The organism is Aeromonas sp. (assembly GCF_050252055.1).
Lineage (GTDB): Bacteria > Pseudomonadota > Gammaproteobacteria > Enterobacterales > Aeromonadaceae > Aeromonas > Aeromonas caviae.
Window position 1 is genome coordinate 1 of the sequence record NZ_JBFWLQ010000002.1, and the last position, 57,671, is coordinate 57,671.

Genomic DNA, 57,671 nt, shown 5'->3' on the forward strand with positions numbered 1-57,671 from the left:
AAGGACAGACTCCCTACAGCATGTTCAAAAAGGGTCTGAAATTGATACCGAAGGAAGTGCGCACTAAAGTAGCGTAAACAAGACACCGGTTTGAGGCCGGTGTCAGGTGATAACTAGATCTGTACAGATATATCGAAAATCTGCTCAGTTATTTTGATGATACGATGAGATGGCAATAATGAAGCCATATAATGAAATTGAGTTCATATCAGAGTTCAAAACAAAACCATGGAATTTCTTTAGAGGAAATGAGGGATTCTTGATTATGGACCGAGATTGGGGAGAGCATGGCCATTATCGTTCAACTGGGCGTCTTCTAACCTATATTGAACGGGGGATTCTATCACTAGAAGATCTTACGAAAGGAATGAATGCGTTTATCGGCACGCTAGATAAAGATAGTAAAGAAGATTTCTTTCAATTTACCGCTAGTGCTTGCTACATCTATTGCTCCATATATGATGTGGATTGTTATCCATACAAAATAGAAGATGACTTTTTTACCAGGTCATGCTTGCCACAGTATTTCAAAAGAATATATTGATGGTATAACTTTTGACTACCATGATCAACATTATGCATCTTTGATAAAAAAGGAATGCCCTAAATCAGGCTTGGCAAATCTTTTGCTGTGATACGTTTAATTTTATCTAGATTATAGTTGAGTGTTTTTTATTATGTGCTTTTGGTATTTTGGGTGTCTCTACTAAATTTCTTATTATCCTCTTGTTTAAAACTGCGGGTGTTATAGATGGTATATCGAGCTTTACTATCGATGTTATTAGCTAGTTTGCTTATTGCATGTTCTACAACTACACGACTCACCGAGTCTGAACTCTCCCAAGCCGCCCAGCAGGGCCAGGGCAAGGCGCAATATGAGCTGGCCAACCGTTTGGCAGCGAAGCCGGATTATCCTGAGGCGATGCGCTGGATGAAGCAGGCTGCCGATCAAGTGGGTCCGCTGGCGGCAGATGCCGATATTAGGGGCAAGGCTGCACTACAGGTGGGAAGCTGGTATCAGGCGGGGTTGGGAGAGCCCAAAAATCCTGTACTGGCCAGGCAGTGGTGGCAGCGCTCCGCCAAGTTGGGCAATTCGGAGGCCAGCTATCAACTGGGTCAGGAGTGCCGGCAACGGCACAAGGGCAAGCTTACCAGTGAGTGCCTCGACTGGTTCGAGCAGGCCGCCAAGCGGGATCATGGAAATGCCCAACTGGTTCTGGGGCAGTGGTATGCAAGACAAGCGGGGGCCGATGAAGAGGCCGTCAAGTGGTTGGAGAAAGCCGCCGAACAAGGGAATCGGGATGCCCAATTCCAGCTTGGCGCTCGCTATGAGCAAGGGAAAGGGGTGATAAAGCGCGCCGATCTTGCCTTGCGCTGGTATGAGAAAGCCGCAGCCCAGCAACAGCCGGACGCTTTACTGGTACTGGCGAGCAAGGCGCCCTCTGAAGAGGCATTCAGCCTCTATCAGCGCGCCGCCAATGCTGGGGCTGCTCCTGCCCAGCTGTGGTTGGGGCAGGCCTATCTGAGGGGAGATCTGGTTGCCCAGGATCTGGCGCTTGGCCGTTATTGGCTGGAGCTGGCGGCAGGCAATGGTTCCCATGACGCCGAATATCAATTGAGCCTGCAGCAGAGCGATATCACCGCACGGGAGCACTGGCTGAATCTGGCTGCTGCGGGGGGGGTGAGCCAGGCTCAGCTTGAACTGGCGACCCTGCAACAGGAACGGGGGGAGTTGAAAGCTGCGCGCAAGAGCCTCTCTCTGGCCGCCTCGCAGGGCAATGTCGAGGCTCGATATGCCTACGGCGAGATGCTGCGACTGGGGCTGGGTGGTGAGGCTGATTACACCGAAGCCATGAAACAGTATCGGGCTGCGGCAAACGCCAATCATCGGCAAGCACAATATCGCATGGGCATCATGCGTGAGCAGGGATGGGGAGCCCCCCGCAATAGATTGCATGCTTATGCATGGTATTTATTGGCCGCAACGGATGGCAATATTGATGCAACCGCCGCCAGCCGTGAACTTGAAAAAGGCATGACGGCACAAGAAAAAAGTGCCGGTCAAAAACTGGCGCAGCACTGGTTCATCAGGCTGGATAAACACGGTGAAATGGGGCAGGCGTCAGAGGGCATATGATGCCATTCCCATAACATGAATGAGATATAGTGATAAAAATAACAGTGAGTGGATAAAGTCATTTCCCACTTATTATCGCCATCCAATACCGCCTTGATAATGCATCCTGGCGGTTTTTTTTGACAAAAATAATATCGGATGTTGTCAGAAAAATCTCTTTTTGTGTTCGGAAAATGAGCGCGGCTTATGGCTTATCATGAGAGGTCATGAAGATTTAAAATCAGATTTTTCCTATTTAACTCTTCACTAAATACAACTTTCATACACTTTTTGTCCAAGTTTAAATTTTGATGATTTGGCTCTATCTTGTTGTTTTTATTGGTGTTTGTGCATTTATTTTGATTTTGATACATGTGCAAATATATTTGTCGTTGACGTTGTCATCATCAAAAATATACCATTCGCTACAAATGGCTCTTAAGCTAGGTATGATCTCTAACGAAGAGTCGAGACCTAATCGGATTGTATTGAATAACAAGCTGAATGCTGCTTTTTGGATATCCAGGCTATCTCCTGGAATATATCGAAAAGGCGTGGTTGGCTGGTGCTTTTTTGTTCATTTTCGTCCTGAGCACGTCAACTGTCATTTTTTACAGTTGCCGACAAAAGCATTGGCTATAAGCTTTTGGGTCTTCATGGATCCTCAACTTGGTATCTAGAGCATGGGAAAAGGGATTGATGGCGCCACTGTTGCGCCCAAAGAACGTATCAATATCAAATATGTGCCGGCAACCGGTGGCCAACAGGCGGAAATAGAGCTTCCGTTGACCATGATGGTGGTTGGAAATATGAAAGGGCGCTCTGAAGAGACCCCCATCGAGGAGCGTCAGACCGTCTCCATCGACAAGAATAATTTTTCTTCCGTCATGAAAGAATCTGCACTGGAGCTGAATTTTTCGGTTCCCAACCGCCTGGAGGAGAACAGCCAGGACGAGTTGCCCGTGTCGATCAAAATCCAGTCCCTGGAAGACTTCACCCCTGACAGCGTTGCCCAGCAAGTGCCCGAGTTGCGCAAGCTGCTGGAGCTGCGTGAGGCGCTGGTTGCCCTGAAGGGGCCGCTTGGCAATATCCCCGCCTTCCGCAACCGTCTGCAGGATCTGCTGTCCAGTGACGACGCTCGCGAGCAATTGCTCAAGGAACTGGATTTGATTAAGCCTGCCGAGTGATCAGCAGATTAATTGACTGACTTATAAGGAAAAATTATGTCTCTGGTCGAAGAACAGGTTCAAGCGGGGGCGAGTGCAGCCTCCTCGTCCCTGCTGGACGAAATCATGGCGCAGGCTCGCATCACCCCGGTGGATGAGGGCTACAGCGTCGCCAAGCAGGGCGTTGCAGCCCTGATTGCCAACATTCTGGACAGCGGCACCACCACAGAGCCGGTGAACAAGGCGCTGGTGGACAGCATGATCGTCGAGCTCGACAAGAAGCTCGGCAAGCAGATGGACGTCATCCTGCACGCCAAGGAGCTGCAAGAGCTGGAGTCCTCCTGGCGCTCCCTGAAGCTCCTGGTGGATCGCACCGATTTTCGCGAGAACATCAAGATCCAGGTGCTGCACGCCACCAAGGAAGAGCTGCTGGAAGATTTTGAATTTTCTCCTGAAATCACCCAGTCCGGCCTCTACAAGCACGTCTATTCCAGCGGTTATGGCCAGTTTGGCGGACAGCCGGTCGGCGCCGTGATTGGTGACTACGCCTTCACCCACAGCTCCCCTGACATCAAGCTGATGCAGTATGTCAGTGCAGTGGGCGCCATGGCCCATGCCCCCTTCATCTCTTCCGTCGCCCCCGCCTTCTTCGGGGTCGACAGCTTCACCGATCTGCCCTCCATCAAGGACCTGAAATCGGTATTCGAAGGCCCGGCCTACACCAAGTGGCGCTCCCTGCGCGAGTCGGAGGATGCCCGCTATCTGGGTCTGACTGCACCGCGCTTCCTGGCGCGTCTGCCCTATGATCCGACGGAGAATCCCATCAAGGGCTTCAACTATCAGGAAGAGATCTGCTCGAACCATGATCACTACCTGTGGGGCAACACCGCCTATCTGATGGGCACCTCCCTGACCGACAGTTTCGCCAAGTACCGCTGGTGCCCGAACATCATCGGTCCGCAGAGTGGTGGCGCCATCCACGACCTGCCGGTGCACGTCTATGAAGCCATGGGTCAGTTGCAGGCGAAGATCCCGACCGAAGTGCTCATCACGGATCGCCGTGAATACGAGCTGTCGGAAGAGGGCTTCATCACCCTGACCATGCGCAAGGACAGCGACAACGCCGCCTTCTTCTCCGCCAACTCGGTGCAAAAGCCCAAGGTGTTCCCGAACACCAAGGAAGGCAAGGAAGCGGAAACCAACTACAAGCTGGGTACCCAGCTGCCCTACATGTTCATCATCAACCGCCTGGCCCACTACATCAAAGTGCTGCAGCGCGAGCAGATCGGTTCCTGGAAGGAACGCCAGGATCTGGAACGGGAACTCAACAACTGGATCCGTCAGTTCGTTGCCGACCAGGAGAACCCCCCTGCGGACGTGCGTAGCCGTCGTCCCCTGCGCGCCGCCCAGATCAAGGTGCTGGACGTGGAAGGGGAGCCGGGCTGGTATCAGGTCGCCATGGCCGTGCGCCCGCACTTCAAGTACATGGGAGCGAGCTTCGAGCTCTCTCTGGTAGGTCGTCTGGACAAGGAATAAAGCCCGATGCCGCATCTCTCATCCTGGGATAGAGGCAATGCGGCCAGTCTGTTTGATCGCATCCGGGGGGAGGGGCTTGGCTCCTCCCCCCGTTCGGAAGTGGATGAACTGGTGGACTCTGTCAAACGGCAGCTCGATCAGATCCTCAACACCCGTCCCGGCAACTGTCGCAGTGCCCCCGAACTTGGCGTCATCGATCTCAATGACGCCACCCAGGGGAGTGCCGACATCAAGGGGCGGATCCGGGAGGCGATCCGGCAATGCATCCGCCGCTATGAGCCGCGGATCGTGCATGTGGAAGTCCGTTCACCCGACTATCAGGCGAGCCCGCTTGAGATGACGTTTCAGGTGACGGCCCACGTGCGGCTGGAGCAGCTCGAGCAAGTTACCTCGTTCAACGTCCACATGGACAGTCACCGTCACTACCGCATGGTCTGATCAATGTCGCTGGAACATTACTTCAGGGATGAGCTGGCTTTTTTGCGCCTGCAAGGGCGCGAATTTGCCGACGCCTATCCCGAACTCACCCGCTTTCTGTCGGAGCAGAACACCGATCCGGACGTGGAGCGCCTGCTGGAGGGATTCGCCTTCCTCACGGGCAACCTGCGCGCCAAGATTGAGGATGAGTTTCCCGAGCTGACCCACGGTCTGCTCAACATGCTCTGGCCCAACTACCTGCGTCCCGTGCCCAGCATGACCATCATGCAGTTTTCGGTCATTCCGGGGGCCATCGCCCAGCCGGCGCTGGTCAGGCAAGGTTGTCAGCTCGACAGCCTGCCCCTGGACGAGGTGACCTGTCATTTCCAGACCTGTCACGATACCTGGGTCTATCCGGCCGATATCCGCCACATCGCCGCCCAGAGCGGCAACGATCTCTCCACCATCTCGCTGGACATCGCCCTGCATGCCCCCTTGCCGCTCAGCGAGTTGCAGCTGGACAAGCTGCGCTTTTTCCTTGGTGGCGACAGCTACACCGCCTATGAGCTCTACTTCTGGCTCTCCAACCAGCTCTCCCATATCGAGCTGGAGATCGACGGCAAGCGCTTTCGCCAGGAGGCCAAGGCCCTCAAATCGGTTGGCTTCGAGCGCGATGACGCACTCTTGCCCTATCCGAACAACGTCTATTCCGGCTACCGGATCCTGCAGGAGTACTTCTGCTTCCCGGAAAGCTTCCTCTTCTTCGAACTCTCCGGTGGCGAGTGGCCCAAACAGCCGTTGCCGGTGAGCGAATTCAAGGTGCACTTCTGCTTCGATCGGCCACTGCCGGCGGAGCTCAAGATCCGTCCCGACTCTTTCATGCTCAACTGCGTGCCGGCCATCAACCTGTTCCAGCACGACAGCGAGCCGGTCAACCTCAATGGCCGTCAGGCGGAGTATCCCCTCAAGGCAAGTTATCGCCACGCCGACAGCTTCGAGATCTTCTCGGTGGATCAGGTGGAGGGCTGGGTCGAGGGGAACCTCGGCCGCTCCCGCGGTACGCCGCGCATCTATCAGCCATTCGAGAGCTTTCAGCACCAGATCGAGCGGGCCAAGCAGCGGCTGGCGCTCTACTACCGGGTGCGGGTCAAGGAGGCGGTGAGCGGGGATGGTTTCGAACACAGCCTCTCGTTCGTGCGTGGGGATGAAACCACCACGGTCGAACTGGATGAATCCATCTCGGTGACACTCACCTGCACCAACCGCTCCCGCGCCGCCCGTCTCAAGGTGGGCAGCGTCTGCGTGCCGACCGGCAGCTCGCCCTCGTTTGCCACCTTCCGCAACCTGATCCGGCCGACCCGGCCGCTGCGCCCGGCGCTGGACGGCAGTCTGCACTGGACGCTGATATCCAACCTGTCGCTCAACTATGTCTCCCTGCTGCGCCGCGATGCCCTGGTACAGGTGCTGCGCACCTACGATTTTCCGGCGCTGCACGACAAGCAGGCCGAGCAGGCCTCGCGCAAGCGGCTGGCGGGGATCGAGGAAATCGAGACCAAGCCGGTGGACCGGCTGGTGCGCGGCATGCCGGTGCGGGGGCTCAAGTCGGTGCTCTCCATCCGCCAGTCCGCCTTCGGCAGCGAAGGGGAGCTCTATCTGTTCAGTACCGTGCTGGCCCACTTCTTCTCGCTCTATGCCAGCGTCAACGCCTTCCACCTGCTTGAGGTGGTCAATCTCGACAACAAGGAGCGCTACCAATGGCCAGTCCAGATCGGTCAGCACTCCCTGATGTGAACGCCACCCGGGAGGCGCCCCGCTTCAACTTCTTCCAGCTGGTTGAGCTGCTCAACCGGCTCGATGGCGCCGATCAGGAGCGAGGGCTCGACTACCTGCCGGGTGACGAGAACATCCGCTTCAAGGCGACCGCCTCTCTGGGATTTCCCACCAGCGACGTGCTGCAGATTGGCCGGGACGGGCAGGGCCGCCACGAGCTGGAGGTGGCCTTCCTCGGCCTGCACGGCAGCCAGTCGCCGATGCCCGGTTATTACCTCGATTCGCTGGCGTGGGAGTACGCCCAGGGGGAGCAGAAGCTCGGCCTGTTCCTGGACTTCTTCCACCACCGTCTGCTGACCCTGCTGCACCGGATCTGGCGCAAGTATCGCTACCACGTGCGGTTCCAGGACAACGGCGAGGATGGCTTCTCCCGTCTGATGTTTGCCCTGGTAGGGCTTGGCAACGAGGCGGTCTGCCAGAGCCTGCCGGTCAACCGGGCCAAGATGCTCTCCTACGCGGGCATGCTGGCCAGCCCCAGCCGCTCCCCCGAGGTGGTGGCCGGTCTGGTGGCCCACTGCTTCGATCTGGCCGATGTGCAGGTGAGCGCCTGGCAATGGCGCAAGGTGCCTATTCATCAGGATCAGCAAAATCGCCTCGGCGGCGCCTGCGCCACGTTGGGGAGCGATTTTGTCATCGGTGACAAGGTGAACGACTGTGCCGGCAAGTTCTTGTTGAAGATCAACAACCTGAGCTTTGGCCAGTTTCTCGGCTTTCTGCCGAACGGGGAGCACTTTCACGCCCTGGTGACCTTCGTCTCTTTCATCCTGCGCGATCAGCTGGCCTGGGATCTGCGTCTGGGGTTCGGCCAGGAGCAGGCGAGGGGACTGAGGCTGGGGGAAGAGCAGAGTGCCCGCCTGGGGTGGAGTACCTTTCTCGGCCAGCCGCCGAGTGATCCGTTCGTGACCATCTGCGTGCAGGAATAAGTGCAGAGATCAGCAGCGCAGAAAATTTAACTACAGGAATCAGTGCAGGAGTAACTGTGGACGATTTTAACCAGCAACTTTCCCTGGTGGTGCTCAACAGCGAACAGCTCGACGGCAGCCAGCAGGTGCAGTACCGCTTCGACGAGATGGGGGGGACCTTGGGGGCCTCCGAACAGGATGACTGGCAACTGCGCGACAGGTTGGGGGCCGTCATGCCCGCCCACGCCCGCATCGAGCTCAACGATGGTCGCTTCTGCCTGTGCGATCTGAGCGGCCAGACCTATATCAACGGTGCCACTTCGCCCATCGGGCGGGCCCGCAAGGTGCATCTGGAGCAGGGGGACGAGCTCGTGGTCGGCCCGTTCCGGCTGCGCGCCTATCTGGGGGCCATCACCCCCGAGCAGAGCCTGCAACAGGTGCTGGGCAACCGCCCCACCGAGCAGCTCGACGAGTGGCTGACCAGCGATGAGCCCGTCGTACCTGCTGACGATCCGCGCACCCTGGCGGCCGATCCCTTGCTGGCATTGCAGCAGGAGCGCAGGGCGCCCAATCCGTTGATGGATGGTCCGCTGGCGGACGGTCGCCTGCAGGCTTCACTGCGTTCACAACCGGATGTGGACGTTCCCCCTCTTGCCCCTTTTTCTGCTGTCGAGAACACCATGAACCAAGAATTTCTGGATATGCCCGCCATCGAGAACCATCCCGATTATCAGCTGTCGCTGGACGGCGTCGATCATGTGGCCCTGACCCCGCTGATGCGTGGCCTGGGCCAACCCTTGCAACTGCAGGACACCCAGCAGGCCCACGACATGCTCGAAGAGATGGGCAAGACGGTGCGGGCCATGGTGGAGGGGTTGCTGCAGCTGCAAAACGAACAGGCCGCGCTGGCGGACAAGCACCTGCGTCCCATCGAGGACAACCCGCTGCGCCTGGGCCTTGATTATGACGAGACCCTGGCGGTGCTGTTTGCCGAGCAGAAGAGCCCGGTCCACCTGAGCGCACCGGCGGCGGTGGCCGAGAGCCTGCACAACGTGCGCATCCACCACGTGGCGAACCAGCAGGCCATCGGCGCGGCGCTCGACAGCATCCTGCAGGCGTTTTCACCGCAGGCCCTGCTGGGGCGCTTCGAGCAATACCGCCGCAGCGGTGCACCGGGCACGGCCGACGAAGGCTGGGCCTGGGACATGTATCAGCACTACTACCGCGAGCTCACCTCCGCCCGCCAACAGGGGTTCGACAAGCTGTTCCACCAGGTGTATGCCCAGGCCTATGACCAGGCCGTGCGTCAGCAACAGGGACTGATTTGATGATACGTGCGCTGATGCTGGGCGCCGCGCTGCTGGCCCTGGCAGGTTGTACCACCATGGGCAAGATGGCCGACGTGGCCATGAACCCGGATATCCAGGTGGGCAGCAATGACAGTCAACCGACGACCCTGGGGCTGAGCCTGCTGGCGGAGCCTGACGTCAACCCCAACGAGAGCGGGGAGGCGGCGCCCATCGAGTTTCAGGTGGTGCTGCTGGCGGAGGATTCCAAGCTGCTCGCCACCGACTACGACCAGGTGACCGCGGACGTGGAGAAGGCCCTTGGCAAGAACTACCTGGACCATCAGGACTACACCCTGCTGCCGGGCCAGTTCAAATACCTGCCCCCCATCAAGCTCGACGAGAAGACCCGCTACATCGGGGTGATCGCACGCTACGCCGACCCCGACAGCGCCGAGTGGCGCAAGGTCATCAAGATCAAGAGCAAGGGAACGGCTTATCAAATCCTGGTGCACCTGCGCCTGGATGAAGTGGAACTGCAAAAAGAAGAAGAATAACCATGTCGAGTCGAAATCGGGTTATCTGGCGTGAGGGGCTGTTCATCAAGCCCCAGCACTTCCAGCAACAACAAAGACATTCGGATTACGCGCTGCACGCTCGCCTGAGCGCGCTGTCCGACTATTTCTATGGCTTGCAGTCGCTCGCCATCAACGAGGACTACCTGGGCTTTGGCCGCATCGCCCTGGTGGGGGCCACCGGCATCCTGCCGGACGGTACCGTGTTCAACATCCCCAATGACGATGTGCTGCCGACCCCGCTGGAAGTCACCGACGCCTCGGTGGCCAACCAGAAGGTCTATCTGGCGTTGCCGCTCTCGGTGAGCGGCGTCAACGAGGTCAATCAGGGCGGTCAGGTCGCCACCCGGTTGCAAGCCCATCGCCATGACGTGCGCGACTTGCACAGCGAAGGGGGGGACGTGGTCTCCCTCGAAGTGGGGCGGGTCAGCCTGCGGCTGATGCTGGAGCGGGAGGATCGCAGCGCCTACGCCTCGCTCGCCATCGCCCGGATCCTGGACAAGCGTCCGGACGGCGGCCTGGTGCTGGATCCCAACTTCATGCCCTGCAGCATCAGCGTCTCCGCCATCCCGACCCTCAAGCGCTTCCTTGGCGAGTCGGCCGGCCTCGTGGCCGAGCGGGCCCGCAGCCTCTCCCAGCGCATCGCGGCGCCGGGCCAGCAGGGGGTGGCCGACGTGGCCGAGTTCATGATGCTGCAGCTCCTGAACCGGGCCCAGCCCCAGCTCTCCCATCTGGCGCGCCTTGGCACCTTGCACCCGGAGCGGTTGCACGAGGCGCTGGTGCAGCTGTGCGGCGAGCTGATGACCTTTACCGACGAGTCTCGCCTGCCACCCGAGTTCCCCGCCTATCGCCACGACGATCAGCAGGTGAGCTTCGAGCCGGTGATGCTGGCCCTGCGCCAGGCGCTCAGCACAGTGCTGTCGCCGCGCGCCGTCTCCATCCAGCTGCGCAAGCACCAGTACGGCATCATGGTGGCCATGGTGAACGAGAGCGAGCTGATGCAAAGCGCCGACTTCGTGCTGGCGGTGCGTGCCCGCATGCCGCAGGAGCAGCTGCGCAAGCAGTTGCTGCAGCAGACCAAGGTGGCCTCCAGCGACAAGATCCGCGAGCTCATCAGCCTGCAACTGCCCGGCATTCCGCTGCTGCCGCTGCCGGTGGCGCCGCGGCAGCTGCCCTACCACGCCGGTTACAGCTACTTCCAGCTCGACCGGCAGAGCCCGGCCTGGCAGATGCTGGCGGTGGGCAACACCCTTGCCTTCCATATCGCCGGCGATTTCCCCGAGCTCGACATGCAGCTCTGGGCCATTCGCAGCCAGTGATCGCACCAAGGAATAAGCAGAGATGACCACGGACATTATCAAGAACGAGCAACTCAGCGACCTGCTGTTCGATCATGCAGAGCAGCTGGACATGGATTCGGACTACTGGTTCCGCCTGCGCGGCCAGAGCATCAACCCGATGATCGATGCGGTGACCCCTTTGTTGGGGCTGGTGCAGCGGGTACGCCTGCTGTCGCGCTACGACCGGGTGCCCGAGCTTTATCAGCGGGTGGTGACCGAGATCCAGGCCATCGAGCAGGAGCTGATGGCCCAGGGCTACGAGAACGGGGTGGTGCTGTCGTTTCGCTACATCCTCTGCACCTTCATCGACGAGGCCGTGATGGGCCGCGACTGGGGCAGTCAGAGTGAATGGTCCGAGCACTCCCTGCTGACCCGCTTTCACAACGAGACCTGGGGCGGCGAGAAGGTGTTCGTGCTGCTGGCCCGCCTGCAGGAAGACCCGGTGCGTTATCGCGACATTCTGGAGTTCATCTACCTCTGTCTGTGCCTCGGTTTCGAGGGGCGTTACAAGGTGATGAGCAAGGGACAAGGGGAGTTCGAGCGCATCGTGCGCCAGCTGCACAAGCAGTTGGCCCCCGAGGCCGGTGGCGAGGCGCCCAGCGTGTTTCACCTCGATCTGGGCCAGCAGGCCTCCCGCTACCAGCTGCGCAAGCAGGTCTCCCTGCGCAGCCTGTTCATGGGCGGCGCGCTGATCCTGGCGCTGATCTTTGGCCTCTATCACCACCAACTCAATAACCAGACCCAGGACGTGCTGCGTCAACTGGGCGAATTATTAAAATAAATACCTAAGGAGAGCACGCCTTGATTCGTATAGAGCTACCGGTACTGGTGGAAAGACTCAACCCCATCTGCCGTCACATGCTGGAGGAGGCCGCGGCCCTCTGTGTCAATCACCAGGGAGCCGAGATCCGCATTGAGCACCTGCTGCTCAAGATGCTTGAGACCCCGCTGAGCGACGTGCGCCAGATCCTGAAGGTGGCCGAGGTGGAGGTGGAAGAGCTCAAGACCCTGCTGCAACCGTCCGCTGCCGACGGCAGCTATGGCCAGGGTTACCCCTCCTTCTCGCCCATGCTGGTGGAGTGGCTGCAAGACAGCTGGCTGCTCGCCTCCGCCGAGCTGCAACATGCCCAGCTGCGCAGCGGCGTCATGCTGCTGGTGCTGCTGATGACCCCCCAGCGCTACCTGCCGGGTTCGGTGACTCGTCTGCTCGCCAAGGTCAATCGCGAGCTGCTGCGCCAGCAGTTTGACGAGTGGGTCAAGGAGTCTGCCGAGACGCAAGTGACCGTCACCAGCGGCGGCAAGACGGCACAGGCAGCCCTGCCGGCCGATGCCAGCCTGCTGGCCCGCTTTACCGTCAACGTGACCGAACAGGCCCGCCAGGGCAGCCTGGATCCGGTGCTCTGCCGGGATCACGAAATCGACCTGATGATCGACATCCTCTCCCGTCGTCGCAAGAACAACCCCATCGTGGTGGGGGAGGCCGGTGTCGGCAAGAGCGCCCTCATCGAGGGGCTGGCCCTGCGCATGGTGGCGGGTCAGGTGCCCGAGAAATTGCGCGGGGTGGAGCTGATGACGCTGGATCTCGGCGCCATGCAGGCCGGCGCCTCGGTCAAGGGGGAGTTCGAGAAGCGCTTCAAGGGGGTGATGCAGGAGGTCAAGGACGCCGTGCAACCGGTCATCCTGTTCATCGACGAGGCGCACACCCTGATCGGGGCCGGCAACCAGGCCGGCGGGCTGGATGTTTCAAACCTCATCAAGCCGGCGCTGGCCCGGGGCGAGCTGCGCACCATCGCCGCCACCACCTGGGGCGAGTACAAGAAATACGTAGAAAAAGACGCGGCCCTGTCGCGCCGCTTCCAGCTGGTGAAGGTCGGTGAACCCGATGCCGACGAGGCCACCGTGATCCTGCGCGGCCTGCGCAGCATCTACGAGAAGGCCCACGGGGTGCTGATCGACGAGGAGGCGCTGCAGGCCGCCGCCCAGCTCTCCGCCCGTTACATCTCCGGCCGCCAGCTGCCGGACAAGGCTATCGACGTGCTCGATACCGCCTGTGCCCGGGTAGCCATCAACCTCACCACCCCGCCGCGCGCGGTTAGCCACCTGCAAAACGCGCTGCGCCAGCGCGAGCTGGAGATCCGCCAGCTGGAGCGCCAGAGCCTGATAGGTCTTGGTGACAACGCAGAGCGCCTGGCCGAGTTGCAGGCGGCCCAGCAAGCTTGCCGTGAAGAGCTGGCCGAGCAGGAGGCCCGGTGGCAACAACAGCAGGGGCTGGTACACCAGATTGTCGAGCTGCGCGCAGCCCTGCTGGCCGATCAGCAGGATGAGATGCTGGCCAGAGAGGCGCTGGATCTCGCCGATGCACCGCTCGATCCGCAGGCCGCTGCCGAGCAGCTGGCCACCCTCGAGCGCGAGCTGGCTGAGCTGCAGCAGGGGGAAGTGCTGGTCTCCGCCCACGTCGACAAGACTCAGATTGCCGCCGTCATTGCCGAGTGGACCGGGGTGCCGCTCAATCGCATCTCGCAAGGGGAGCTGGACGTGGTGACCCGTCTGCCGGAGTACCTTGGCGAGCTCATCAAGGGGCAGGATGTGGCGGTGGCCCACCTGCACAAGCACCTGCTCACCGCCCGCGCTGACCTGCGTCGTCCCGGCCGTCCGCTGGGGGCCTTCCTGCTGGTGGGACCGAGCGGGGTCGGCAAGACCGAAACCGTGCTGCAGATTGCCGAGCTGATGTTCGGTGGTCGCCAGTACCTGACCACCATCAACATGTCCGAGTATCAGGAGAAGCACACCGTCTCCCGCCTGATCGGCTCGCCGCCCGGCTACGTCGGTTTCGGCGAGGGGGGCGTGCTGACAGAAGCCATTCGCCAGAAGCCCTACTCGGTGGTGCTGCTGGATGAAGTGGAAAAAGCGCACCCGGATGTGCTCAACCTCTTCTATCAGGCGTTCGACAAGGGCGAGCTGGCGGATGGGGAAGGGCGCATCATCGACTGCAAGAACGTGGTCTTCTTCCTCACTTCCAACCTCGGTTTCCAGACCATCGTCGACCATGCCGAGCAGCCCGACGTGCTGCTGGATGCCCTCTATCCGGAGCTCGCCGCCTTCTTCAAGCCGGCCCTGCTGGCGCGCATGGAGGTGATCCCTTATCTGCCGCTCGGCCACGACACGCTAGTGCAGATCGTGGGCGGCAAGCTCGACCGGCTGGTCAAGCTGCTCAAGGAGCGCTTCGGCGCCGAAGTGGTGCTGGACGACGAGGTGGCAGAAGAGATCCTGCTGCGGGCCAATCGCAGCGAGAACGGTGCCCGCATGCTCGAATCCGTCATCGACGGCGCCCTGCTGCCGCCGGTCTCCCTGCAACTGCTGCAGCGCCTCTCGGCCGGTGAACCCATCAAGCGCGTCCACTTTTCCGTGGCCGATCACCAGTTCGTGGCCGAGGTGGGGGCTTGAGTATGGAGCAAGCCCTCGCATTTGCCCTGGCCCTCACCGCCCAGCGCGATGAGCCGCACCTGTGCCACTGGTGGAGCTCGACCGTCCATGCCAGCTTCCAGCCCAGGGGGCTGCTGCTCGGCATGCTGGATGTGAGCGGCCGTCAGCTGGAGTGCCAAGGCTGGGTCAGGGGGAAAGAAGTGGCGCTGGGGCTGGCGGTGGACGATTTTTCCCACCCGCTTGCCTATGTGCTGCACAAGGCCCAGTCCCGCACCTGGGACTCCCTCTACGGCGGTGCCCGCATCGAGCACGCCGGTTTTCGCGCACTGCTGGCCAACCTTGGCCAGCAGTGCGGGCTGCACGCGTATCCGCTGCTGGATGGCAACGGCAAGCCGTTTGCCGTGCTGGCCCTCATGGATGAAGGGGAGGTGCTGCGGGCCTGGGCCGATGGCCCCGAGCTGGCCCAGCTCTCCCAGGTCTTTTGCAACCAGCTCACCCTCATTCGCGATCTCGGTCGCAGTCGGCGGGATCAGGGGGTACTGCGCGACTCCCTGCGCCAGATGAAGGGAGAGGGGGAGCGGCTGCGTCAGCACGAGAAGCTGCTCGGCGATCAGCTGGTCGGTCAGTCTGCGGTGATCCGCGGGCTGCGCGAGCAGATAAGTCAAGCCGGCCAGCACAAGCTGACCGTACTGATCCAGGGGGAGACCGGCAGTGGCAAGGAAGTGGTGGCAAGGTTGGTGCACCAGTGCTCCGATCGCGCCAACAAGCCCTTTGTCGCCATCAACTGCGCCGCCATCCCGGAGAACCTCATCGAGAGCGAGCTGTTTGGTTATCAGAAGGGGGCCTTCTCCGGCGCCCTTGCCAACAAGACCGGGCTGGTGGCTCAGGCCAACGGTGGCACCCTATTTCTGGACGAGGTGGGGGACATGCCCGCCGCCATGCAGGCCAAGCTGCTGCGGGTGCTGGAAACCCGCAGTTACCGGCCACTCGGGGCTGAGCAGGAGTATCACTCCGATTTTCGCCTCATCGCCGCTACCCATCAGCCGCTCACCCGCCATGTGGAGGAGGGGCAGTTTCGGGCCGACCTCTACCACCGTCTCTGTCAGTGTCTGCTGCTGATCGCCCCCTTGCGCGAGCACATGGATGATGTGCCGCTGCTCTGCCAGCACTTCATGGCCCAGTTTGCCGCCCAGGATGGCAAGACCCTGGTGGGGCTGCAGCGCAAGTTCTTGAAACAGCTGCAGACCTATGACTTCCCCGGCAATGTGCGCGAGCTGCGCAACCTGCTGGAGGTGGCCTGTGCCCATACCCGTCACGGGGAGGAGGTGGGGCTGGAGGCGCTGCCGCCGGAGCTGCGCGAGCGGGTCTGCGTCGAGTTGCCCGGCACCATGGACGACTACAACCACATCCGCGATCTGCGCCGGGCCATGCAGCAGTACGAGGCTTCCGTCATCGAGGCGCGGCTGCGCCACTTCCAGGGCAATCGGATGCTGGTGGCCGAGAGCCTCAACATTCCCAAACGCACCCTGGATCACAAGTGCCAGAAACTGGAGGTGAACTGATGAGTATCCTCGGCTTGTTACCGCTGCTGCTGGCCACCAGTGCGGCCGAGGTCCCGCTGGACATGGCGCGCTGGCAGGCCTGCCGGCAGGAGCCCTCGCCGCTGGTGCGGCTCGCCTGCTACGACGCCATCGGCAATGGCGCGGCCAGTGCCGCCGAAGGGGCCGCCCCCAAGTCGGCTGCCTGGCAGGCCATCTGGGCCCAGGAGCAGGCCCGCACGCCAGCGAGCGCGCCCTTCCTCTTGCAAAGCGATGAAACGCGCGGCAGTGAAACCCTGACCCGCCCGGCACTGCGCGGGGCGACCCTGGCCATCGGCTGCGTCGACAGCATCACCCATATCCGGTTGCGGCTGGATCAGCCCTGGAGCGGCGAGAAAGTGCAGGTCGAACTGGATGGTCAGCCGAGTGCCGGCTCCCAGAGCTGGTTTATCCGGGATCAGGGTCTGTTGCTGGAATATGGCCGCGGTCTGCCCGCCATCGAGGAGCTCAAGCGCTGGCAGGGCCATCGCGAGCTGCAGGTGCGGGCCGACAACGGTGCCCTCTTGCGGGTCGACCTGAGCGGCCTGAAAGAGGCGCTGGCACCGCTGCGTCAGCAGTGCCGCTGGTAGGAGGGACGATGAGCTATCAACACCCCTGGTGTGCACGCCTGCTCACCAGCCTGCCGGATGAACAGATAAGAGGTGCGGTGCTGGCCGACGAGCCGCGCTGGGACTACGTGGAAACCGAGCTGGTCAAGCTGGGATCCCTCGCTCACAGCCAGGTGGATCTCAATGCGGTGGCCGAGGCCTGCCTCGGCTTGCTGGAGAGCCGCACCAAGGACATGCGGGTGCTGGCCCAGCTACTGCGCTGCCTGCAGCACCCTGCCAAGGCGACCCCGCTGGGGGCTGCGATCAGCCTGCTGGAGGCCTGGATCCAGGCTTACTGGCTGCTGGCCTGGCCCGGCAATGCCAGCCAGAAGCAGCGACTGATGGTGCAAATCGTCAAGCGCTTCGAAGGGGCCTTGCCGCGCATTTGTGAGAGCGCTTCGGCGGCCGAGCTGGCCCAGTTGCTGGCTCAGGCAGAGCAACTGGAGCGGGTCTGGCTGGCGCAGTGTCCCGACAAAGGAGAGCTGCTCGACCCGTTGGTGATGGGGCTGAAGCGGGCCCAGCGCCAGCAGGTGGCACAGGCCGAGGCCAATGCGGCAGGGCAGCCCCAGAGCAGCGGCGCTACGGCAGCGGGCTCCCCGGCCTCGGCGGCGTCGACCGCCAGCGGTGCCGGCGCCATGGTGCTCAGCGGCGGTGGCAGCAGTGCCGGCGTCGACGTCGACAGTTCCAACGATCGCGCCTGGCGCCAGACCCAGCTCAAGGTGGCGGAACTCCTGATCGAGCGTCAGCCTGATGCCGCGGTTGGCTATCGGCTGCGCCGTCACGCCGTCTGGGCCGGGATCACGGCGGTCCCCATGAGCGGGGCGGGCAATAAAACCCCGCTGGCGCCCATGTCGGCGGACATGGTGGACGAGTACCGCGCCGCCATGAACGCCCCTGATCTGGGGCTCTGGCAGCGCATCGAGCAGAGCCTGACCCTGGCGCCTTACTGGTTCGAGGGGCACAGGCTCTCGGCTGAGGTGGCCCAGAAGCTCGGCTTTGGGACTGTGGCCCAGGCGATCGCCGAGGAGCTCGGCGCTTTCCTGCAGCGCCTGCCGGCCCTGCGGGAGCTCGCCTTCAGCGACGGCTCGCCGTTTCTCTCCCCCGAGTGCGGCCGCTGGCTGCAACCGGCCAAGGGCGGCAGTGCCGGCAGTGGCGAGGCGGGGCTGGCCGAGGAGGTCGCCCAGCGCCACGGCGAGCAGGGGGTTGCAGCGGCGCTCGCCCTGCTCGATGAGCGGATTGCGCAGTTGAAAGAGCCAAGAGATCGCTTCCACGCCTTGCTGGTGCAGGCGGAGCTGTTGGCACAGGAAGGCATGGAGGCGCTTGCGCGCCAGCACTATCAACACTTATGGCAAGAGGCCAGTCGCCTCGGGTTGTCGCACTGGGAGCCCGGGCTGGTCAACCGCCTGAAGAGCTTGGCGGCGCCGTTGTCGAAATGAGTGCCGAAATGAGTCATTGAGTCGGAGTTGGATCACATTTTATGTTCAAAACCATTTTTACTTTTCTGCGGCAACAGCTGCCGAAATTGAAACCCTCCTGGCCCCTGCTCGGTGCTGTGCTCTGGGGGCTCGCTCTCATCCTGGTGTGGTGGCTGGGCCCTCGTCTCGAGGTACGCGGCGCCAAGCCGTTCGAGCCGCTGTGGGGGCGGGTGGTGTTCACCCTGCTCTGGCTCTGGTTGCTGCTGGGAGTGGTCTCCTGGCGGGTGTGGCGCAAGATGCAGCAGCTCAAGGCCGAGCGTCAGCACGAGGTGGTGCTGGAGCAGGATCCGGTCAAGGGGCTCATCGACAGGCAGGCGCTGTTCCTCGATCGCTGGCTGCAGGCGTTGAATACTCATCTGGGTAAGGGGGCGCTCTACGCCATGCCCTGGTATCTGGTGCTGGGGCTGCCCGGCAGCGGCAAGAGCAGCCTCATTCACCGCGCCAACCCGGCCAACAAGCTCAACCCGAGACTCGACACCGAGCTGCGCGACGTGGCGCAGGATCAGCTGGTGGATTGCTGGTTGGGGGAACAGGCCGTGATGCTGGATCCCGCCGGTGTGCTGCTCTCCCAGAGCGAAGCCGAACTGGATCCGCAGGCCCGCAAGCATGAACGGCTCTGGCTGCATCTGCTCGGCTGGCTCAATGAACACCGTCGTCGTCAGCCCCTCAACGGCCTGGTGCTGACAGTGGATCTGGCCTGGCTCTCCCACGCCAGCGTGGCCGAGCGCAAGGCCTATGCCCAGCTGATGCGCTCGCGCCTGCAGGAGGTATCGGCCACCATGAATACCCGGTTGCCGCTCTATGTCACCTTTACCAAGCTCGATCTGCTGCGCGGCTTTGAGGTTATCTACCAGCAGCTCGACAAGGAGGCCCGCGAGGCCGTGCTGGGGGTGACCTTCAAGCCGGGCGCCGACTGGCAGCAGGATCTGGCCCTGTTTTGGGATCAGTGGGTGGACAACCTCAACCAGAATCTGCCCGAACTGATGCTGAACCGGCTCGATGCCGCCCAGCGCAACGCGCTGTTCTCGTTCGTGCGCCAGCTGGCGGGTCTCAAGGATTACGTGACCAGCCTGCTGGCCGAGACCCTGGCCATCGAGGAGAGCAAGCCGCTGTTGGTGCGCGGGGTCTATGTCAGCTCCGTCTATCAGCAAGGGGTACCGTTCGATGCGTTTGCCCAGGCGGCCTCCCGTCGCTACAACCTGCCAGAGCCCATCCACTCGGCCCTGCGCGGGGAGTCCAACACCTATTTCGTGCGCCAGCTGTTCTCTTCCATCATCTTCCCGGAGGCCCATCTGGCCGGTGAGAACCGGCTGCATACCCTCTATCGCCGGCGCCGCATGGCCATCGGCCTCAGCTGCCTGTCGCTCTTCTCGGCCGCCCTCATCGGTGGCTGGCACTACTTCTACCGGGTCAACGAGGAGGCGGGCCGCAACGTACTGACCAAGGCCCAGGCCTTCATGGAGACCAACGAGGTGGCCGACGCCCATGCCTTCGGCGTGAGCCAGCTGCCTAGGCTGAACCTCATTCGCGAGGCGACCCTCTCCTTTGGCAACTACCGCGAGCGGATGCCGCTGGTGGCCGACCTCGGCCTCTATCAGGGGGACGAGATCGGTCCTTATGTGGAAGGATCCTACCTGCAGCTGTTGAGCCTGCGCTTCCTGCCGGCCCAGATGCAGGGATTGCTTGCCGATCTCAACCAGGCGCCTGCGGGCAGCGAGGAGAAGCTCGCCATCCTGCGGGTGATGCGGATGCTGGACGATGCGTCCGGTCGCAACAAGGAGCTGGTGGCGCAGTACATGGCGAGCCGCTGGCAGAAGGCCTTCCCGGGGCAGGGGGCGGTGCAGGAGCAACTGATGGGGCACCTGGACTATGCCCTCGATCACACCAACTGGTATGGCGCCAGGGCAGAGCGGGATCAGGCCGCCATCACCGCCTTCGTGCCGTTCAAGGAGCCGGTCTACGGTGCCCAGCGCGAGCTCGGCAAGCTGCCCATGTATCAGCGGGTCTACCAGAATCTGGTGGTGAAGGCGGGTGATGTATTGCCGCCGGATCTCAACGTCCGTGACGAGGTGGGCCCCACCTTCGACACCGTGTTTGCCCTGCGCAGCGACAACGCCGGCCAGGTACCGCGGCTGCTCACCTGGCCCGGTTTCAACGACTTCTTCCTCAAGCAAGACAAGGCGCTCATCGATCTCACTGCGATGGATGCCTGGGTGCTGGGCCAGCGCAAGCTGAGTCAGCTGAGCGAGGCGGATCGCAAGGAGATCACCCGTCAGGTCAACGACCGTTACGTCACCGATTACGTCAACCAGTGGCAAAAACTGCTGACCAATCTGGACGTGCAGACCCTGGAGAGCCCCGAGCAGGCGCTGGACATGCTCGCCGCCATCACCGGCAACGATCAGCCGTTCCAGCGGGTGCTGGCCTCGCTGGATGACAACACCCGCATTCGCAAGATCTCCGATGTGGAAGGGGACCCGGCCCAGGCCATCAGCGCCCGCATCGGTCGTCCCTTCATGGCCACCAACGCGGCGCTCAGCGGTCGCGGCGAGCAGGGGCCGCTCATCTCCGAGGTCAACCAGAAGCTGGTGGAGCTGCAGCACTACCTGGAGCTCATCGTCAACGCCACCGAGCCGGGCCAGTCTGCCTTGAAAGCGGTGCAGCTGCGCATGACCAACAAGTACGCCGATCCGGTGTTCGCCCTGCAGCAATATGCCCGCAGTCTGCCGGCCCCGCTCGATCGCTGGGTGGGTCAGCTCTCCGAGCAGAGCTCGCGACTGGTGATCGATCTTGCCATGTCTTCCCTCAATCAGGAGTGGCAGGACAAGGTGCTGGCCCCCTTCAACAGCCAGCTGGCCGGGCGTTATCCGTTTGATCCAAGCTCGAACAAGGACGTGCCCCTCTCCGAGATGGAGCGCTTCTTCGCGCCTAACGGGACGCTGGACAGCTTCTATCAGGTCAACCTCAAACCCATGGTGGAGAGCGGCCTGATGGAAGGGGAGTTCAGCTCGCCCATCCAGGCCGAGCTGGTCAAGCAGCTGGACCGTGCAGCCCGCATCCGTCAGATCTTCTTCAGCCAGCAGGGCAACCTGGAGGTGCAGTTCGCCCTCGAGCCCATCGAGCTCACCGCCAACAAGCGGCGCAGCGTGCTGAACCTGGATGGCCAGTTGCTGGAATATGCTCACGGCCGCCGTACCAAGATCCCGCTGGTATGGCCCAACACCATGCGCGACGGGGCCGAGAGCAAGATCACCCTGGTGCCGGCCGCCCGAGAGCGCTCACCGCGCAGCGAAGGCTTCGTCGGCCCCTGGGCCATGTTCCGCCTGATGGACAAGGGGGAGCTGACCCAGGTCAATGACGCCACTTTCGATGTGCGCTTCCCGGTGGATCAGGGGGCCATGACCTATCGCGTCTACACCGACAGCGCGCAAAACCCCTTCACCGGCGGCCTGTTCAGTCAGTTCAGACTGCCCGAATCCCTCTATTGATCGCGTCGGGGGCACGTTGTGCCCCCTTCCTGCGTTGGAAGTTCATATGTCACAGAATCAGCAAGGTCAGCAGGCCCTGAAAGTGGGGCGCGACCCCAGAATGTTGCCGGAGTACGAGGCGCTGCGGGCCGAGATCAACAAGCTCAGCCACGCTTCGCGCCCCGAGGTGGACTGGCAGCGGATCCATCAGCTTGCCAGCCTTATCTTCGAAAAACACGGGGTGGATCTGCAGACCGCCATCTACTTCACCCTGGCCCGTTCGCGCCTGCAGGGGCTGAGCGGTTTTACCGAAGGGTGCGAGTTTCTCGCCAACCTCATCGTCACCCAGTGGGAGAGCTTCTGGCCGCCGGTTCATCAGGAGCGGGCCCGCATCGAGATGCTCGACTGGTTCATCGCCCGCATCAGCGACGTCATTCGCCAGTACCAGATCAGCCACGAGGACAAGCGGCTGATCTATCGCTGCGAGCGCGCGCTGCAACTCATCAGCGAGAAGCTGCACAACGCGGATCTGAGCCGCATTCCCCGGGTCGAGAATCTGGTGCACTTCATCGAGGGATATACCCACCTGTTCGATGAGACCGAGATCGTCATCGTCTCCGACGAGCCAGGCCTCAAGGAGGATCTGCAGATCCCGCCCATGGTGTTCTTCAAGTCCGACCTGGAGAGTGATCACGGCGGCACGGTTTCGGCATCGACCCCGCACCTGCCCCAGGGCAGCATTCTGGTGGGGCGCGAGAAGGGGCAGGTCAAGCCCACCGTGCTGAAGATTGAGCAGCACCGCCGGCAGCGTCCCGCCTGGTTCTGGTTTGGCTGCGGCTTGCTCAGCTGCGCCCTGCCGGTGATGGGGTGGCTGGGCTGGCAGCAACATCAGCAGGAGAAAACCGTGGCGGCCCAGCGTCTGGTGCAGCCGGCCGCCGAGCTGCCCCGAGCCCTCAGCTACGACGACATTCGCCAGGCCCGCATCGTGCTGGGGGAGCAGACCCTGCAGAACATGGAGAGCGATCTGGTGGCCCGTTACCAGAACCAGTTGACCCGGCTCGAGCAGACGTCGCCGCTCTACTGGTATCGCTACGGCGAGGGGCTGCGCAACTCGCTCTCGATGCTCTATCCCGACTCGCTGGCGGTCAAGGCGCTGGACAAGCAGTGGCAGGCGCAGCTTGGCGGTCAGCAGGGGGATGTCATCAGCGTGCCCACCTACCTGGATGCCCGCGCCGGGGTGGATGCCCTGCTCGATCAGCTGCTGGAGTTGGAGCGCCAGCGCAAGACGGTGACCATCTCCTACCTCAAATCCCAGCTCTACGAAGTGCAGAAGAACCTGATGCAGAACATCCCGTTCAGTCTGCGCCTCGGTGAACTGGAGGCGAGAAAAGCCTCCCAGGAGCCCATCACGGCTGCCGAGCTCAAGAGCTTGGAAAATGATCTGAAAGCGCTCAACATCCGCCTCTATCAGCTGCAACAGGGCGTTTCTGGTAGCTGAAAATGCCGCCCTGAGCAAAAAATTGCGCAAGATATGGTGAGTTTGACTGGCAAGGCAAGGTTTGCCGGGAAACTTGCCCTGTCTTGCGCAATAGATTGCAGCAGATTGGTCTGATGCCGCGAGCTTGAATCGTAATTGACTGATTTTTAATGTGATTGTGGGCGACTTTGCCATGGCATGGAGGCTGCTGGGTCGCCGCTTCAACTGTCTCTGCACCAGGCTGCGCTTGCACCATGGTTGCCCCACGGAGAATCCAGATGTGCCCTTCTATTGCATTGCTCGGTGACATCGGCACCGACCACGAGGGTTTCCACCCATCCCCCGTGATTGCCGCCAGCCCAGATGTGTTCCTCGATGGCAAGCCGGTGGCCCGCCAGGGTGATCCGCTGGCCCCCCACGACAAACCCAACAATCCACCCCATCCGCGCAGCATCTCGGGCGGCGTCGGCTCTGTGCTGGTCAACGGCAAGCCCATCGCCGTGACCGGCACTGCCGTCGGCTGCGGCGGCGTGGTGATTGGCTCAGGCAGCGGACAGGCAGGTTAAGGAGCGCTTCATGGCAGACAGCACAGGATTACAATTTACCGTCAAGGTGGGGGCTCTGTCCGAGAGTACCTTCGTGGTGGCCGAGTTTGCACTGGATGAGGCGCTGAACCGGCCGTTCAACCTGCGGCTTGAGCTGGCAAGCGCCGAGCCCGACATCGACTTTGGCGCCGTGCTGGACCAGCCGTGCGAGCTGCTGGTGTGGTACAACGGCGAGCTGCAACGCCGGGTGTGCGGGGTGGTCAGTGACTTCGCGCAGGGTGACAGCGGTTTTCGCCGCACCCGCTATCAGCTCATGGTGCAGCCGGCCCTGTGGCGACTCTCTTTGCGCCAGAACTCCCGCATCTTCCAGGCGCAAAAGCCCGATGAAATCCTCTCCATCCTGTTGCAAGAGCACGGCATCACCGACTATGCCTTTGCGCTCAAGAGCGAGCATGCCAAGCGGGAATACTGCGTCCAGTACCGGGAAACTGACCTCGATTTCGTAAATCGCCTCGCCGCCGAAGAGGGGATGTTCTACTTCCACGAGTTTGAAGCGGGCAAGCACCGCATCGTGTTTGCCGATGACGCAGCCGCCCTGACTGCCGGCCCCGAGCTCTTCTTCAACCTCGGCAACCGCTCGCTGGAGCAAGGCCCCTATGTGCGCCAGTTCCACTACCGGGAGGCGGTACGCCCGTCGGATGTGGAGCTCAAAGACTACAGCTTCAAGACCCCGGCTTACGGTCTCTCCCACAAAAAGCAGGGCAGTGAGCTCGAACACCAGCGCGACACCTACCAGCATTTCGACTACCCGGGCCGCTACAAGCAGGATGGCAGCGGCAAGGCGTTTGCCCAGCACCGGCTCGATGCCCTGCGCAATGACGCGGTGGCGGGCAGTGGCAAATCCAACTGCGCCGCCTTGCTGCCGGGCCAGACGTTTTCACTCACCGAACACCCCAACGGCAGCCTCAACACCGACTGGCAAATCGTGCGCATCCAGCACACCGGCTTGCAGCCGCAGGCACTGGAAGAGGAGGGGGGCAGCGGCCCCACCGTCTATCACAACGAATTCGGGGTGGTGAAAGCCAGCACCACCTGGCGGGCGCGCATCGGCAGCCCCGAGGCACCCCACAAGCCGATGGTGGATGGCCCGCAAATCGCCATGGTGGTGGGCCCCGACGGTGAGGAGATTTACTGCGACGAACATGGCCGGGTGAAGCTGCAGTTCCCGTGGGACCGCTACGGCAGCTCCAACGACCAGAGCTCCTGCTGGGTGCGGGTCTCCCAAGGCTGGGCCGGCGGTCAGTACGGCATGATGGCCATCCCGCGCATCGGCCACGAGGTCATTGTCTCGTTCCTGGAGGGGGACCCCGACCAACCCATCGTGACCGGTCGCACCTACCACGCCACCAATCGACCGCCCTACGAGCTGCCAGCCAACAAGACCCGCACCGTGCTGCGCACCGAGACCCACCAGGGCGAGGGCTTCAACGAGCTGCGTTTCGAAGACCAGGCTGGCAAGGAAGAGATTTATATCCACGGTCAGAAAGACCTGAACGTGCTTATCGAAAATGATGCCGCCTGGCACATCAAGCACGACCAGCACACCGATATCGACAATGAGCGGGTGACTCGCATCAAGGCCAATGACCACCTGACGGTGGAGGGTGAGAAGCGCGACCAGATAAAAGCCGATTACTCGCTGACGGTGGATGCCAGCCTGCACCAGAAACTGGGGCAGTCCCTGCTGGTGGAAGCAGGTCAGGAAGTGCATATCAAGGTGGGCGACAAGTTGGTGCTGGAGGCGGGGTCTGAAATAACCCTCAAGGGAGGCGGCAGCTTTGTCAAAGTGGATCCTAGCGGCATCAAGCTGGTCGGCCCCGCCATCAAACTCAATACCGGCGGCAGCGCAGGCTCAGGCTCTGGCTGGGGTGGCAAGGCTCCCGTGGTGCCCAAGGGGGTTGAGGTGGTGAAAGCCCCTGAACTGGTTGAACTCATCAAGGCCATTCCCACCGAGAAGGCGATGGAGGCGCTGCTCAAGGAGCAAGGGCCTGCGCAGACCTTCTTTGTGCCATCCCGCTAAGGGCCATAGCTTGTACGATTACGAGTGAAAAGAAGAAGATGAAAATCTTATATCCAATGCAAGTGGGCGGCGGTGACGCTCCCAAAGAGGTTGCCTCACTTGAAGAGTTCATCGGCATGCTCAATGGTGAGCCGGGCGGCACTTTCCTGCTAGGTGGCAACCGTATCTGGCATGGCGGCATTCATTTAAGCGACAAGGGGGGTTGGCATCCAGGGGGCGCCGTACGAGCTATTGCCGATGGAGAGATAGTGGCCTACCGCATCGCGTCCGATCCCGTTTCCGTAACGTTGGAGCCTGAAGAGGGAAAGCCAGGCAAGCCAATTACTCTGCATACCTCCCCTTCATTTTGCCTGATCCGGCATCGCTATGAGGCTACAGAAGAAGTTTCCGGACAGCAGCAGCCAAAGCGCAATGCTCTTACCTTCTACTGCCTCTATATGCATATAGCCTGTAAAAACGCTTATCAGGGTGAGCCTGAACGGCATGTGCTGACAGGGAGCGGTGTCGCTATATACAAGGCCACTGCAAGTCTGCAGTTTCAGAAAGAGGACAAGCTGGGTACGGCTCGTAAGGGGGCTGAGGTTACCTTGATTGGAGCTCCCTCAGAACGAAGGAATTTGAGAAATGAACCTTACTCTTATCAGCTAGTCAGTTATGCGGCCCCAAAGGGCGGTGATCCGTCAGAGTTTTATGTAGCATCACAATTTATCAAGGAAGAGCGCAAGGTTGAGCCCGATTGGATGATGGCGAAGCAAGATATTCCTTCTCTCTATCCGATAAGCCGCAACAGCTATCTGCGTAAAAGCAAAGATCAGGGTGAAGCTGTGGCTGCGGGATTGCCAAAAACGAGTAAAGTCGCACGAACCACTGCTCAGCCTGTCGTATTTTCCAATATGAAGGAGTATCTCGAGGTTGAAGTCTGGAATATTTCTCAAGGCAAGCTGACCGATGATAAGGGAAATGTTGTGCCCAATGCCTCTAAGGGTGATCGTTATTGGATTGCCAAAGAGATGTTGGGTCAACCCAGCGATGCCGTTTGGCATACCCCCCTTGTTTACGACAAAGTGGAGCTACGACATACCAATCCCATTCCAGTCAAGGGTGGTGAGGTGGTCGGGCATTGGGGGGAGCATGAGACACCGAAACCGACGGCCAATGGCTTTGTGCTTAATGAAGATCGTAAAGCCATACATATGGAAATATTTGTCGCAGAGAGTGACAAGGAGGCTCTTGGTAAATGCATCAGCAATGAAGGGAAGTTGGTCAAGGGACAAGAGTATTTGCTGCTCAAAGAGGGGGGGCAGGCAGATACTTATAAGTTGACCAAGGAGAATAATAAATTCGGTTACAGCAAGGTGGGAGCCTTTGGCCCGCAGGAGGCTCCTAAGCCGATAAATACTCAGGATATCGTGACCCATGGTGCCGACAAATTTGTGAAGGTGGCCGAAGATCAGCATGTACTTATCAGTGGTGATACCCGATTGGTGAGTCAACATGATTGGGCCAGACTGGGTGTGACATTGGTTGATGGCGGCTCTGATCCCGACGGATTCCTTGACAAGGCTGACACTGATGGCAAGGAGGGGGGAGACTTTTTCAGTACCCTTTACGAAGAGCTGGTGACAGATCGGGATGGTGATGGCAGTATCAGTTCCGATGAAATCAAGGCTGCGATGGCCGAAAAAATGGTCGCAGACAAAGTGCGTAACCTCTTTATCAAGCACGAAAGCGAATGGGTAAAGCGCGATACGTGGCCAAGGCTAGAGCAAGAGCTGAAAAACATGCCCAACCTGTACAAATACGTGCTGGAAGTCACCAATAAGATGGCCTGGATAGAGCAGGCTGCTGCTGTGGTAGGTGATACCAAACCTTGGTTTATTCATCCGGCTGGGATGATGGGTCTTATTGAAGATAAACATACTGGTTGTGCATGTAATCGCGATTTAACATTAGATGAACTTAAGTCTCTTAAACCAGCAAGAGGTATTTCAGATGAACGATTACAGTCTTATCTTGATACATTTAATAAATCATTTAGCGACTATTCAGTAACTACTTGCTTGGGGAAAGCACATTTTTTAGCACAGGTTTTTCATGAAAGTGGAAATCTTTATTACACCAAAGAGATCGGGGGGAATACAAAATCCTATAGTCCTTGGTATGGCCGAGGTCTTATACAAATCACATTTAGAGATAATTATCAAGCATATGGTGATTATGTAGGTGAGGACTTTGTCAGCTCAGATGAGTGCAGAGAAAAACTTAGTATTGCTCCTCATGCGGTAAGGTCAGCATATTGGTATATATATGTTGGTCGCCCTGCATGTCAAAAGGCGTTTGAAAAAGATGACCTGTTACATAGTAGTTTCTTGGTGAATGGTGGTTTGACTCACTATATAGATAGACAGCTTAAAATTAACTTGGCCATTGGAAGTTTTGCGAATCCAAATGAATTTGTCAAAAATATAAATGGAGAGTATGAATTTGAAAGTAGTGAAATTTATAATATTAGAAAGGGAGCGTTGGCGTGGGGGCTGTGGAATGATGAAGGATCTGGTAAGGGCGGTGCGAATAATAGTTATCAAAAAGCTCTGGCAGGATATAGACGCTTTTTGACCCTGCTAGATGCTCAACCATTTACTCAGCAGGAGATGGGTAAAAAGTGGTATGGACGGCTTTGTCGAGATTGGCGAGGTTTTGTTGAACAGCGAATTATAACTCTAGAGTAACTTAAATGAATAAATATTTGGTCTTGGTTTTTATTCTGTTGTCTTCTGTCTGCCGTGCTGAAGATATTGGCGTAGACTATCGATGCTTTGTTAGTCCCAATGGTAAAATTAAAATGCGAATGATGTGGGCCTCCACTGTAGATTGGGTTGGAGGATATGTTCAATATGGGAAAAACAAAGATAAAATAACTATAGTCCAAGTGAATTATGAAGAAGAGACGAATGATGAAGGTCGACCATATGCTGTTAATAGTGACTGGGTTGAAATAATTGATGGCAAGGTAAATGGACGGTATCACTTTGGTTACCAAGGTGCTAACTTTGACAATGTGTTTTATATAAATGCTAAAGGAAAGAGATTTGATTTTTCTCAGGCATTAGAAAATTATGAGGATTGTTTTTGATTACGGTGGTTGTGAAATACCGAAGTGCCTTCATAAATTGAGGTGTCACCACATCTTATAGGTGATTTATTATAGTTGGGGGACAGCCACTCCCCCTACATAGCTTTATTCACAAGCGTTGTGTATATAGAGATAGTAGAGTTATAGTTATACTGGATAGATATCAAATAAGGTGTAACTATTCATGATAGTCCTAGGCTATTTTTTTGCATCATCGATAGCAATGTTCGATGTAAGTCAATGTGATGAGCTTGATTTAACAGCGCAATTTAAGTGTGTTGAAACTTTGTATAACAAGTCAGATGCAGAACTAAATAAAGTTTATAAAAATCTTTTTTTCATACTTACAAAATGATTATGAAGGGATTGGTGAACCGAGAACCAAATACTTAAAGTTAGCTCAGCGTGACTGGATTAAATTTCGTGATTCGAGTTGTAATTTTTAAAATCCACAAGGTATGGGTCTGGAGGAGAGGGTTTTGGTATCGAATACCTTACCTGTCAGCTTAGGAAGACTGTTGACAGAATAGATTACTTAAATAAATTCAACCAAAATTAAGGCGATTGTCTAAGAAGTGATTTCACTTCATTAAAAGGCAGAGCTAAAAGCAAAGTTTCAACTTTGCCAGATATGATTATTTATATCGCTAATACAATATAAATCTAGGATGTCCACCATTTAGAGCGAAGCACTCCGGCAATTTTTCTTTAGCTATGGGCAGAGGGAGAGCGCCATCTCCCGTGGCCATTGCCGCCGGTGAGACCATAGGCTATCTCGGCCTGGTGGATACGCCGGGTTCCCTTATCGGGGGCAAGAAGAGCAAGCATCAAGTCCATCTTGAAGTCTTCACTCAGGATCCCAGACTGGACGATGTATTGGCCAACAAAGCTAATACAAAAGGCGGTGCCAGCTATGCCAAGGTGCCGGCCGAACTCGTCTTGCACGAGAAGAAAAAGCAGGATGGTAAAAATCTCTGGGTGGCAACCGGTGATAATAGTCTGGAAGCGCTGGTTGAATCACCAAAGTTTGAAAAAGATGCTGCCAAGCAGGAGTGGGTCAGCATTTCGTCAGGAAAATATGTCAAGAAAGAGCAAGTGGAGCTATTGAGCCAGCATGACTGGCTTAAGATTGGCTTTAAAAAGGTCGATGGTTCAGGATCAGATGGTTATCTGGACCCGGATGCGCCGCCTACTTTCTTTACCGAATTGGTAAACAGTTTCGATACCGACAAGAGCGGTGAACTTAGCAGTGAAGAGATCCAGGCTGCCCTGCAAAATAACGGCAATGCCGATCAACTTCACAAGCTTATCGTCAAGCATCCCAGCGAGTGGTATGAAAAATCGTCGGCCAGCAGTTATCTGTGGCTGGAAAAACTGATGGCTAAAATTGGCTTGCCTGATTTTGACCTGCTGGTGGATCACGAGAAACAGCGTATCGATAAGCTGGAGTGGATGCAGAGTGCAGCCAAGTTAAAATTTAATGGAGAGGTTTCACATCTATATCCATTATCCATAATAATAAAGCCTATGGTTTCGGAGCATACAATTACTACTGAGTTAATAGAGCTATTACTTGGGCACAAAAATGACTGGTTTACTGGTGAAAGGGGCGGCAAGGCTTTTGCAAGCAAGTTTAAAAAAGACTATCCTAATGTATACAAATATAATAAGACTGATTTTGTTGCACTTCTTAATGAAATGCTTTTTAAATACGAAATTAATGGTCCTTATCATAAAGCCCACTTCCTATCACAATGCTTGCATGAGTCAGCTCATCTAGATACTACATTGGAATTTGGCTCTGGAGTTAATTATGATCCTGGTCGACATGCAGATGCAGAGAAGAACGGAAACACCAAAATAGGTGATGGTCCAACCTATAGAGGGCGAGGTCTGATTCAATTGACTTGGAAAAATAATTATATACGCTTCTCTAAACATTCTGGTGTGGACTGTGTCAACGACTCGTCATTGGTGGCTGCTAGTATGGCAAATGCAATAGAAGCATCATGCTGGTATTGGCGTTTTAACGGTGCTGTTCATAAAAAATTTGATGCAAAGGGTGATATAAATATCTTAGTTGACAATGATAGAGATAATGTAAAATTAATTACTTTGGCTGTAAATGGTGGTGACAATGGATTGTTGGATAGAATGAAATATTTTAATCTTATAAAGACAGAGTGGGGGCTGAATTAATGGCGGCTAGAAATGTTGTATTGTTGTTTTGTTTGTTTTTAGTTAGCGTAAGCTTTCCTGTTTACGCAGAGGATTGCAATGCACAGTCATGCAAAGGTTTTATCACTCCACCTTTAGTAAAAACACTTTTTAATGATGGGTATGAAAAAATTGAAATAAAGAAGATATTTGATTTAGAGTATTTGTTTGTGACAACCTCACACGATGTAAATCAGTGCTCCATTATATTTAAAATCGTACATGGAAAGATAGAGGATACTCCATCTGCTGGCGTTGATGGAAAATTATGTAATATATCACTTCATGATAAATATGTAGTGAGCTCTTGGAGAGATAAGGGTGAGTGGAATGATGATGTTTATAAGATAATTCAAAATAAATGGACGTTACTTTTTAGGGATGTATGTGTCGGATGTCAACAAGTAAAGAGAATTTATAAAAAAGATGAAAAAAACAACCACACCGTTCTTCTTAGTGATGGTAGCGACTTTTTATCTCGAGAACCATTAAATGGGATTGTTGAAGAATCTAAAGTTCATCTTTATAGTGGACCTAAGGAGAGCGAAGTTCTTAAAGCATATTTAATTAGAGGTGATGAGTTCATTCTTTCTGACATGTCTGATGATGGAATGTTTTATAAAATAATATACAAAACCCCATCAGGAGGGAAAAATTATTGGATAAAATCTGATAGCTTTTCACTGAAATAGCGTCATTGCTTTTAATAGGTTTGGTAATAGATGTTGGGTGGTAGTGAGTTATTTTCAGAGCTATGACTCATTGCATTAATGTGCCACCAGTATAGGTATTATTTAGCACCGGTTTCAGCCGGTGTTTTCTTGTGTCATCATCAGAAAACGTGATCGCCATTCTTCCGGATAGTTGGTTGGAGGGGGAGGAGGCTCTGGCTTGGGAGGCCTGCCTGGTCTGTACAATGAAAGCGGGTTGCGTACGAGATACAAGCGTTTCTGCGGTGATTCAGCCACTTTCTGTAGTCCTTGAGCTTGGCTATTAAAGTACCACGCTTGATTAATTTATTTCTGTTTTGGCAAGAGATGAAGGACTGAGTGGTGGCGCTATGTACGCTGCAACACCTATTGATGAAGATGAGATGCTGGAATAACAGGGCCGAAAAATAAATTCTGTGACAATGCTTTCATTTTTATAATTTCATGCCGAAAACAAAGACGTAATTTATATGGTGTTAATTAGGTTTTTCTTGAAATACCTCTTTGTGGGTGTTTTTGGGGGCTCGGCAAATAATAAATGCATGTGGCATATAGCTTTTTTAATTTCACTCTCCAGTCCAACAGAGGCATTAATAGGGTTCGACTTGATGGAGATCAACATAAAGGGGGAAGGGGAGGCATAGCATTCCCGCAATTAAGCATTTGTCAAACAATGCTCACTGACGGGAATAAGAAGAATGGTCGAGGATACTTTTTTATCGGCTCATGGAATTAATCGCCGTGACTTTATGAAATTGTGCGCCGGGATGGCCGCAACCCTGGGATTAAGCCAGCATGCCGTGGCCAAGATGGCTACCGCGCTCACCAGCCCCGAGCGGCCGCCGGTGATCTGGATTGGGGCGCAGGAGTGTACCGGTTGCACCGAATCGCTGCTGCGCGCCACCCACCCCACCATCGAGAACCTGATCCTCAACACCATTTCGCTGGAGTACCACGAGGTGCTCTCGGCGGCCTTCGGCCATCAGGCCGAAGAGAACAAGTACAAAGCCATCGAACGCTACAAGGGCAAGTATGTGCTGGTGGTGGATGGCTCCATCCCGCTTAAAGATGGCGGCATCTACTGCATGGTGGCCGGTGAACCCATCGTCGACCATATTCGCCGCGCGGCTGCCGATGCGGCTGCCGTCATCGCCATCGGCTCCTGCGCCGCCTGGGGCGGGGTGCCCGCCAGCGGCGGCAACCCGACCGGTGCCGTCAGCCTGGAGGAGGCCCTCGGCAACCTCGGCACGCCGATTATCAATATCCCGGGCTGCCCGCCCAATCCCCACAACTTCCTCACCACGGTTGCTTACTACATCACCTACGGCAAGCTGCCGGCGCTCGATGCCAAGAAGCGGCCGCTGTTTGCCTATGAACGGCTCATCCACGAAAACTGCGAGCGCCGTCCGCACTTCGACGCCGGTCGCTTCGCCAAGGAGTTCGGCGACGAGGGCCACCGTCAGGGCTGGTGTCTCTATCACCTGGGCTGCAAGGGGCCGGAGACCTACGGCAACTGCTCGACCCTGGAGTTCTGCGACGTGGGCGGCGGCATCTGGCCGGTGGGAATAGGCCACCCCTGCTATGGCTGCAACGAGCAGGGAGTGGGGTTCAGCAAGGGGATCTTCCAGCTCGCCAAGGTGGAGAATCCCACCCCGCGGGTGAACAAGCCCGACGTGGCCATCCAGGAGGGAGGACACATGTCGCCCACCGCCACCGGCCTTATCGGTGGGGCGCTCGGGGTGCTGGTCGGGGTGAGTCTGATGACGGTGCGCGAGCTCGGTCGCCAGCAGAAGCGCCATGAAGCCGGGCAGCACACCTCACGGGAGGAGTGACCGTGAACAGACGCAATTTTCTCAAATTCGCCTCCGTCGGTGCGCTGGCGGCGGGCACCACCGTCTCCGGCACTGCCCTGGCGGCGGCCGAGAACAAGCCGCCCATTCCCGGTGCGCTCGGCATGCTCTACGACTCCACCCTCTGCATCGGCTGCCAGGCCTGCGTGGCGGAGTGTCAGCGCCTCAACGGCAACCCGGCCAATCCGGCCGGGGAAGCAACCTGGTCCAACAACGACAAACTGAGCCCCTACACCAACAACATCATTCAGGTGTGGAAGAGCGGCGCGGGTGAGCACAAGGATCAGCTGGTGGATGGCTATGCCTACATCAAGAAGCAGTGCATGCACTGTGTCGATCCCAACTGCGTCTCCGTCTGCCCGGTGCAGGCGCTGACCAAGGATCCCAAGACAGGCATCGTCCATTACGACCCGGACGTCTGCACCGGCTGCCGCTACTGCATGGTGGGCTGCCCGTTCGACGTGCCCAAATATGACTACGACAACCCGTTCGGGGCGATCCACAAGTGCGAGCTCTGCAACCAGAAGGGGCTTGAGCGCATCGATCAGGGCAAATTGCCCGGCTGTGTCGAGGTGTGCCCCACCGGCGCCGTCATCTTCGGCACCCGCGAGGCGCTGATGGCCGAAGCTAAGCGCCGGCTGCTGGCCACCCCGGGCAGCGAATATGCCTACCCGCGCCAGACCTTCAGCGCCAACGATCCCTACCTGCACGAGGTGCCCAACTACCAGCCTTACGTCTATGGCGAGAAGGAGGGGGGCGGTACCCAAGTGCTGGTGCTGGCCGGGGTGCCCTACACCAAGCTCGACATGCCTGACTTGCCGGAGCTCTCCTCCGGGGCGCGCTCCGAGCACATCCAGCACACCCTCTACAAGGGAATGGTGCTGCCAATGGTGGTGCTGACCGGGCTATCGGTGCTCATTCGCCGCAATGCCAAGCAGCATGGCGGGGGAGAGGGGGATGATGCCAGCCATGGTCAGAGCAAGGGTCATGACCAGAATACGGGAGGCAAAACCCATGAGTAATCACAAGGCACATCCGCTGGGGGGCAGGCTGGTCAGCTGGCCGGTCATGGTGCTGGCGCCGTTCGTCATCCTGTGCGGCATGCTGATCCTCAAACGCCTCATCTTCGGGCTGGGCTCGGTCACCGATCTCAACGGGGGTTATCCCTGGGGGCTCTGGATCTCCTTTGACCTTTTGATCGGCACCGGTTTCGCCTGCGGTGGCTGGGCGCTGGCCTGGGCGGTTTACGTCTTCAACCGGGGCGAGTATCACCCGCTGGTGCGACCGGCGCTGTTGGCGAGTCTGTTTGGCTACTCGCTGGGCGGTCTCTCCATCACCATCGACGTGGGGCGTTACTGGAACCTGCCGTACTTCTACCTGCCCGGTCATTTCAACACCTCCTCGGTGCTGTTCGAGACGGCGGTCTGCATGACGATCTACATCGGGGTGATGGCGCTGGAGTTTGCGCCCGTGCTCTTGGAGAAGTTCGGCTGGAAAACCTCCATGGCGCGACTCAACAAGATCATGTTCTTCATTCTGGCGCTGGGGGCACTGCTGCCCACCATGCACCAATCCTCGATGGGCTCGTTGATGATTGTGGCGGGGGAGAAGATCCATCCGCTCTGGCAAAGCTATGAGCTGCTGCCGGTCTTTTCGCTTCTGACTGCATTCATCATGGGCTTTTCCATCGTGGTGTTTGAGGGCTCTCTGGTGCAGGCGGGGCTGGCGGGGCGTGGCCCCAACGAGAAGCCGCTGTTCTACAAACTGACCCAGGTGATCGACATCTTCCTGATCCTGTTTGTGGCGCTGCGCTTTGCCGAGATCGTCATCCACGACAAGTCGGAGTACCTCTCCGAGTTCAACCGCTACTCCATTCTGTTCTGGAGCGAGATCGCGTTGATGATCTTCCCGCTGCTGGTGTTCCACTGGGACAAGAGCCGCCGGGACTCGCGCATGCTCTTTCTGGGGGCCCTCAGCATGCTGCTGGGCGCAGCCCTCTGGCGACTGGATTACTCCCTGATCGCCTTCAACCCCGGCAATGGCTACCACTACTTCCCCTCCGCGACGGAGGTGCTGATCTCCCTTGGCTTTGTTGCCATCGAAGTGTGTGCCTATTTGCTGCTGATCCGGCTGTTGCCGGTACTGCCATCACTTGAACGTGTTCACCAAGATTATCAGGCCCGAGGGAAAGCCAACGTATGAGCCAACGTATCACCATAGACCCCATCACCCGCATCGAGGGTCACCTGCGTATCGACTGTGAAATCGAAGGCGGCGTTGTCACCAAGGCCTGGTCGTCCGGCACCATGTGGCGCGGGATGGAGGAGATCGTCAAGGGCAATGACCCGCGCGATGCCTGGATGATAGTGCAGCGCATTTGCGGGGTATGTACCTCCATTCATGCCATCGCCTCGGTGCGGGCGGTGGAGAACGCCATCGGCGCCAAGGTGCCGGTCAATGCCCAGTACATCCGCAACCTCATCATCGCGGCCCACAACATCCACGATCACATCGTCCACTTCTATCAGCTCTCCGCGCTGGACTGGGTGGACATCACCGCGGCCCTTGAGGCCAATCCGCAAAAAGCGGCGGACATGCTCAAGGGGGTATCGACCTGGTCCCTCAACAGTGCCGACGAGCTGACCAAGGTGCAGGATAAAATCCGCGCGCTGGTAGCCAGCGGCCAGCTCGGCATCTTTGCCAACGGCTACTGGGGTCACAAGGCGATGAAGCTGAGCCCGGAGGTGAACCTCATCGCCGTGGCCCACTACCTGCAGGCGCTGGAGTGCCAGCGCGATGCCAACCGTATTGTCGCCATTCTCGGCGGCAAGACCCCCCACATCCAGAATCTGGCGGTGGGCGGCGTGGCCAACCCCATCAATCTGGATGCGCCGAGTGTGCTCAACCTGGAGCGGCTGCTCTACGTGAAGAGCTTTATCGATCGGCTCGGCGAGTTTATCGAGCAGGTCTACAAGGTGGATGCCGCCATCATCGCCGCGCATTACCCCGAGTGGCTGAACCTGGGGCAGGGGGCCAAGCACTACCTGAGCGTGCCGGAGCTCCCCACCGACGCTAACGGTGGCAGCTTCCTGATGCCGGGCGGCTACATCGAGAATGGCAATCTGGCGGGTTATCGCCCCATCGAGAGCCATCAGGATGGCTGGCTGATGGATGGCATCGCCGAGAGCAACAAGCACGCCTGGTACAAGGATGACGAGCTCCTCAAACCCTGGGAGGGCAAGACAGAGCCCAACTACACCGGCTGGCAGGATGACGGCAAGTACTCCTGGGTCAAATCCCCCACCTTCTACGGCAAGGTGGTGGAGGTGGGGCCGCTCGCAGACTTGTTGGTGAAGCTCGCCGCCAAGCACCCGGAGACGGTGGCGCACTTCGATCAGCTGAACGGCATCTACAAGGCGCTCACCGGCTCGGCCATCAAGACCGAGCAGCTGCACTCCACCATGGGCCGCATCATCGGCCGGGCGGTGCGCTGCTGCGTGCTGAAAGATACCCTGTCTCATCAGTGGAAGGCGCTGGTGGACAACATCGGCAAGGGGGATTTCAGCGCCTACATCAAGACCGAGATCCCGGCGGACAAGGAGTTTCGCGGGGTGGGCTTTGAAGAGGCGCCGCGCGGCATGCTCTCTCACTGGATCGTCATCAAGGGCGGCAAGATCGAGAATTATCAGGCGGTGGTGCCATCGACCTGGAACTCGGGCCCGCGCAACTTCAACGACGAACCTGGCCCCTACGAGCAATCCCTGGTGGGCACCCCGGTGGCCGACCCGGCCAAGCCGCTGGAGGTGGTGCGCACCATCCACTCGTTCGACCCCTGCATGTCCTGCGCGGTGCACGTGGTGGATACCCAGAGCGGTGAAACAACTCAGGTGAAGGTGCTGTGATGAACACCCTGATCCTGGGCGTGGGCAACCTGCTGTTGAGCGATGAGGCCGTCGGCGTGCGCATCGTCGAGGGGCTGGAGAGCGACTACCGCTTCGCCCCCGGCATCGAGCTGCTCGATGGCGGCACCGCCGGCATGGAGCTGCTCGAAGCGATGGCCAGTCGCGACCACATCATACTGGCGGACGCGGTGCGCAGCGGCAATCCGCCGGGTACCGTGGTGACCCTGAAAGATGAGGAGATCCCGACCCTGTTCGGCCGCAAGATCTCCCCCCATCAGCTGGGGCTGGCGGACGTGCTCTCGGCGCTACACATGACGGGGGAATCCCCCAGGCGACTCACCCTGATCGGGGTCGAGCCCGAATCCCTCGAGCCCCGCATCGGCCTCACCCCCGTGGTGGCGGCGGCGTTGGGGGAGGCGACGGATCGGATCCTGACCCTGTTGGCCAGTCTGGGTGCTCCGGCCATTCCGCTCTCTGAGCAGGAGAAGGCCGAGCGAGCGCGGGAGGGCATATGGCGCAATCCATTGTGAATGAGGCAGTGAACGAAGCAGCGACAGAGCCGGCGCAGGAGTTTGCCGGTTTTGCCACCAATCCCGCGCCATTGCTGGTAGCCCAGTACGAGCGGATCGCGCAGCAAGAGATGCAGGCCCTGCCCTTCTATCACCCGGCCATGCCCATCGTGGCCGAGTGCACCCTGTTTGAAGGGCAGTGGCTTGGCTGCGTGCTCACCCCCTGGATGCTGAGCGTGGTGGTGTTGCCGGGGCCGGATCAGCTCTGGCCGGTGCGCAGCAGTAGCGAACGCCTCGCCCTGCAGCTCCCCTGCGGCAACCTGACCTTTATGGTGGGGGCATTGCCCGAGACGGGGCAGTTGCTGGCCTGCTCGCTCATGTCCCCCATCGACCCGCATCTGGGGGCCGACGAGGGGCACGCGCTGGTGAGCAGCACCCTCAAGATGCTGCTTTCGCTTCCGGTGCAGCAGGGGGAGGGCGGCATGAACTTGAGCCGGCGCCGCCTGTTCAGCGGCCGGTGTGGCGACCCTGTTGGCGACACCCAGCGCTAGGTCTCATCTGCAATCAGGTTTAGAATAGGGGCCGTTTTGGCCCCTCACTCGCTTCTGTCGTGCCCCTGTTTTTCGATAGTGAGTGGTAAAACGAATAAGGGATCTTATGACCATTCAATGCTTTGGCTGCCACTCAGGCAGCAACGCCGGCCACCGTAAAGGCCTCTCTGTCACTGCGGCCGCCTTGCTGGCCCTGCTCTCGGGCGGTTTCTCGTCCATGGCGCTGGCTGCCCAGCCCGTCCCCGCCGAACTCAAGCTCGCCATCGGCAGTGAGCCCACCGAAGGGTTTGACCCGCTGCTTGGCTGGAGCCACGGCAGCTACCTGCTGCTGCATAGCCCGCTGCTCAAGCAGAACGCAGATCTCAGTTGGCAGAATGTGCTCACCCAAGCGGTGACCCCGAGCAAGGATGGCAAGGGGTGGCTCATTACCCTCAAGCCTGACCTGAAATTCTCCAACGGTGCGCCGCTCACCGCCGAAGATGTGGCCTTTACCTACAACAGCGCAGCCAAGGGCGGCGGCAAGATCGACATGGGCAACTTTGTCTCGGCCAAGGTGCTCTCACCCACCGAGGTTGCCATCACCTTGAGTGCCCCCCAGAGCACCTTTGTCAACGTGCTGGGATCTTTGGGGATAGTGTCGAAGCAGGATTACGACGCAAAAGCATATGCCCAAAAGCCGGTCGGCGCCGGCCCCTACCGGCTGGTAAGCTTCCTGCCCGGCCAGCAACTGGTGGTGGAGGCGAACCCCTATTACGCCGGCGGCAGCAATGACTTCAAGCGGCTGGTGTTTGTCTTTATCGATGAAGAGAGCGCCTATGCTGCCGCCCAGAGCAGCCAGCTCGACCTGGTGCGCATCCCCCCGTCACTGGCGCCCACCGTACCCGACACCCTCAAGCTGTGGGTGCGGCCGAGCGTGGAGAATCGCGGCATCGTCTTCCCCATTCCGCCGGCGGGTGGCAAGGATGCCAAGGGTTATCCCATCGGCAACGACGTGACCTCGGACGTGGCGGTGCGCCGCGCCATCAACTACGCCATCGACCGCCAGCTGTTGGCCGATCAGCTGCTGGAAGGGCACGCCATTCCCGCCTACAGCGCGGTAGAAGGTTTGCCCTGGCTGAACAAAGCCACCGCTTTCAAGGACGGGGATGCTGCCCACGCCAACGCCCTGCTCGACGAGGCGGGGTGGAAAATGGGCAGTGATGGTATTCGCCACAAGGGCAATCTGCGCGCCGCCTTTACCCTCTGGTACACCAGCGGCGACAGCACCCGCCGGGATCTGGCGGAAGCGGTGCGGGCCATGCTGGGGCCCATTGGCCTTGAGGTGAGCCTCAAATCCGGCAGCTGGGAGCAGGTGGAGCGCGAGATGCACGCCAACCCGGTGCTGATGGGGTGGGGGAGTCTGGATCCCATGGAGCTCTATCACCACTACCAGAGCGGCTCCGGTGGGGTGGAGTTCTACAACCCGGGCTACTACAACAACCCTGTGGTGGATGGCCATCTCAAGCAGGCGCTGGATGCCCCGAACTGGCAGGCGGCCGTGCCGTTCTGGCAGCAGGTGGAGTGGGATGGCAAAACCGGCGCCGGAGTGCAGGGAGATGCTGCCTGGGCCTGGCTGCTCAACGTGCAGCACACCTATCTCGCCAACCGTTGCATCGACCTTGGCAAGGGGGCGCCGGAAATCCACGGTAGCTGGTCACTGCTCAACAACCTGCAGGATTGGCGGTGGACGTGCCGTTAAGTTCGCCCTTGAGTCATTCAGGTTATCTGTTGCTAAAAGCCCTGCTGCGTCTGGCAGGGCTGTTATGCCTGGTCTCGGTCGCCACCTTTGTGCTGCTGAGTTACTCCCCCATCGACCCCATCAAAGCCTATATCGGCAACGATCTGCTCCATGTGCCGCCGGAGCAGTACGCCCGCATCGCCGCCCGCTGGGGGTTGGATCAGCCGCTCTGGCTGCGCTATTGGCACTGGTTTAGCCAGGTGCTGCAGGGGGATCTCGGTTACTCCATGCTCTACAACGCGCCTGTGGGTGAAGTCATAGGCCAACGCTTTGCCGCCTCTTTCCTGCTGCTGGCGGGCGCCTGGCTGCTCTCCGGCTTTTTCGGGATTTTGCTGGGCCTCTGCGCCGGGCGCTATCTCAACCGCTGGCCCGATCGCCTTATTTGCCGTTTTGCCTACCTGCTCGCCTCCTTGCCCACCTTCTGGGTCGGCCTGTTGCTGCTCGCCCTGTTTGCGGTGCACTGGCCGCTACTGCCGGTCTGCTGCGCCTGGACGCCGGGGCTCGCTGCCGATGAAGCGGACTGGTTGATGCGATTGCGCCATCTGTTGCTACCGGTGACCACGCTCGCCCTGCTCGGGGTGGGCAACATAGCCCTGCATACCCGGGGGCGGGTGGCCGAGGTGCTGGCGAGCGACTTTATCCGCTACGCCCGTGCCCAGGGGGATGGCGGCTGGCCCATGCTGCGTTTTCACGTGCTGCGCCACGCCCTGACCCCGGCGCTCTGCCTGCAGTTTGCCTCCCTTGGCGAGCTGATTGGCGGGTCGCTCTTGGCCGAGAAGGTATTCTCCTACCCGGGGCTCGGCCAGGCGACGGTAGATGCAGGGCTGCGGGGGGATATCCCCCTGCTGATGGGCATAGTGCTGTTCTGCACCCTGCTGGTTTTTATTGGCAACACGGTGGCCAGTCTGCTGCTGGCGCGCATCAATCGGGGCTGGGAGGGCGAGCATGCTGTTTAATCCGCTTCCCTCTATGGTGCGCCTTGGGGTGGCCTTGATCGGATTGGCGCTGCTGGCCACTTACGGCTGGAGCTTGTCGGCTCAGGATGTGCCGATGGATCTGCTGGCGCGCCAGCAGGCTCCCTCGCTGGCCCACTGGTTCGGCACCGATCAGATGGGGCGGGATCTCTGGTTGCGGGCCTTTCAGGGCACCCTCACCAGTCTGGAACTCGGCATCAGCACGGCTCTCTGCAGTGGCCTGCTGGCCATGGTGGCGGCCAGCGTATCGCTCGTTCACCCCAGATGTGATGTGGCGGTGCGAATGGTGATCGACGCCATGCTGGCGTTGCCCCATATGCTGCTCTTGATCCTTATCTGCTTTACCGTGGGGGGGGGCATGCGCGGGGTGATCCTGGCGGTGGCGCTCACCCACTGGCCCAAGCTGGCGCTCATTCTCTGCGCAGAAGCGCGGCGGATCGCCTGCAGCGACTATGTGGTGCTGGCCCGCTGTCAGGGGATGGGGGCGCTGCGTCGCTGGCGCATCCACCTGCTGCCGGGGCTGTTGCCCCAGTGGTTTATTGGCACCTTGCTGATGTTTCCCCATGCGGTGCTGCACAGCGCGGCCTTGAGCTTTCTCGGTTTTGGACTGGCGGCCCACGAGGCCTCGCTGGGCCTGCTGCTGGCCGATGCCCTGCGTTATCTGGCCGGTGGCGGTTGGTGGCTGGCCCTCTTCCCGGGGTTGATGTTGCTGCTGCTGGTTCTGCTGTTTGATCAGGCCACTCGCGCCTTGCAACAACTCTGGTTTGGGTTTGGGGGAGATACATGCTGAGTTTTGAAGGCGCCATCTGGTGTCAGCACAGTCTGGCTGGCGCTGCTGTTTGCTCAGATGACTCGCGGGCCTTGCAACAGCTGTTGTGGCACAGGAGTGAACCATGCTGAGTTTTGATCAGGTGACCATAGAGGCGGCCCACTACTCCTGGCTGGGACGGCGCAGCTGGCAGCCATTGCTGACCGATATCAGCCTGCAACTGGCGCCGGGGGAGATAGTGGCGCTGGTGGGGGGGAGCGGCGAGGGCAAGAGCCTGCTGTTGCAAAGCGCTCTGACCCTGCTGCCGGACAACCTGCGGATGCGCGGCAGCATCTCCCTCGATGGCGTGCCCCTGTGCGATGCCAGCCGGGCCCGTTTACGCGGCCACACCCTCTGCTATGTGCCGCAGGGTGTAAGCGCCCTCAATCCGCTGCTGACGGTGGAGCGCCAGCTGGGCCGTGCGGCACGTCTCTGCGGCCAGAGCGGTTCTCGCAAGCGGCTCGGCGAGCAGCTGCTACGCTACCAGCTGCCCGCGACCACCCTGGACAGATTCCCGCGCCAGCTCTCCGGCGGCATGGCCAAGCGCATTCTGGCCTGCACCGCGGCGCTCGGCGGTGCCCGCTACATTCTGGCAGACGAGATCACCGCCTGGCTCGACGAAGGGCTGGCCTGCCAGCTGCTCAGCCAGTTGCGTGAATTGGCCAATCAGGGCAGCGGTATCCTCTGGGTGACCCACGATCTGGCGCTGGCAGCCCGCTTTGCCGATCGCATCGTGGCGCTGCATCAGGGGCAGGTGAGCGATACCTTGAGCTGCCACCATCTGCGCCAGGGGCAGGGGAGCGAGATGCTCAGAGCCCACTGGCAGGCGCTGCCGGAGTTCAACGCGCTCTTCTCTGTGCCGGAGGTTTCCTGATGTTGGAAGTACAAAACCTCACTATCGCCCAGGGGGAACGTCCCCTTTGGCAGGGTTTATCGCTGACGGTGAAAGCGGGGGAGCGGCTCGGTATCTCCGCCCCCAGCGGTTATGGCAAGACCACCCTGGGACGAGTATTGGCCGGTTGGCAACCGGTTGGGGCCGGCGGGCAGATCCTGCTGGATGGGCAGCCTGTGCCTGAACGGGTAAAAGGCTATAACCCTATCCAGCTGGTGCCCCAGCACCCCGAACTCACCTTTAATCCCTATCGCACCACTGGGCAGGCGCTGTGGGATGTGTGGCGCCCCGATGACGCCATGCTGGCCCGCTTTATGGTCAAACCTGAGTGGCTCGGCCGTAAACCCGGTCAACTCTCCGGCGGCGAGCTGGCCCGCATCGCGCTGTTGCGCGCCCTCGATCCCCGCACTCGATTGCTGATTGCCGATGAGGTGACCGCCCAGCTGGATCCGCAAATCCAGCGCCAACTCTGGCGGGAGTTGATGGTTGAATGCGAGCAGCGCGGGCTTGGCATGGTCATCTTCAGTCACCAGCAGGCATTATTGCGCCAGATCTGCCATCGGGTGCTGCGCTTTGGTGAGATGCAGCCCGTGACTGGTGTATTGGCTGAAAATGCGGCCTGAGGGTTAGTTCCCCCTCATCCCCAGCTCTTCTCCTGCAAGGGGAGAAGGGAGCAGACGGTGACTCTCCCCAAGCTTGGGGGCACAAGCTGGTTGTTATGCTCGCAGTGCGCGTACTTCGAACTTATTGCCAGTATCCACGAACCGGTCCCCTCTCCCTGGGGAGAGGGCCTGGGTGAGGGGACTCTTGCGACTCCGAACAGATAGCGCGGCCGACAAGGTTCGCAGATAAAAGAGAGGGAGGCATCAGCCTCCCTCTTTTGTTTTCTACCGTTATCAGCGGCGTTTAACCGGTTCAAGTTCAGGCACTGGCGAGCCAGTTGAGCCAGGCATCCATCCCTTCGCCTGTGGTGGCGCTGACCTGGATCACCTGGATATAGGGGTTGACCCGTTTGGCGTTCTCGATGCAGCGGGCCACGTCAAAGCTGACGTAGGGCAGCAGATCAATCTTGTTGATCACCATCAGCTGGGCGGCGGCGAACATGTCCGGGTATTTCAGCGGTTTCTCTTCCCCCTCGGTGACGGAGAGGATCGCCACCTTGTACTTCTCGCCGAGATCGAAGCTGGCGGGGCAGACCAGATTGCCCACGTTCTCGATAAAGAGGATGCCTCCTTCATTGGCGGGCAGCTGGTGACAGGCGTCGTGGACCATTTTGGCGTCCAGATGGCAGCCCTTGCCGGTGTTGATCTGCACGGCAGGGACGCCGGTGGCACGAATGCGATCCGCATCGGCGCTGGTCTGCTGATCCCCTTCGATCACGGCGCAGGGGCGCTTGTCGGCCAGCTGGCGCAGGGTTTCACACAGCAAGGTGGTCTTGCCTGAACCCGGGCTCGATACCAGGTTGAGCACCAGCTGGGCCGCCTCGTCGAAGTGTTCGCGGTTGTGGGCGGCCAGAGCATTGTTCTTGGCCAGCACATCCATCTCGATGGCGATCAGCTGGCGCTGCCCCATGCCCGGAACCGACAATCCCGCTTCCCCTTTGCCGTAGTGCAGATCACCCTGCTGATGGTCATGGTCATGGTCATGGTCATGGTCATGGTCATGGTCATGGTCATGGTCATGGCTGTGATCATGGGGATGCGCGTGGGAATGGCCGTGGTCATGAGAGTGGCCATGTTCATGATGATGGTCGTGGGGGTGATCATGGTGGTGCTCATGAGGGTGATCATGACCCTCTGCTCCTATTGGTGCCCGTACCCCGTGGTAGTGGTGATGGACATCCCCCTGATGGTGATAGTGGTGGTGAATGATCAGGGTGCGCGGCGCACTCTGCTCGTGGTCATGATGGTGATGGACGTCATGACCATGATGATGGTCGTGCTCATGTTCATGGTGATGTTCATGTTCGTGATGATGCTCATGATCGTGCTCATGGCCGGCGATCCGCGCCTGGCCGCATCCGCATACGCTACACATATCAACTTACCTCGATGTCGGTGATGCGCAGGCTATCACCCTGCGCGACTCGTAATTTGTATCCGCCACATTCGGGACAGGCCTGCCCGCGCTCGGTGAGGGTGACCGTCTTGTTGCAGTCGTAACACCAGGCCTCTGCCGCCTGGTGCTGAAAGTGAAGCTGGGCTCCTTCGACGGCGGTGCCCTTGGCGGCAGCCTCGAAACAGAAGGCAATGGTGTCCGGGTCGACGCAGGAGAAGCTGCCGACCTCGAGCCAGAGGGCGGTCACCTTGTTAAAGCCCCGCTGGGTGGCCTGCTCGGCTGCCAGATCGATGGCGGCCATGGCCAGAGACATTTCGTGCATGGTGGCTCCTTAACCGATATGGGGAGGAGCAGTGACTCCTCCCTGTAATTGACGAAACGGCATGGCTGCTCAACAGATCCGCGGCAGCAGCTCCCCTTGCGGCAGCTCCAGATAACGGCGGCTGCCCCAGGGGTTGCTCAGGATCACCTTGTGGCGATCGCTCGCCTGCACCACGCCGATCTGGCTGGCGCTGGGGTTGAACTGCCGCAAGATGCCCAGCGCGTCCTGCGCCTGTTCCGTAGGCAGGGCCAGCACCATGGTCCCCTCGTTGGCGAGATCATGGGGCTCGAAACCGTAGAGCTCGCAGAGGCCGCGTACCGGATCGCACACCGGAATGGCGGACTCCTCCAGTTCGATGGCCACCTGGGAGGCGCTGCTCCACTCGTTGAGCACGGCGGCAAGGCCGCCGCGGGTGGCGTCGCGCAGGGCGTGAGGGGTAATACCCGCTTTTAGCAGCGCTTCGACCTGCGGCCAGAGGGTGGTGCAGTCGCTCTTGAGATCGGATCCCAGTTGCAGGGCGTCACGGGCCATCAGGATGCAGGCGCCGTGGCTGCCGATATCCCGCGACACCAGGATGGCGTCACCGGCTTTGAGGCTCCGTACCGAGATGCCTCGGCTCTGTTCGGGCAGCGGGAAGGTGCCGACCCCGCTGGTGTTGATAAAGATCTTGTCGGCGGCCCCCTTGGGCACCACCTTGGTGTCGCCGCAGACGATGCGGGCACCGCTGTTGGCAAGTTCAGTCGCCATCGACTCGACGATGCGGGCCAGATCGGCGTAGGGGAAACCCTCCTCGATGATAAAGCTGCAGCTCAGATACTCGGGCTTGGCCCCCATCATGGCGAGATCGTTGACCGTGCCGGCGATGGCCAGCTTGCCGATATCGCCCCCCTCGAAGAAGAGCGGCGAGACGGTAAAGCTGTCGGTGGTGAAGGCAACGGGGCCCTCTACCGGCAACAGGGCGGCATCTTCACCGCGCAGCAGGATCTCGTTGCCAAAGTGGCGAAAGAAGAGCTGGTTGATCAGCTGGTTCATTTCGACACCGCCGCCGCCGTGGCTTAACTGAATTTCTCTCATTGGATCCCCATATATCGGTAGTAGGCATTGCAGGCCCCTTCGGAGCTGACCATGCAGCTGCCCATGGGCTGGGTCGGGGTGCAGCCCCGGCCAAAGACTTTGCACTGGTTCGGTTTGGCCAGGCCGCGCAGGATATCGGCGCACTGGCACGCCTTGTGGTCATCGATGGGAGTCTGATTGAGTTGAAAGTGGCGCTCCGCATCGCGCTTGGCGAAGGCATCGCGCAGGCGCAGGGCGGAGGCGTTGATATCCCCCAGACCTCGCCAGCGAAAGTGCTCGCGGGTCTCGAAAAAGCGCTCGACCAGCCGCTGGGCGGCTTTATTGCCGCTGGCGGTGACGGCGCGGCTGTACTGCACCTCCAGCGCGTAGCGACCCTCAACTTTCTGGCGCACCATCATCAAGAGCGCCTCCATCACGTCCACCGGCTCGAAACCGCTCACCACCACAGGCACCTGATAGCGATCGACGATGGGCAGGTAGATATCGGCGCCGGTGATGACGCTGACGTGAGAGGGGCCGATAAAGGCGTTCACCTTGGCAACGCCGTCGGCCATCACCGCATGAATGGCGGGCGGCACCAACACATGGTTGATATGAAACAGGAGGTTCAGGGCCCCTTGCTCTTCAGCGGCAGCCAGCAAGGCGGCCGTCATCGGGGTGGAGGTCTCGAAACCGATGGCGAAGAAGACCACGGTTTTGTCCGGATTCTCTTTGGCGATACGCAGGGCATCGAGGGGGTCATAGACGGGGCGGATATCGCTCCCCTTGGCGCGCTGCTGGGCCAGCGTGTCCCTGGAGCCCGGCACCCGGATCATGTCCCCCAACGTCACCAGAATGACGTTGGGCTGGCTAGCCAGCTCGATGGCCTGATCGATGCGCTCTTTGGGCATGATGCAGACCGGGCAGCCGGGACCGTGGACAAACTCGATGCTGGCTGGCAGCAGCTGGTGCAGGCCGTACTTCATGATGGTGTGGGTATGGCCGCCACACACCTCCATCACCCGCAGCGGCTCGGGCAGATCTTTGGCCAGTTCATTAATTTGGGCGGCGAGGGCGCGGATCACCTCGGGCTGACGAAAGCCCTGAAAGAGATCATTCAAGGTCAGCATGGCAAGATATCCTGTTTGGGCATCAGGGCCACCATCTGGCGGAAGCTCTCGAGGCTGGCCTGCGCCTCCTCTTCGTCAATCTTGCTCATCACAAAGCCGATATGGAGCAGCACATAGTCGCCCACCTGGAGGGGCTCCTCGAGCAGCATGCAGCTGACGCGCCGCTGCACCCCCAGGGTGTCGACAGTGACGCAGTTATCTTCGGGGTGCAGCTGCACCACCTGAGAGGGGATGGATAGACACATGGATTTCAGGACTCCGACAAGGTGGCACAGCCGGCTGTGGTTGGGCGGTGCGTGGCAATATGGTGGATGGCAAACCAGAGCTGACCGGCGGCGATGCCACCGTCATTGAGTGGCAGGATTTCGCTGGTCAATACCTGCCGACCGGCCGCTTCGAGAGTGGGCACCAGCTGGTCCATCAGCACCCGGTTTTGAAAGACACCGCCCCCGAGCGCCACCGGATAGCCGGGGAAGCGCTCGGCCAGGGCGATGACCAGATTGCTGATGGCGCGGATAAAGCCGGCGGCCAGACTGGCGGTGGAGGTGCCTTGGCGCTGCTCGCTGACAAGGGTATGGATGAGCTCTGCCCACTCGATCTGCAGTGGCCCCTCTGCTGATTGGCTGAGATCAAAGGCGAGGGGGAAGGGCTGTTCATCGGGAGTCAGCTGCAAGGCGGCTGCCTCCAGCAGGAGTCCCGCTTCGCCCTCGTAATCCGGGGTGTCGATCACTCCCAAGAGCGCCGCCACCGCATCGAACAGCCGACCGATGGAACTGGTGTAGGGGGCGTTGCGACCCAGCTGCCAGAGCTGGTGCAGGTTGCTGATCCGCTCTACAGGTAGCTTGCTTACCAACGGAATATCGAGAGCGCTGATCTGCTCAGGAGTGTGCGATTCAAACAGCAGCCCCAGCAGCTGGCGTACCGGCTCGCGAATGGCCGCCTCGCCGCCGATCAGCTTGAAGGGGGCAAGGTGGGCAACCCGCTCAAATCCCTGAACGTCTGCGATCAGCAGCTCGCCGCCCCAGAGGGTGCCGTCATTGCCAAGGCCGGTGCCATCGAAGGCAACACCCAGCACCGGGCCCGTGATCTCATGCTCGGCCATCACCCCCAGCAGGTGGGCGTGATGGTGCTGTACTTCGAGGTGGGTTGCATTGTGATCGCGGCAATAGCCCTTGGCCCACTGGTGGCTGAGATAGCCGGGGTGTCGATCCGAGACCAGCAGTTCTGGCTTGAGATCGTAAAGTTCGCGAAAGGTCGCTAGGGTCTGCTCGAAGTGCTCCTGCATCGGCAGGCTGTGCAGATCGCCGATATAGGGGCTGTAGATGCGCTGGCGGCCGAAGGCTAGCGCCAGCTGGTTTTTCTGCTGCGCCCCGACCGCCAGCAGCGGCGCCTTGACCGCCTCTTGCAGGCTGGGGGTGCAGGGGGCATAGCCCCGGGCGAGGCGCAACGTCTGGCGTCGCCCGCCTGCCCACTGCACCAGACTGTCGTCGCACGGGTGCAGGATGGGGCGGTTGTGATCCAGGATGCCGTCAATCTCGCTGCCGAGCTCCCTGACCACCTCCTCGCACTCGATAAGGATCGGGCTGCCGCGACCATTGGCGCTGGTGGCCACCAGCGGCATGGCGCAGGCATCCAGCAGCAACTGATGGAGCGGGGTATAGGGGAGCATGATGCCAAGGTAGGGGATGCCGGGGGCGATCCTCTCGGCCAGCGGCGCGGTTGTCAGTAGGGATTCTGAGAGCCGATCATCGTTTTTGCGCTTGCGCAGCAGGGTGATGGGTCTGGCCTGAGAGGTGAGCAGCTTCCACTCTGCTTCGCTGCCGGTGACATGCAATTTGGCCTCGGCAAGGGAGCCTATCATCACCGCCAGCGGTTTGCGCGCGCGCCGCTTGAGCATTCGTAATCTGGTGACACTCTGTTCATTGCGGGCATCACACATCAGGTGATAGCCCCCCATCCCCTTGACCGCGATAAGCTTGCCTGCTTGCAGGGCGTTTGCAGCTGCTTGCAGGGCATCCTCGCGCTCGGCCAAGGCATCGTCACGGCCATTTCGCCAGCTGAGATGGGGCCCGCACTCGGGGCAGCTCACCGGCTGGGCGTGGTAGCGTCTATCCAGCGGGTTTTCATAGGCCGCCTCACAGCGCGGGCACATGGCAAAGCCCGCCATGGCGGTATAGGGGCGGTCGTAGGGAAGGCGGCGGATAATGGTGTAGCGCGGGCCGCAGTGGGTGCAGTTGGTAAAGGGGTAGTGGTGGTGGCGATCGCTTGGATTGGCCACGTCCGTGGCGCATGCCTCGCACATCCCCTGATCCGGCGAAATGGCGACCGTGGCCGCGCTCTGCTGCTGGCTGGCTTTAATTCGAAACTGGCCATGAAATTGGCCATCGAAGTCGGGATCCTGATCTCGGGGCAGTTCCCGCTCGCTGAAATGATCGATACGGCTCAAGGGCGGCGCCAGTTCCCGCAGTTCGCGGGCAAAGCTGGCGAGCTGCTCGGGCGATCCTTCGGCGCCGATGGTGACGCCGTTGGCATCGTTCAACACATAGCCGGCAAGGCCGTGGCGCAGTGCCACCCCATAGACGAAGGGGCGAAAGCCGACCCCCTGTACGATGCCGTCGATATGAAATTCCCGGCGCAGTCGAAGGCGTGTCGACGTGGTCATGGCGCCATCCAAAGAGGGGCCAGCGCCCCTCCCTCATAACCGGGGGGCAGGGAACCCTCCCTCATGACAGGGAGGCTGGGGAGGGCCGACAGGGGCGGCCATCCGGCGATCATCCTGGGGGATGTCATGCGATATCGAACTCCCATCTGCTGGCCTGCCGCCACGGCATGGGCCATCGGGTGCAACGAACGGGGGGCAACGGGCTGCGTCGCGATAGAAGGGGCGTAGCCTGGGCAGGGGAGGGAAGCGGGCCTCTCATCCTGCCGCGGGGGCCAAGTTTACCGGGGCCCTGGTCCCCAATACCTTGATCTCGCCCCTGTTTGAGTGCCAGATGCGGCGCTTCTTTGCGATCCTGTGAGCCTGCTCCGCCAGCGATCGGCGTGTGAGAACTGGCGGCGCCGCGCCCCCGGGGCGCTGAACCGGCCCCTGAAGGGGGCAAATCGAGGATGGCGGGGCCAACACGCAGGTTTTTTGTTTGGTTTTATTTAACGATTGCGGTCAATCGAGTAGAAAAATTGAACACCTTGGGGGCTGTTTTACCCCTTGCGGGGGCTGACGGGGGTCTGCCGGCCCTGAAAAAACGGCGCCAGCCCGGTTTCCCGGTGCGTCTCGGCGGCGAGGCGCCTGCAGGCGGGATCTGCCATTGGCGGCCCTGGGCTGGTATAGTCCTGCGCCAACAAAAGAGGTTGGAGAGACGGCTTGCCGATGCCCCTGGGGCGGCGCCTCTCTTCGCGGCATCAAAGGATATCCCCATGAAATTCAGTCCCCTGCTCGATGAGATGATGAAGGCGCTGCAGGTCTTGCCGGGCGTGGGCCCGAAATCGGCCCAGCGCATGGCGTTCACCCTGCTGGAGCGCGAGCGCAGCGGCGGTCTGCGTCTGGCCTCCCTGCTCAACCGGGCGCTCACCGAAATCGGTCATTGCAGCCACTGCCGCACCTTTACCGAGAACGATCGCTGCGAGATCTGCGCCAATCCCAAGCGCGAGGAGAACGGCCTGCTCTGCGTGGTGGAGAGCCCGGCGGACGTGGCGGCCATCGAGCAGACCGGCCAGTTCTCCGGCCGTTACTTCGTGCTGATGGGCCACCTGTCGCCCCTTGACGGCATCGGCCCCGAGGAGCTGGGGCTCGATATCCTGGAGCGCCGCCTGCAAGAGGAGCAGATCAAGGAGCTGATCCTCGCCACCAACCCCACCATAGAGGGGGATGCCACCGCCTGGTACATCGCCGACATGGCCCGCACCGCCGGGGTGGAGGTGAGCCGCATCGCCCACGGTGTGCCGGTGGGCGGGGAGCTGGAGCTGGTGGATGGCACCACGCTCTCCCACTCCCTGATGGGGCGCCAGCGTCTGAGCTGAAGACGCCACGAACCCCAGCCCTCCCCTTGGCAGGGGAGGGAGCAATGGATCCTGCCCCACTCCTCCCTTTGGCAGGGGAGAAAGCAACGAACCCCACCCCGGCCCTCCCCTTGGCAGGGGAGGGAGCAATGGATCTTGCCTCACTCCTCTCTTTGGCAGGGGAGAAAGCAACGAACCCCACCCCGGCCCTCCCCTTGATAGGGGAGGGAGCAATGGATCTTGCCCCACTCCTCCCTTTGGCAGGGGAGAGCAAGGCTGACCCCGCCATTGGCTCCACGCTCGATCCCAATCTGACCCTCCTCGCCAGACAGGGGACGACGGTGCACCTCCCCCTTGTGAAGGGGGAGGCCGGGAGGGGGTTGCCTGTGTGGGCCAAGCGAGGGGCCGGTGTGCAAATTTGCTCTCAAGTTTGCACGCAAGCCCCTTGATATTTGAAAGGCCAACCCCATCTAGCTTGGGAATCTGTTCAACCCGACGTTTTGAGGACTGGTCGATGACCCAAAGTGTTCACGCCGAAACCCACGGCTTTCAGACTGAAGTCAAACAACTGCTGAGCCTGATGGCTCACAGCCTCTACTCCAACAAAGAAGTATTCCTGCGCGAGCTGATCTCCAACGCCTCCGATGCGGCGGACAAGCTGCGCTTCAAGGCGCTTTCCGATGCCTCTTTGTTCGAAAACGACGGCCAGCTGCGCGTGCGCCTGGTGGTGGACAAAGAGAACAAGACCCTGACCATCTCGGACAACGGCATCGGCATGACCCGTGACCAGGTGATCGAGCACCTGGGCACCATCGCCAAGTCCGGCACCGCCGAGTTCTTCAAGCACCTCTCCGGTGACCAGGGCAAGGATTCCCAGCTGATCGGCCAGTTCGGGGTGGGCTTCTACTCCGCCTTCATCGTGGCCGACAAGGTGACCGTGGTCTCCCGCGCCGCCGGCACCGCGCCGGAGCAGGGCGTGCAGTGGGAATCACAAGGGGAAGGCTCCTTCACCGTGGCTGACGTGACCAAAGCCGGTCGCGGCACCGACGTCATCCTGCACCTGCGCAGCGATGAAGAGGAGTTCCTGGACGACTGGCGCCTGCGCTCCGTGGTCAGCAAATATTCCGACCACATCAGCGTGCCGGTAGAGATGTTCAAGGAGGGCACGCCGGATCGGGAAGAAGACGGTGAAACCATCGTCGGCACCCCGGGGGAGTGGGAGCAGGTCAACCGCGCCACTGCGCTCTGGACCCGCAACCCGAAGGACATCAAGGACGAGGAGTACCAGGAGTTCTACAAGCACGTCGCCCACGACTTCGAAGATCCGCTCCTGTGGGGTCACAACCGGGTGGAAGGGGCCCAGGAGTACACCAGCCTGCTCTACATCCCGGCCCGTGCGCCGTTCGATCTCTACAACCGCGAACAGAAGCACGGTCTGAAACTCTATGTGCAGCGCGTCTTCATCATGGACGATGCCGAGCAGTTCATGCCGACCTACCTGCGCTTCGTGAAAGGGGTGCTGGACTCCAACGATCTGCCGCTCAACGTCAGCCGTGAAATCCTGCAGGACAACAAGGTGACCGCCTCCCTGCGCAAGGCCTGCTCCAAGCGCGTGCTCACCATGCTCAACAAGCTGGCGAAAGAGGATGGCGAGAAGTACGCCAAGTTCTGGAGCGAGTTCGGCAATGTGCTCAAAGAGGGCCCGGCCGAGGATTACGCCAACCGGGAAGAGATCGCGAAGCTCTTGCGCTTTGCCAGCACCGCTGGCGAGGGCGAAGCCCAGACCGTGTCGCTCGAGGATTACGTTGGCCGCATGAAGGAAGGTCAGCAGAAGATTTACTACATCACCGCCGACTCTTATGCCGCTGCCAAGAACAGCCCGCACCTCGAGATCTTCCGCAAGAAGGGCGTCGAAGTGCTGCTGATGTGGGAGCGGGTGGACGAGTGGCTGATGAGCCACCTGACCGAGTTCGACGGCAAGCAGCTGGTCTCCGTCACCCGTGGCGAACTGGATCTCGGGGATCTGGAAGACGACGCCTCCAAGCAGGCGCAGGAAGAGGCCGAAAAAGCCAACGCCGGTCTGGTGGAGCGGGTCAAGAAGAGCCTCGGTGAAGCTGTGAAAGAGGTGCGCGTCACCCACCGTCTGACCGACTCGCCGTCCTGCATCGTCACCGACGCCCACGGCATGAGCACCCAGATGATCAAGCTGATGCGCGCCGCCGGTCAGCCGGTGCCGGAGCAGAAGTACATCCTGGAGCTCAACCCCGACCATGCCCTGGTGAAGAAGCTCGGCACCATCGAGGATGAGAGCCTGTTTGGCGAGTGGGTCTCCCTCCTGCACGAGCAGGCCCAGCTGGCGGAGCAGGGCGGCCTCAATGATCCGGCGAGCTTCGTCTCCCGTATCAACCGTCTGCTACTCCAGGCGTGATGTGATTGTGATTGGCCCACTGCATGACAGTGGGCTTTTTTTTGGCCGTTCCCCTCTGGTGCGCTGCTGCATTTTCAATCATTTTTCGTGGTCGTCGTCTGCGTCTTTGGTCGCAGAGACGGGGCGGGAGTGTGGTGATAATCTGGCCACTCACACGGGGCGAGCTTGTTAATACGGGCGAAAACGTGTAGTTTTTTGCCTTCTCAAGAATTGAATAACCAATCAACTAGGAGCGTGTATGCGCATTGTTCTGTTGGGAGCTCCGGGCGCCGGCAAGGGTACCCAGGCTCAGTTCATCATGGAAAAACACGGTATTCCGCAGATCTCCACCGGCGACATGCTGCGTGCGGCGATCAAGGCGGGTACCGAGCTGGGCCTGAAGGCCAAAGCCGTGATGGACGCAGGTCAGCTCGTCTCCGACGACATCATCATCGGCCTGGTCAAAGAACGCATCGCGCAACCGGATTGCGCCAACGGCTTCCTGCTGGACGGCTTCCCACGCACCATTCCCCAGGCGCAAGCCATGAAGGATGCCGGTGTGACCGTGGACTTCGTGCTGGAGTTCGACGTGCCGGACGAAGAGATTGTCAAGCGCATGAGCGGCCGCCGCGTGCACTCCGGCTCCGGCCGTACCTACCACGTGGTGTTCAACCCGCCGAAAGTGGAAGGCAAGGATGACGTGACCGGTGAAGATCTGGTGATCCGTGCCGACGACGAAGAGACCACAGTGCGCAAGCGTCTGGATGTCTACCATCAGCAGACCGCGCCGCTCATCGGTTTCTACGGCAAGGAAGCGGAAGCAGGCAACACCCGTTACGTCAAGATCGACGGCACTCAGCCGGTGGATCTGGTCAGCCAGCAACTGGCCGCCATTCTCGGTTAAGCCATTCAGGGCCGGCAGGACGCAGCCGTTCGCCGGCTGGCTACGAGGGTGAGAAAAGGGTCCATACCGGGCCCTTTCTTGCATTCCATTCCCACGACACAGAACGACAGGATGCTAACGTGACCACGAAAACCGGGATCTTGCTGGTCAATCTGGGTACCCCGGCCGCGCCGACCACGGCGGCGGTCAAGGCATTTCTCAGCCAGTTTCTGCACGATCAGCGGGTCGTCGACCTGCCGCGCTACCTCTGGTGCCCCCTGCTTCACTTCATCATCCTGCCGACCCGCTCCCCCAAGGTGGCCAAGCTCTATCAGCAGGTGTGGACCGAGCAGGGTTCCCCCCTGATGGTCATCAGCCAGCAGCAGCGCGCGGCCCTGGAGCACGAGCTCAAGCGGGAAGGGGTCGAGGTGCCGGTGGCGCTCGCCATGACCTATGGCGCCCCGTCGCTGGCCGATGGCTGGCAGGCCCTCAAGGCCCAGGGGGTCAACCGGGTGATCCTGCTGCCGCTCTATCCCCAGTATTCGGTCAGTACCACCGCCTCGGTGTTCGACGCCTGGGCCAGGGCGATGAAAACCGAGCGCAATCTGCCGGTGGTGCGGCTCATCCGCGATTACCATGCCCACCCGGAGTACATCCAGGCGCTGGCCATGAGCGTGCGTCGCCACTGGGAGCAGCACGGCCAGGGGGAGCATCTGCTGATGTCCTTCCACGGCATTCCCGAGCGCTACGAGCGGGAAGGGGATCCCTATGGTCATCAGTGCAGGCGCACCGCCGCCCTGCTGGCGGAGGCCCTGGGGCTGGCCCCGGAGCAGTGGACCGCGAGCTTCCAGTCCCGCTTTGGCAAGGAGGAGTGGCTCAAGCCCTACACGGACCTGACCGTGGGCGAATTGCCCTCTCGCGGCGTCAAGCGGCTCGATGTCATCTGCCCGGCCTTCTCGGCGGATTGCCTCGAGACCCTGGAGGAGATCCAGGTGCAGAACCGGGAGATCTTCATGGCCGCCGGTGGTGAGCAGTTTGAATACATCCCGGCCCTCAACAGCGATCAGGCCCATATCCGCATGATGGTTTCCCTCATCTGTCGCGAGCTGGCATGATGGCCGTTCTCATCCGGTGCCCGACGTGGCGGACGTTCGGATTCAACGATAAAGGAGTGTCCTGATGATGCATATCACGCTGATTTACGCCGGCCTGCTCGGGCTCTTGTTCCTGCTGCTCTCCTTCTGGGTGGTCAAGCGCCGCGCCCAGTTCAGGGTGATGATAGGGGAGGGGGAAGCCCCCGAGATGCTGGCCGCGATCCGCGCCCACGGCAACTTTGCCGAGTACGTGCCCCTCACCCTGCTGCTGATGGCCCTGTGCGAACTGGCGGGGGTCGGGGCGCTCTGGCTGCACCTGGGTGGTGTGCTGCTGCTGGTGGGTCGCATCCTGCATGCCATCGGCATCCAGATCCCCAGGGCTCCCAACATGCCGCGCCTCTTCGGCACCCTCTTCTTCTGGCTGTCGCTGGGGATTTTCTCGGTGCTGGCCCTGGTGCAGGGGCTCTCGGCAAGCTGAATGTCATCCCGCAACACCACCCCGTCACGGGGTGGTTTTTTATGGCAGGCAAGTCAAACGTTTTCCTCGCAAACCCTTGTCTATACTGACCTCAAAATTCAATCGTGCGACTTTTCGGCGTGGTGGATTGTGTTAAAATCCCGCCCCTCTTTTCCCCAGAGCACAGAAGATTGCCATGAAATTTCCCGGTCAGCGCAAGTCCAAACACTACTTCCCGGTCGACAGACGTGATCCCCTGATCCCGCAGAATTCCCAGCTCACCGAACTGGGCAAGGCCTATGTAGTGGGCATCGATCAGACTCTGGTGGATATCGAAGCCCATGTGGACGAAGACTTCCTGAACCGGTACGGCCTGAGCAAGGGCCACTCCATGCTCATCTCCGACGAGGTGGCGGAGCTGGTCTACGACGAGCTCAAGGCAAACAACATGGTGGTGAGCGAATTTGCCGGCGGCACCATCGGCAACACCATGCACAACTATTCCGTGCTGGCGGACTCCCACTCCATCCTGCTTGGCGTCATGAGCCAGGACATCCGCATCGGCAGCTATGCCTATCGCTATCTGTGCAACACCTCCTCCCGGGTCAACCTCGACTACCTGCAGCCGGTGGACGGCCCGGTCGGGCGCTGCTTCACCTTCATCACCGAAGGGGGAGAGCGCAGCTTTGGCATCAACGCCGGAAAGATGGATCACCTGGATGTGGACCACATCCCCGAGACCATCATCAAGGAGGCCTCGGCCCTGGTGATCACCGCCTACCTGGTGCGCGGCGCCGACGGCACGCCCATGAAGGAGGCCGCCATGGCCGCGGTGCGCTATGCCCGCGAGGCCGGGGTGCCCGTGGTGCTGACCCTGGGCACCCGCTTCGTCATCGACGAGAATCCCCAGTGGTGGCGCGATTTCATCAGCGAGAACGTGACCGTGCTCGCCATGAACGAGGACGAGGCGGAGGCCCTGACCGGGATAAAGGATCCCCTCGGCGCGGCCGACAAGGCGCTGGACTGGGCGGACATGGTGCTCTGCACCGCCGGCCCCATCGGCCTCTACATGGCGAGCTACACCGACGAGGACTACAAGCGCGAGACCACCCACACCCTGCTGCCCGG

48 protein-coding genes (1 of these 48 running past the window's edge) are annotated in these 57,671 nt (G+C 59.9%); 42 read left to right on the forward strand and 6 right to left on the reverse strand.

Annotation, left to right across the window (positions count from 1 at the left end; translation table 11 throughout):
• Window positions 1–169 precede the first annotated feature (169 nt).
• From AB7E19_RS03755 to AB7E19_RS03925, 35 genes are all read left to right on the forward strand, one after another.
• The gene (locus tag AB7E19_RS03755) at window positions 170–544 is read left to right on the forward strand and encodes a hypothetical protein (protein WP_322131953.1); all 375 of its coding nucleotides are present in this window, start codon (window positions 170–172) and stop codon (window positions 542–544) included.
• A gap of 231 nt (window positions 545–775) precedes the next feature.
• Window positions 776–2,137: an SEL1-like repeat protein gene (locus AB7E19_RS03760; protein ID WP_322131958.1), complete on the forward strand. Its 1,362-nt coding sequence runs from the start codon at window positions 776–778 to the stop codon at window positions 2,135–2,137.
• A 662-nt stretch (window positions 2,138–2,799) separates the two neighbouring features.
• Window positions 2,800–3,303 (forward strand): type VI secretion system contractile sheath small subunit, encoded by a 504-nt coding sequence (tssB, locus tag AB7E19_RS03765; RefSeq protein ID WP_041215379.1) that lies wholly within the window; start codon window positions 2,800–2,802, stop codon window positions 3,301–3,303.
• A gap of 36 nt (window positions 3,304–3,339) precedes the next feature.
• On the forward strand, window positions 3,340–4,818 hold the full coding sequence (gene tssC, locus AB7E19_RS03770; RefSeq protein WP_427934632.1) for a type VI secretion system contractile sheath large subunit: 1,479 nt from the start codon (window positions 3,340–3,342) through the stop codon (window positions 4,816–4,818).
• 6 nt (window positions 4,819–4,824) lie between these two features.
• Complete coding sequence (tssE, locus tag AB7E19_RS03775; protein ID WP_042015698.1) at window positions 4,825–5,256, forward strand: type VI secretion system baseplate subunit TssE; 432 nt, start codon at window positions 4,825–4,827, stop codon at window positions 5,254–5,256.
• A 3-nt stretch (window positions 5,257–5,259) separates the two neighbouring features.
• Entirely contained in the window at window positions 5,260–7,026 is a 1,767-nt protein-coding gene (gene tssF, locus AB7E19_RS03780) for a type VI secretion system baseplate subunit TssF (RefSeq protein ID WP_011705715.1), read from the forward strand.
• Entirely contained in the window at window positions 6,990–7,988 is a 999-nt protein-coding gene (gene tssG / locus AB7E19_RS03785) for a type VI secretion system baseplate subunit TssG (protein ID WP_011705716.1), read from the forward strand. Before tssF ends, tssG begins: the two co-directional genes overlap by 37 nt.
• Before the next feature lie 56 nt (window positions 7,989–8,044).
• Window positions 8,045–9,295: a type VI secretion system-associated FHA domain protein TagH gene (gene tagH, locus AB7E19_RS03790; protein WP_011705717.1), complete on the forward strand. Its 1,251-nt coding sequence runs from the start codon at window positions 8,045–8,047 to the stop codon at window positions 9,293–9,295.
• Entirely contained in the window at window positions 9,295–9,810 is a 516-nt protein-coding gene (tssJ, locus tag AB7E19_RS03795; protein ID WP_011705718.1) for a type VI secretion system lipoprotein TssJ, read from the forward strand. Before tagH ends, tssJ begins: the two co-directional genes overlap by 1 nt.
• Window positions 9,811–9,812: 2 nt before the next feature.
• Window positions 9,813–11,147, forward strand: coding sequence for a type VI secretion system baseplate subunit TssK (tssK, locus tag AB7E19_RS03800; protein ID WP_029303266.1), 1,335 nt, complete (start codon window positions 9,813–9,815; stop codon window positions 11,145–11,147).
• A gap of 22 nt (window positions 11,148–11,169) precedes the next feature.
• Window positions 11,170–11,949, forward strand: coding sequence for a type IVB secretion system protein IcmH/DotU (icmH, locus tag AB7E19_RS03805; RefSeq protein ID WP_010634228.1), 780 nt, complete (start codon window positions 11,170–11,172; stop codon window positions 11,947–11,949).
• A 20-nt stretch (window positions 11,950–11,969) separates the two neighbouring features.
• Window positions 11,970–14,612, forward strand: coding sequence for a type VI secretion system ATPase TssH (gene tssH / locus AB7E19_RS03810; protein WP_427934633.1), 2,643 nt, complete (start codon window positions 11,970–11,972; stop codon window positions 14,610–14,612).
• Window positions 14,613–14,614: 2 nt separating this feature from the next.
• Window positions 14,615–16,153 (forward strand): sigma-54-dependent transcriptional regulator VasH, encoded by a 1,539-nt coding sequence (gene vasH / locus AB7E19_RS03815; protein ID WP_427934634.1) that lies wholly within the window; start codon window positions 14,615–14,617, stop codon window positions 16,151–16,153.
• On the forward strand, window positions 16,153–16,758 hold the full coding sequence (gene vasI, locus AB7E19_RS03820; RefSeq protein ID WP_183148589.1) for a type VI secretion system-associated protein VasI: 606 nt from the start codon (window positions 16,153–16,155) through the stop codon (window positions 16,756–16,758). The genes vasH and vasI overlap by 1 nt, the downstream gene beginning before the upstream one ends.
• An 8-nt stretch (window positions 16,759–16,766) precedes the next feature.
• Window positions 16,767–18,212, forward strand: a complete 1,446-nt coding sequence (tssA, locus tag AB7E19_RS03825) for a type VI secretion system protein TssA (protein ID WP_427934636.1) — start codon at window positions 16,767–16,769, stop codon at window positions 18,210–18,212.
• 41 nt (window positions 18,213–18,253) lie between these two features.
• Window positions 18,254–21,739 (forward strand): type VI secretion system membrane subunit TssM, encoded by a 3,486-nt coding sequence (tssM, locus tag AB7E19_RS03830; RefSeq protein ID WP_427934637.1) that lies wholly within the window; start codon window positions 18,254–18,256, stop codon window positions 21,737–21,739.
• A 46-nt stretch (window positions 21,740–21,785) separates the two neighbouring features.
• On the forward strand, window positions 21,786–23,216 hold the full coding sequence (locus tag AB7E19_RS03835; RefSeq protein WP_102988945.1) for a VasL domain-containing protein: 1,431 nt from the start codon (window positions 21,786–21,788) through the stop codon (window positions 23,214–23,216).
• Window positions 23,217–23,473: 257 nt separating this feature from the next.
• Window positions 23,474–23,761 carry a type VI secretion system PAAR protein gene (locus AB7E19_RS03840; protein WP_005300007.1) on the forward strand — a complete coding sequence of 96 codons (288 nt, stop codon included), beginning with the start codon at window positions 23,474–23,476 and terminating at the stop codon, window positions 23,759–23,761.
• Window positions 23,762–23,771: 10 nt separating this feature from the next.
• On the forward strand, window positions 23,772–25,820 hold the full coding sequence (tssI, locus tag AB7E19_RS03845; protein ID WP_427934639.1) for a type VI secretion system tip protein TssI/VgrG: 2,049 nt from the start codon (window positions 23,772–23,774) through the stop codon (window positions 25,818–25,820).
• 38 nt (window positions 25,821–25,858) lie between these two features.
• The gene (locus AB7E19_RS03850; protein WP_322131526.1) at window positions 25,859–28,549 is read left to right on the forward strand and encodes a glycoside hydrolase family 19 protein; all 2,691 of its coding nucleotides are present in this window, start codon (window positions 25,859–25,861) and stop codon (window positions 28,547–28,549) included.
• Between the two features lie 5 nt (window positions 28,550–28,554).
• Window positions 28,555–28,953 (forward strand): hypothetical protein, encoded by a 399-nt coding sequence (locus AB7E19_RS03855; protein WP_316286979.1) that lies wholly within the window; start codon window positions 28,555–28,557, stop codon window positions 28,951–28,953.
• Between the two features lie 365 nt (window positions 28,954–29,318).
• On the forward strand, window positions 29,319–29,399 hold the full coding sequence (locus tag AB7E19_RS03860; protein ID WP_409070733.1) for a lysozyme inhibitor LprI family protein: 81 nt from the start codon (window positions 29,319–29,321) through the stop codon (window positions 29,397–29,399).
• Between the two features lie 295 nt (window positions 29,400–29,694).
• Window positions 29,695–31,152 carry a glycoside hydrolase family 19 protein gene (locus tag AB7E19_RS03865; RefSeq protein ID WP_427934640.1) on the forward strand — a complete coding sequence of 486 codons (1,458 nt, stop codon included), beginning with the start codon at window positions 29,695–29,697 and terminating at the stop codon, window positions 31,150–31,152.
• A complete protein-coding gene (locus AB7E19_RS03870) occupies window positions 31,137–31,862 on the forward strand; it encodes a hypothetical protein (RefSeq protein WP_263308585.1) in 726 nt (241 codons plus the stop codon). Before AB7E19_RS03865 ends, AB7E19_RS03870 begins: the two co-directional genes overlap by 16 nt.
• A gap of 716 nt (window positions 31,863–32,578) precedes the next feature.
• Window positions 32,579–33,712, forward strand: a complete 1,134-nt coding sequence (gene hybO, locus AB7E19_RS03875; RefSeq protein ID WP_322131529.1) for a hydrogenase 2 small subunit — start codon at window positions 32,579–32,581, stop codon at window positions 33,710–33,712.
• Window positions 33,713–33,714: 2 nt separating this feature from the next.
• The gene (hybA, locus tag AB7E19_RS03880; protein ID WP_322131530.1) at window positions 33,715–34,752 is read left to right on the forward strand and encodes a hydrogenase 2 operon protein HybA; all 1,038 of its coding nucleotides are present in this window, start codon (window positions 33,715–33,717) and stop codon (window positions 34,750–34,752) included.
• Window positions 34,745–35,932: a Ni/Fe-hydrogenase cytochrome b subunit gene (gene hybB / locus AB7E19_RS03885; protein ID WP_322131531.1), complete on the forward strand. Its 1,188-nt coding sequence runs from the start codon at window positions 34,745–34,747 to the stop codon at window positions 35,930–35,932. The genes hybA and hybB overlap by 8 nt, the downstream gene beginning before the upstream one ends.
• On the forward strand, window positions 35,929–37,632 hold the full coding sequence (gene hybC, locus AB7E19_RS03890) for a hydrogenase 2 large subunit (protein WP_322131532.1): 1,704 nt from the start codon (window positions 35,929–35,931) through the stop codon (window positions 37,630–37,632). The genes hybB and hybC overlap by 4 nt, the downstream gene beginning before the upstream one ends.
• Window positions 37,632–38,162, forward strand: coding sequence for a HyaD/HybD family hydrogenase maturation endopeptidase (locus AB7E19_RS03895; RefSeq protein WP_322131533.1), 531 nt, complete (start codon window positions 37,632–37,634; stop codon window positions 38,160–38,162). Before hybC ends, AB7E19_RS03895 begins: the two co-directional genes overlap by 1 nt.
• On the forward strand, window positions 38,144–38,692 hold the full coding sequence (gene hybE / locus AB7E19_RS03900) for a hydrogenase-2 assembly chaperone (RefSeq protein ID WP_322131534.1): 549 nt from the start codon (window positions 38,144–38,146) through the stop codon (window positions 38,690–38,692). The genes AB7E19_RS03895 and hybE overlap by 19 nt, the downstream gene beginning before the upstream one ends.
• A 106-nt stretch (window positions 38,693–38,798) precedes the next feature.
• Complete coding sequence (locus AB7E19_RS03905; RefSeq protein WP_322131535.1) at window positions 38,799–40,430, forward strand: ABC transporter substrate-binding protein; 1,632 nt, start codon at window positions 38,799–38,801, stop codon at window positions 40,428–40,430.
• Entirely contained in the window at window positions 40,415–41,425 is a 1,011-nt protein-coding gene (locus AB7E19_RS03910) for an ABC transporter permease (RefSeq protein WP_319884473.1), read from the forward strand. The genes AB7E19_RS03905 and AB7E19_RS03910 overlap by 16 nt, the downstream gene beginning before the upstream one ends.
• On the forward strand, window positions 41,415–42,233 hold the full coding sequence (locus AB7E19_RS03915) for an ABC transporter permease (RefSeq protein ID WP_322131536.1): 819 nt from the start codon (window positions 41,415–41,417) through the stop codon (window positions 42,231–42,233). The genes AB7E19_RS03910 and AB7E19_RS03915 overlap by 11 nt, the downstream gene beginning before the upstream one ends.
• A 103-nt stretch (window positions 42,234–42,336) precedes the next feature.
• Window positions 42,337–43,125, forward strand: coding sequence for an ATP-binding cassette domain-containing protein (locus tag AB7E19_RS03920; RefSeq protein ID WP_322131537.1), 789 nt, complete (start codon window positions 42,337–42,339; stop codon window positions 43,123–43,125).
• Window positions 43,125–43,766 carry an ATP-binding cassette domain-containing protein gene (locus tag AB7E19_RS03925; RefSeq protein ID WP_069784823.1) on the forward strand — a complete coding sequence of 214 codons (642 nt, stop codon included), beginning with the start codon at window positions 43,125–43,127 and terminating at the stop codon, window positions 43,764–43,766. The genes AB7E19_RS03920 and AB7E19_RS03925 overlap by 1 nt, the downstream gene beginning before the upstream one ends.
• 298 nt (window positions 43,767–44,064) lie before the next feature.
• Here AB7E19_RS03925 and hypB read toward each other — a convergent pair whose 3' ends face one another.
• Window positions 44,065–44,949 carry a hydrogenase nickel incorporation protein HypB gene (gene hypB, locus AB7E19_RS03930; protein ID WP_322111640.1) on the reverse strand — a complete coding sequence of 295 codons (885 nt, stop codon included), beginning with the start codon at window positions 44,947–44,949 and terminating at the stop codon, window positions 44,065–44,067.
• Here hypB and AB7E19_RS03935 point away from each other — a divergent pair.
• The gene (locus tag AB7E19_RS03935) at window positions 44,836–45,204 is read left to right on the forward strand and encodes a hypothetical protein (RefSeq protein ID WP_322131552.1); all 369 of its coding nucleotides are present in this window, start codon (window positions 44,836–44,838) and stop codon (window positions 45,202–45,204) included. The two genes, hypB and AB7E19_RS03935, sit on opposite strands and share 114 nt — an antisense overlap.
• On the opposite strand, the gene hypA is transcribed toward AB7E19_RS03935, so the two are convergent.
• The 5 genes from hypA to hypF form a co-directional block, all read right to left on the reverse strand.
• Complete coding sequence (gene hypA, locus AB7E19_RS03940) at window positions 45,182–45,523, reverse strand: hydrogenase maturation nickel metallochaperone HypA (protein WP_021140355.1); 342 nt, start codon at window positions 45,521–45,523, stop codon at window positions 45,182–45,184. The genes AB7E19_RS03935 and hypA overlap by 23 nt on opposite strands.
• A 69-nt stretch (window positions 45,524–45,592) precedes the next feature.
• Window positions 45,593–46,597: a hydrogenase expression/formation protein HypE gene (gene hypE, locus AB7E19_RS03945; RefSeq protein ID WP_322131538.1), complete on the reverse strand. Its 1,005-nt coding sequence runs from the start codon at window positions 46,595–46,597 to the stop codon at window positions 45,593–45,595.
• Complete coding sequence (hypD, locus tag AB7E19_RS03950) at window positions 46,594–47,706, reverse strand: hydrogenase formation protein HypD (protein ID WP_322131539.1); 1,113 nt, start codon at window positions 47,704–47,706, stop codon at window positions 46,594–46,596. Before hypD ends, hypE begins: the two co-directional genes overlap by 4 nt.
• Window positions 47,700–47,951 (reverse strand): HypC/HybG/HupF family hydrogenase formation chaperone, encoded by a 252-nt coding sequence (locus tag AB7E19_RS03955; protein ID WP_040065728.1) that lies wholly within the window; start codon window positions 47,949–47,951, stop codon window positions 47,700–47,702. Before AB7E19_RS03955 ends, hypD begins: the two co-directional genes overlap by 7 nt.
• Before the next feature lie 5 nt (window positions 47,952–47,956).
• Complete coding sequence (hypF, locus tag AB7E19_RS03960; RefSeq protein ID WP_427934642.1) at window positions 47,957–50,368, reverse strand: carbamoyltransferase HypF; 2,412 nt, start codon at window positions 50,366–50,368, stop codon at window positions 47,957–47,959.
• 752 nt (window positions 50,369–51,120) lie between these two features.
• Between hypF and recR the strand changes: the two genes are divergently transcribed.
• From recR to AB7E19_RS03990, 6 genes are all read left to right on the forward strand, one after another.
• Entirely contained in the window at window positions 51,121–51,723 is a 603-nt protein-coding gene (gene recR / locus AB7E19_RS03965; RefSeq protein WP_010674419.1) for a recombination mediator RecR, read from the forward strand.
• Window positions 51,724–52,216: 493 nt separating this feature from the next.
• Window positions 52,217–54,130, forward strand: a complete 1,914-nt coding sequence (gene htpG, locus AB7E19_RS03970) for a molecular chaperone HtpG (RefSeq protein WP_039038912.1) — start codon at window positions 52,217–52,219, stop codon at window positions 54,128–54,130.
• Window positions 54,131–54,368: 238 nt separating this feature from the next.
• Entirely contained in the window at window positions 54,369–55,013 is a 645-nt protein-coding gene (adk, locus tag AB7E19_RS03975; RefSeq protein ID WP_010674422.1) for an adenylate kinase, read from the forward strand.
• Window positions 55,014–55,132: 119 nt separating this feature from the next.
• Window positions 55,133–56,107, forward strand: a complete 975-nt coding sequence (gene hemH / locus AB7E19_RS03980; protein WP_042017278.1) for a ferrochelatase — start codon at window positions 55,133–55,135, stop codon at window positions 56,105–56,107.
• A gap of 64 nt (window positions 56,108–56,171) precedes the next feature.
• On the forward strand, window positions 56,172–56,564 hold the full coding sequence (locus AB7E19_RS03985; protein WP_010674424.1) for an MAPEG family protein: 393 nt from the start codon (window positions 56,172–56,174) through the stop codon (window positions 56,562–56,564).
• Window positions 56,565–56,739: 175 nt separating this feature from the next.
• Window positions 56,740–57,671: the 5' portion of an inosine/guanosine kinase gene (locus tag AB7E19_RS03990; protein WP_010674425.1), read on the forward strand. The gene runs 373 nt beyond the window's last position; only the first 932 of its 1,305 coding nucleotides appear in the window; its start codon is at window positions 56,740–56,742; its stop codon lies off the right edge, out of view.

Bases quoted from the DNA above. Each gene is read 5' to 3' on its own strand.
- AB7E19_RS03755 (WP_322131953.1), top strand. From the start codon at position 170: ATGGCAATAATGAAGCCATATAATGAAATTGAGTTCATATCAGAGTTC.
- AB7E19_RS03760 (WP_322131958.1), top strand. From the start codon at position 776: ATGTTATTAGCTAGTTTGCTTATTGCATGTTCTACAACTACACGACTC.
- tssB (WP_041215379.1), top strand. From the start codon at position 2,800: ATGGGAAAAGGGATTGATGGCGCCACTGTTGCGCCCAAAGAACGTATC.
- tssC (WP_427934632.1), top strand. From the start codon at position 3,340: ATGTCTCTGGTCGAAGAACAGGTTCAAGCGGGGGCGAGTGCAGCCTCC.
- tssE (WP_042015698.1), top strand. From the start codon at position 4,825: ATGCCGCATCTCTCATCCTGGGATAGAGGCAATGCGGCCAGTCTGTTT.
- tssF (WP_011705715.1), top strand. From the start codon at position 5,260: ATGTCGCTGGAACATTACTTCAGGGATGAGCTGGCTTTTTTGCGCCTG.
- tssG (WP_011705716.1), top strand. From the start codon at position 6,990: ATGGCCAGTCCAGATCGGTCAGCACTCCCTGATGTGAACGCCACCCGG.
- tssJ (WP_011705718.1), top strand. From the start codon at position 9,295: ATGATACGTGCGCTGATGCTGGGCGCCGCGCTGCTGGCCCTGGCAGGT.
- tssK (WP_029303266.1), top strand. From the start codon at position 9,813: ATGTCGAGTCGAAATCGGGTTATCTGGCGTGAGGGGCTGTTCATCAAG.
- icmH (WP_010634228.1), top strand. From the start codon at position 11,170: ATGACCACGGACATTATCAAGAACGAGCAACTCAGCGACCTGCTGTTC.
- vasH (WP_427934634.1), top strand. From the start codon at position 14,615: ATGGAGCAAGCCCTCGCATTTGCCCTGGCCCTCACCGCCCAGCGCGAT.
- vasI (WP_183148589.1), top strand. From the start codon at position 16,153: ATGAGTATCCTCGGCTTGTTACCGCTGCTGCTGGCCACCAGTGCGGCC.
- tssA (WP_427934636.1), top strand. From the start codon at position 16,767: ATGAGCTATCAACACCCCTGGTGTGCACGCCTGCTCACCAGCCTGCCG.
- tssM (WP_427934637.1), top strand. From the start codon at position 18,254: ATGTTCAAAACCATTTTTACTTTTCTGCGGCAACAGCTGCCGAAATTG.
- AB7E19_RS03835 (WP_102988945.1), top strand. From the start codon at position 21,786: ATGTCACAGAATCAGCAAGGTCAGCAGGCCCTGAAAGTGGGGCGCGAC.
- AB7E19_RS03840 (WP_005300007.1), top strand. From the start codon at position 23,474: ATGTGCCCTTCTATTGCATTGCTCGGTGACATCGGCACCGACCACGAG.
- tssI (WP_427934639.1), top strand. From the start codon at position 23,772: ATGGCAGACAGCACAGGATTACAATTTACCGTCAAGGTGGGGGCTCTG.
- AB7E19_RS03850 (WP_322131526.1), top strand. From the start codon at position 25,859: ATGAAAATCTTATATCCAATGCAAGTGGGCGGCGGTGACGCTCCCAAA.
- AB7E19_RS03855 (WP_316286979.1), top strand. From the start codon at position 28,555: ATGAATAAATATTTGGTCTTGGTTTTTATTCTGTTGTCTTCTGTCTGC.
- hybO (WP_322131529.1), top strand. From the start codon at position 32,579: ATGGTCGAGGATACTTTTTTATCGGCTCATGGAATTAATCGCCGTGAC.
- hybB (WP_322131531.1), top strand. From the start codon at position 34,745: ATGAGTAATCACAAGGCACATCCGCTGGGGGGCAGGCTGGTCAGCTGG.
- hybC (WP_322131532.1), top strand. From the start codon at position 35,929: ATGAGCCAACGTATCACCATAGACCCCATCACCCGCATCGAGGGTCAC.
- AB7E19_RS03895 (WP_322131533.1), top strand. From the start codon at position 37,632: ATGAACACCCTGATCCTGGGCGTGGGCAACCTGCTGTTGAGCGATGAG.
- hybE (WP_322131534.1), top strand. From the start codon at position 38,144: ATGGCGCAATCCATTGTGAATGAGGCAGTGAACGAAGCAGCGACAGAG.
- AB7E19_RS03905 (WP_322131535.1), top strand. From the start codon at position 38,799: ATGACCATTCAATGCTTTGGCTGCCACTCAGGCAGCAACGCCGGCCAC.
- AB7E19_RS03915 (WP_322131536.1), top strand. From the start codon at position 41,415: ATGCTGTTTAATCCGCTTCCCTCTATGGTGCGCCTTGGGGTGGCCTTG.
- AB7E19_RS03920 (WP_322131537.1), top strand. From the start codon at position 42,337: ATGCTGAGTTTTGATCAGGTGACCATAGAGGCGGCCCACTACTCCTGG.
- AB7E19_RS03925 (WP_069784823.1), top strand. From the start codon at position 43,125: ATGTTGGAAGTACAAAACCTCACTATCGCCCAGGGGGAACGTCCCCTT.
- AB7E19_RS03935 (WP_322131552.1), top strand. From the start codon at position 44,836: ATGGGGATGCGCGTGGGAATGGCCGTGGTCATGAGAGTGGCCATGTTC.
- hypA (WP_021140355.1), bottom strand. From the start codon at position 45,523: ATGCACGAAATGTCTCTGGCCATGGCCGCCATCGATCTGGCAGCCGAG.
- hypE (WP_322131538.1), bottom strand. From the start codon at position 46,597: ATGAGAGAAATTCAGTTAAGCCACGGCGGCGGCGGTGTCGAAATGAAC.
- hypD (WP_322131539.1), bottom strand. From the start codon at position 47,706: ATGCTGACCTTGAATGATCTCTTTCAGGGCTTTCGTCAGCCCGAGGTG.
- AB7E19_RS03955 (WP_040065728.1), bottom strand. From the start codon at position 47,951: ATGTGTCTATCCATCCCCTCTCAGGTGGTGCAGCTGCACCCCGAAGAT.
- hypF (WP_427934642.1), bottom strand. From the start codon at position 50,368: ATGACCACGTCGACACGCCTTCGACTGCGCCGGGAATTTCATATCGAC.
- recR (WP_010674419.1), top strand. From the start codon at position 51,121: ATGAAATTCAGTCCCCTGCTCGATGAGATGATGAAGGCGCTGCAGGTC.
- htpG (WP_039038912.1), top strand. From the start codon at position 52,217: ATGACCCAAAGTGTTCACGCCGAAACCCACGGCTTTCAGACTGAAGTC.
- adk (WP_010674422.1), top strand. From the start codon at position 54,369: ATGCGCATTGTTCTGTTGGGAGCTCCGGGCGCCGGCAAGGGTACCCAG.
- AB7E19_RS03985 (WP_010674424.1), top strand. From the start codon at position 56,172: ATGATGCATATCACGCTGATTTACGCCGGCCTGCTCGGGCTCTTGTTC.